The 55427-nt window shown below is 60.6% G+C and carries 60 protein-coding genes (2 of these 60 cut by a window edge); 24 read left to right on the top strand and 36 right to left on the bottom strand.

What is annotated here, in order from left to right; translation table 11 throughout:
* Both HBO11_RS10755 and HBO11_RS10750 read right to left on the bottom strand, forming a co-directional pair.
* Nucleotides 1-279, bottom strand: partial view of a WbuC family cupin fold metalloprotein gene (locus tag HBO11_RS10755; RefSeq protein ID WP_169950856.1) — the 5' portion only. The gene continues 189 nt to the left of window position 1, outside the view; 279 of the gene's 468 nt are visible here — the first part of the coding sequence; its start codon is at nt 277-279; its stop codon lies off the left edge, out of view.
* A gap of 3 nt (nt 280-282) precedes the next feature.
* Nucleotides 283-840: a hypoxanthine-guanine phosphoribosyltransferase gene (locus tag HBO11_RS10750; RefSeq protein ID WP_078046900.1), complete on the bottom strand. Its 558-nt coding sequence runs from the start codon at nt 838-840 to the stop codon at nt 283-285.
* A gap of 163 nt (nt 841-1003) precedes the next feature.
* On the opposite strand from HBO11_RS10750, the gene upp reads away from it, so the two are divergent.
* Complete coding sequence (gene upp / locus HBO11_RS10745; RefSeq protein WP_029291751.1) at nt 1004-1642, top strand: uracil phosphoribosyltransferase; 639 nt, start codon at nt 1004-1006, stop codon at nt 1640-1642.
* Between the two features lie 2 nt (nt 1643-1644).
* On the top strand, nt 1645-2919 hold the full coding sequence (locus HBO11_RS10740) for a uracil-xanthine permease family protein (protein WP_169950858.1): 1275 nt from the start codon (nt 1645-1647) through the stop codon (nt 2917-2919).
* A gap of 130 nt (nt 2920-3049) precedes the next feature.
* Here the strand turns inward: HBO11_RS10740 and hisC are convergent, their stop codons facing one another.
* The 10 genes from hisC to HBO11_RS10690 form a co-directional block, all read right to left on the bottom strand.
* Nucleotides 3050-4102 carry a histidinol-phosphate transaminase gene (gene hisC / locus HBO11_RS10735; RefSeq protein ID WP_169950860.1) on the bottom strand — a complete coding sequence of 351 codons (1053 nt, stop codon included), beginning with the start codon at nt 4100-4102 and terminating at the stop codon, nt 3050-3052.
* 3 nt (nt 4103-4105) lie between these two features.
* A complete protein-coding gene (gene hisD / locus HBO11_RS10730) occupies nt 4106-5422 on the bottom strand; it encodes a histidinol dehydrogenase (protein WP_169950862.1) in 1317 nt (438 codons plus the stop codon).
* A 127-nt stretch (nt 5423-5549) separates the two neighbouring features.
* Nucleotides 5550-6185 (bottom strand): ATP phosphoribosyltransferase, encoded by a 636-nt coding sequence (hisG, locus tag HBO11_RS10725; protein WP_003188599.1) that lies wholly within the window; start codon nt 6183-6185, stop codon nt 5550-5552.
* Nucleotides 6186-6341: 156 nt separating this feature from the next.
* Entirely contained in the window at nt 6342-7607 is a 1266-nt protein-coding gene (gene murA, locus HBO11_RS10720) for a UDP-N-acetylglucosamine 1-carboxyvinyltransferase (protein ID WP_169950864.1), read from the bottom strand.
* A gap of 23 nt (nt 7608-7630) precedes the next feature.
* The gene (locus HBO11_RS10715) at nt 7631-7870 is read right to left on the bottom strand and encodes a BolA family protein (protein WP_010567702.1); all 240 of its coding nucleotides are present in this window, start codon (nt 7868-7870) and stop codon (nt 7631-7633) included.
* A gap of 114 nt (nt 7871-7984) precedes the next feature.
* Nucleotides 7985-8290, bottom strand: coding sequence for an STAS domain-containing protein (locus tag HBO11_RS10710; RefSeq protein ID WP_169950867.1), 306 nt, complete (start codon nt 8288-8290; stop codon nt 7985-7987).
* Nucleotides 8287-8940, bottom strand: a complete 654-nt coding sequence (locus tag HBO11_RS10705; protein WP_169950869.1) for an ABC transporter substrate-binding protein — start codon at nt 8938-8940, stop codon at nt 8287-8289. The genes HBO11_RS10710 and HBO11_RS10705 overlap by 4 nt, the downstream gene beginning before the upstream one ends.
* Before the next feature lie 11 nt (nt 8941-8951).
* Nucleotides 8952-9419: an outer membrane lipid asymmetry maintenance protein MlaD gene (gene mlaD / locus HBO11_RS10700; protein ID WP_076963541.1), complete on the bottom strand. Its 468-nt coding sequence runs from the start codon at nt 9417-9419 to the stop codon at nt 8952-8954.
* Nucleotides 9419-10216, bottom strand: coding sequence for a lipid asymmetry maintenance ABC transporter permease subunit MlaE (mlaE, locus tag HBO11_RS10695; RefSeq protein WP_170056740.1), 798 nt, complete (start codon nt 10214-10216; stop codon nt 9419-9421). Before mlaE ends, mlaD begins: the two co-directional genes overlap by 1 nt.
* Entirely contained in the window at nt 10216-11025 is an 810-nt protein-coding gene (locus HBO11_RS10690) for an ATP-binding cassette domain-containing protein (protein WP_038443322.1), read from the bottom strand. The genes mlaE and HBO11_RS10690 overlap by 1 nt, the downstream gene beginning before the upstream one ends.
* A 288-nt stretch (nt 11026-11313) precedes the next feature.
* On the opposite strand from HBO11_RS10690, the gene HBO11_RS10685 reads away from it, so the two are divergent.
* The 10 genes from HBO11_RS10685 to HBO11_RS10640 all read left to right on the top strand — a co-directional run bounded on the left by HBO11_RS10685 (nt 11314) and on the right by HBO11_RS10640 (nt 18324).
* Nucleotides 11314-12288 (top strand): KpsF/GutQ family sugar-phosphate isomerase, encoded by a 975-nt coding sequence (locus HBO11_RS10685; protein ID WP_169950873.1) that lies wholly within the window; start codon nt 11314-11316, stop codon nt 12286-12288.
* Complete coding sequence (locus tag HBO11_RS10680; RefSeq protein WP_032860082.1) at nt 12289-12813, top strand: HAD family hydrolase; 525 nt, start codon at nt 12289-12291, stop codon at nt 12811-12813.
* Nucleotides 12814-12821: 8 nt separating this feature from the next.
* The gene (gene lptC / locus HBO11_RS10675; RefSeq protein ID WP_169950875.1) at nt 12822-13394 is read left to right on the top strand and encodes an LPS export ABC transporter periplasmic protein LptC; all 573 of its coding nucleotides are present in this window, start codon (nt 12822-12824) and stop codon (nt 13392-13394) included.
* A complete protein-coding gene (gene lptA, locus HBO11_RS10670; RefSeq protein WP_169950877.1) occupies nt 13381-13914 on the top strand; it encodes a lipopolysaccharide transport periplasmic protein LptA in 534 nt (177 codons plus the stop codon). Before lptC ends, lptA begins: the two co-directional genes overlap by 14 nt.
* Nucleotides 13914-14639, top strand: coding sequence for an LPS export ABC transporter ATP-binding protein (gene lptB / locus HBO11_RS10665; protein WP_029291791.1), 726 nt, complete (start codon nt 13914-13916; stop codon nt 14637-14639). Before lptA ends, lptB begins: the two co-directional genes overlap by 1 nt.
* Nucleotides 14640-14823: 184 nt before the next feature.
* Complete coding sequence (locus tag HBO11_RS10660; RefSeq protein ID WP_169950879.1) at nt 14824-16317, top strand: RNA polymerase factor sigma-54; 1494 nt, start codon at nt 14824-14826, stop codon at nt 16315-16317.
* 75 nt (nt 16318-16392) lie between these two features.
* Nucleotides 16393-16698, top strand: a complete 306-nt coding sequence (raiA, locus tag HBO11_RS10655; protein WP_032860085.1) for a ribosome-associated translation inhibitor RaiA — start codon at nt 16393-16395, stop codon at nt 16696-16698.
* Between the two features lie 12 nt (nt 16699-16710).
* A complete protein-coding gene (gene ptsN, locus HBO11_RS10650; RefSeq protein WP_029291796.1) occupies nt 16711-17175 on the top strand; it encodes a PTS IIA-like nitrogen regulatory protein PtsN in 465 nt (154 codons plus the stop codon).
* 2 nt (nt 17176-17177) lie between these two features.
* Nucleotides 17178-18035 carry an RNase adapter RapZ gene (gene rapZ, locus HBO11_RS10645; RefSeq protein ID WP_169950881.1) on the top strand — a complete coding sequence of 286 codons (858 nt, stop codon included), beginning with the start codon at nt 17178-17180 and terminating at the stop codon, nt 18033-18035.
* A gap of 16 nt (nt 18036-18051) precedes the next feature.
* Entirely contained in the window at nt 18052-18324 is a 273-nt protein-coding gene (locus tag HBO11_RS10640; protein ID WP_169950883.1) for an HPr family phosphocarrier protein, read from the top strand.
* 121 nt (nt 18325-18445) lie between these two features.
* On the opposite strand, the gene HBO11_RS10635 is transcribed toward HBO11_RS10640, so the two are convergent.
* From HBO11_RS10635 to pmbA, 6 genes are all read right to left on the bottom strand, one after another.
* Nucleotides 18446-19339, bottom strand: a complete 894-nt coding sequence (locus tag HBO11_RS10635; protein WP_169950885.1) for a ZIP family metal transporter — start codon at nt 19337-19339, stop codon at nt 18446-18448.
* A 31-nt stretch (nt 19340-19370) separates the two neighbouring features.
* The gene (locus tag HBO11_RS10630; protein ID WP_169950887.1) at nt 19371-19982 is read right to left on the bottom strand and encodes a superoxide dismutase; all 612 of its coding nucleotides are present in this window, start codon (nt 19980-19982) and stop codon (nt 19371-19373) included.
* 1 nt (nt 19983) lies between these two features.
* The gene (locus HBO11_RS10625; RefSeq protein ID WP_169950889.1) at nt 19984-20427 is read right to left on the bottom strand and encodes a hypothetical protein; all 444 of its coding nucleotides are present in this window, start codon (nt 20425-20427) and stop codon (nt 19984-19986) included.
* Between the two features lie 27 nt (nt 20428-20454).
* Complete coding sequence (locus HBO11_RS10620) at nt 20455-21831, bottom strand: class II fumarate hydratase (RefSeq protein WP_169950891.1); 1377 nt, start codon at nt 21829-21831, stop codon at nt 20455-20457.
* The gene (locus HBO11_RS10615; RefSeq protein WP_169950894.1) at nt 21824-22219 is read right to left on the bottom strand and encodes a FagA protein; all 396 of its coding nucleotides are present in this window, start codon (nt 22217-22219) and stop codon (nt 21824-21826) included. Before HBO11_RS10615 ends, HBO11_RS10620 begins: the two co-directional genes overlap by 8 nt.
* 151 nt (nt 22220-22370) lie before the next feature.
* Entirely contained in the window at nt 22371-23717 is a 1347-nt protein-coding gene (gene pmbA / locus HBO11_RS10610) for a metalloprotease PmbA (protein WP_169950896.1), read from the bottom strand.
* A gap of 108 nt (nt 23718-23825) precedes the next feature.
* Between pmbA and yjgA the strand changes: the two genes are divergently transcribed.
* Nucleotides 23826-24347 (top strand): ribosome biogenesis factor YjgA, encoded by a 522-nt coding sequence (gene yjgA, locus HBO11_RS10605; RefSeq protein ID WP_029291815.1) that lies wholly within the window; start codon nt 23826-23828, stop codon nt 24345-24347.
* 45 nt (nt 24348-24392) lie between these two features.
* Here yjgA and tldD read toward each other — a convergent pair whose 3' ends face one another.
* The 8 genes from tldD to mreB form a co-directional block, all read right to left on the bottom strand.
* Entirely contained in the window at nt 24393-25835 is a 1443-nt protein-coding gene (tldD, locus tag HBO11_RS10600) for a metalloprotease TldD (RefSeq protein WP_169950898.1), read from the bottom strand.
* 16 nt (nt 25836-25851) lie between these two features.
* Nucleotides 25852-26700, bottom strand: a complete 849-nt coding sequence (locus HBO11_RS10595) for a carbon-nitrogen hydrolase family protein (protein ID WP_169950900.1) — start codon at nt 26698-26700, stop codon at nt 25852-25854.
* A gap of 48 nt (nt 26701-26748) precedes the next feature.
* The gene (locus HBO11_RS10590) at nt 26749-30564 is read right to left on the bottom strand and encodes a YhdP family protein (RefSeq protein ID WP_170058881.1); all 3816 of its coding nucleotides are present in this window, start codon (nt 30562-30564) and stop codon (nt 26749-26751) included.
* A 75-nt stretch (nt 30565-30639) separates the two neighbouring features.
* Nucleotides 30640-32097, bottom strand: a complete 1458-nt coding sequence (rng, locus tag HBO11_RS10585) for a ribonuclease G (RefSeq protein WP_169950904.1) — start codon at nt 32095-32097, stop codon at nt 30640-30642.
* Nucleotides 32098-32166: 69 nt separating this feature from the next.
* Nucleotides 32167-32763 (bottom strand): nucleoside triphosphate pyrophosphatase, encoded by a 597-nt coding sequence (locus HBO11_RS10580; protein WP_169950906.1) that lies wholly within the window; start codon nt 32761-32763, stop codon nt 32167-32169.
* Nucleotides 32764-32813: 50 nt separating this feature from the next.
* Nucleotides 32814-33302: a rod shape-determining protein MreD gene (gene mreD, locus HBO11_RS10575; protein WP_169950909.1), complete on the bottom strand. Its 489-nt coding sequence runs from the start codon at nt 33300-33302 to the stop codon at nt 32814-32816.
* On the bottom strand, nt 33302-34378 hold the full coding sequence (mreC, locus tag HBO11_RS10570) for a rod shape-determining protein MreC (RefSeq protein ID WP_169951386.1): 1077 nt from the start codon (nt 34376-34378) through the stop codon (nt 33302-33304). The genes mreD and mreC overlap by 1 nt, the downstream gene beginning before the upstream one ends.
* Before the next feature lie 138 nt (nt 34379-34516).
* Nucleotides 34517-35554 carry a rod shape-determining protein MreB gene (gene mreB / locus HBO11_RS10565; RefSeq protein WP_002555108.1) on the bottom strand — a complete coding sequence of 346 codons (1038 nt, stop codon included), beginning with the start codon at nt 35552-35554 and terminating at the stop codon, nt 34517-34519.
* A 210-nt stretch (nt 35555-35764) separates the two neighbouring features.
* Between mreB and gatC the strand changes: the two genes are divergently transcribed.
* From gatC to HBO11_RS10535, 6 genes are all read left to right on the top strand, one after another.
* A complete protein-coding gene (gene gatC, locus HBO11_RS10560) occupies nt 35765-36052 on the top strand; it encodes an Asp-tRNA(Asn)/Glu-tRNA(Gln) amidotransferase subunit GatC (RefSeq protein ID WP_003216077.1) in 288 nt (95 codons plus the stop codon).
* Between the two features lie 16 nt (nt 36053-36068).
* On the top strand, nt 36069-37520 hold the full coding sequence (gene gatA, locus HBO11_RS10555; RefSeq protein WP_169950911.1) for an Asp-tRNA(Asn)/Glu-tRNA(Gln) amidotransferase subunit GatA: 1452 nt from the start codon (nt 36069-36071) through the stop codon (nt 37518-37520).
* Nucleotides 37521-37530: 10 nt separating this feature from the next.
* A complete protein-coding gene (gene gatB, locus HBO11_RS10550) occupies nt 37531-38976 on the top strand; it encodes an Asp-tRNA(Asn)/Glu-tRNA(Gln) amidotransferase subunit GatB (protein WP_169950913.1) in 1446 nt (481 codons plus the stop codon).
* A 157-nt stretch (nt 38977-39133) separates the two neighbouring features.
* A complete protein-coding gene (locus tag HBO11_RS10545) occupies nt 39134-39505 on the top strand; it encodes a septal ring lytic transglycosylase RlpA family protein (RefSeq protein WP_169950915.1) in 372 nt (123 codons plus the stop codon).
* 59 nt (nt 39506-39564) lie between these two features.
* Nucleotides 39565-40614, top strand: a complete 1050-nt coding sequence (locus HBO11_RS10540; RefSeq protein ID WP_169951388.1) for a calcium/sodium antiporter — start codon at nt 39565-39567, stop codon at nt 40612-40614.
* The gene (locus HBO11_RS10535; RefSeq protein WP_169950917.1) at nt 40611-41018 is read left to right on the top strand and encodes a carboxymuconolactone decarboxylase family protein; all 408 of its coding nucleotides are present in this window, start codon (nt 40611-40613) and stop codon (nt 41016-41018) included. The genes HBO11_RS10540 and HBO11_RS10535 overlap by 4 nt, the downstream gene beginning before the upstream one ends.
* Nucleotides 41019-41061: 43 nt before the next feature.
* Here the strand turns inward: HBO11_RS10535 and HBO11_RS10530 are convergent, their stop codons facing one another.
* Nucleotides 41062-42003, bottom strand: a complete 942-nt coding sequence (locus tag HBO11_RS10530; protein ID WP_169950919.1) for an AEC family transporter — start codon at nt 42001-42003, stop codon at nt 41062-41064.
* A gap of 274 nt (nt 42004-42277) precedes the next feature.
* Between HBO11_RS10530 and HBO11_RS10525 the strand changes: the two genes are divergently transcribed.
* Genes HBO11_RS10525 through HBO11_RS10515 form a run of 3 tightly spaced genes read left to right on the top strand, consistent with a single transcriptional unit; the run spans nt 42278 to nt 44469 of the window.
* On the top strand, nt 42278-42877 hold the full coding sequence (locus HBO11_RS10525) for a GNAT family N-acetyltransferase (protein ID WP_169950921.1): 600 nt from the start codon (nt 42278-42280) through the stop codon (nt 42875-42877).
* Between the two features lie 27 nt (nt 42878-42904).
* The gene (locus HBO11_RS10520) at nt 42905-43768 is read left to right on the top strand and encodes a 1-acyl-sn-glycerol-3-phosphate acyltransferase (RefSeq protein ID WP_169950924.1); all 864 of its coding nucleotides are present in this window, start codon (nt 42905-42907) and stop codon (nt 43766-43768) included.
* Nucleotides 43765-44469: an HAD family hydrolase gene (locus HBO11_RS10515; protein WP_169950926.1), complete on the top strand. Its 705-nt coding sequence runs from the start codon at nt 43765-43767 to the stop codon at nt 44467-44469. The genes HBO11_RS10520 and HBO11_RS10515 overlap by 4 nt, the downstream gene beginning before the upstream one ends.
* A gap of 6 nt (nt 44470-44475) precedes the next feature.
* Here HBO11_RS10515 and garD read toward each other — a convergent pair whose 3' ends face one another.
* The 4 genes from garD to kdgD all read right to left on the bottom strand — a co-directional run bounded on the left by garD (nt 44476) and on the right by kdgD (nt 49924).
* On the bottom strand, nt 44476-46029 hold the full coding sequence (gene garD / locus HBO11_RS10510; protein ID WP_169950928.1) for a galactarate dehydratase: 1554 nt from the start codon (nt 46027-46029) through the stop codon (nt 44476-44478).
* Between the two features lie 12 nt (nt 46030-46041).
* A complete protein-coding gene (locus tag HBO11_RS10505; protein WP_169950930.1) occupies nt 46042-47406 on the bottom strand; it encodes an MFS transporter in 1365 nt (454 codons plus the stop codon).
* Between the two features lie 106 nt (nt 47407-47512).
* Entirely contained in the window at nt 47513-48958 is a 1446-nt protein-coding gene (locus tag HBO11_RS10500) for an aldehyde dehydrogenase family protein (RefSeq protein WP_169950932.1), read from the bottom strand.
* A gap of 54 nt (nt 48959-49012) precedes the next feature.
* Nucleotides 49013-49924 carry a 5-dehydro-4-deoxyglucarate dehydratase gene (gene kdgD / locus HBO11_RS10495; RefSeq protein ID WP_169950933.1) on the bottom strand — a complete coding sequence of 304 codons (912 nt, stop codon included), beginning with the start codon at nt 49922-49924 and terminating at the stop codon, nt 49013-49015.
* A gap of 227 nt (nt 49925-50151) precedes the next feature.
* On the opposite strand from kdgD, the gene HBO11_RS10490 reads away from it, so the two are divergent.
* Nucleotides 50152-51309 carry a phospholipase gene (locus HBO11_RS10490; protein ID WP_169950935.1) on the top strand — a complete coding sequence of 386 codons (1158 nt, stop codon included), beginning with the start codon at nt 50152-50154 and terminating at the stop codon, nt 51307-51309.
* Nucleotides 51310-51501: 192 nt separating this feature from the next.
* Nucleotides 51502-51699, top strand: a complete 198-nt coding sequence (locus HBO11_RS10485; protein WP_169950937.1) for a hypothetical protein — start codon at nt 51502-51504, stop codon at nt 51697-51699.
* 24 nt (nt 51700-51723) lie between these two features.
* Here HBO11_RS10485 and HBO11_RS10480 read toward each other — a convergent pair whose 3' ends face one another.
* From HBO11_RS10480 to HBO11_RS10460, 5 genes are all read right to left on the bottom strand, one after another.
* On the bottom strand, nt 51724-52473 hold the full coding sequence (locus HBO11_RS10480; RefSeq protein ID WP_169950939.1) for a FadR/GntR family transcriptional regulator: 750 nt from the start codon (nt 52471-52473) through the stop codon (nt 51724-51726).
* 158 nt (nt 52474-52631) lie between these two features.
* The gene (locus tag HBO11_RS10475; RefSeq protein WP_057438071.1) at nt 52632-53045 is read right to left on the bottom strand and encodes a ClpXP protease specificity-enhancing factor; all 414 of its coding nucleotides are present in this window, start codon (nt 53043-53045) and stop codon (nt 52632-52634) included.
* Between the two features lie 17 nt (nt 53046-53062).
* Nucleotides 53063-53680 carry a glutathione S-transferase N-terminal domain-containing protein gene (locus HBO11_RS10470; protein ID WP_027604841.1) on the bottom strand — a complete coding sequence of 206 codons (618 nt, stop codon included), beginning with the start codon at nt 53678-53680 and terminating at the stop codon, nt 53063-53065.
* 150 nt (nt 53681-53830) lie between these two features.
* Nucleotides 53831-54610, bottom strand: a complete 780-nt coding sequence (locus HBO11_RS10465; RefSeq protein WP_169950943.1) for a cytochrome c1 — start codon at nt 54608-54610, stop codon at nt 53831-53833.
* On the bottom strand, nt 54610-55427 hold the 3' portion of the coding sequence (locus tag HBO11_RS10460; protein ID WP_003188526.1) for a cytochrome bc complex cytochrome b subunit. The gene runs 394 nt beyond the window's last position; only the last 818 of its 1212 coding nucleotides appear in the window; its start codon lies beyond the right edge, outside the window; its stop codon occupies nt 54610-54612. The genes HBO11_RS10465 and HBO11_RS10460 overlap by 1 nt, the downstream gene beginning before the upstream one ends.

The raw sequence follows: 55427 nt of genomic DNA, 5'->3' as shown, positions 1-55427 counted from the left end.
GCAATCTCCACCCGCCTGCAAGACGCGCCGCTCCAGGACCTCGCCTGACTCGCTGAAGATCAGAATGCCCAGGCGCCCCTTGAGTACCAGCAGGGTCTCGGCTTTGTCAGCGGTGAGATGACGATGGGGCTGCACATAAGTGTGTGGCTGCAACCCGACAGCCATGCGATGGCAAGGCTCTTCCATCTGGTGGAAGTTGACGTTCTGCCGGCCACGGGGGTTGAGGGCGGCTTTCTCGGCCAATTCGGCAAACAGCGACTGATCAAGAAAACGCGCCATGGCTTACATCCCCTTCACGGCAAAGATGCCATTGGCGTTGCGCCAGTAGCCCTTGTAGTCCATGCCATAACCGAAAATGTAACGGTCGATGCACGGCAGGCCAACATAATCAGCCTTCAGGTCTGGCCGGGCCTTGCGGTCGTGGTCCTTGTCGATCAGCACGGCGGTGTGCACTTTGCGCGCGCCGGCGTGTTTGCAGAAGTCGATGATCGCGCCCAGGGTATGACCTTCGTCGAGGATGTCATCGATGATCAGCACGTCACGGTCGATGAACGACACTTCCGGCTTGGCCTTCCAGAACAGGTCGCCACCGCTGGTTTCGTTGCGATAGCGCGTGGCGTGCAGGTAGGACGCTTCCAGCGGGAATTGCAGATGAGTCAGCAATTTGCCGGCGAAAATCAGACCGCCGTTCATCACACAGAACACCACCGGGTTGGTATCGGCCATTTCACGGGTGATGTGCGCGCCGACCTTGGCGATAGCCTCTTCGACTTGCGCTTCGGTGTACAGGCAGTCAGCCTCGTGCATGATTTGACGGATATGCTCGAGATCAGCGGACATGGCGCTCTCCAGGGGTACTGTGGCAAGAAAAGCGGGCGAAGGTACGCCTCTGGGACGCAACGTTCAAGCCTTTATGGACTAACGTACTTGTTGTCTATAGGACAACACCCTCGGATAGATTAATCTAGGCCGGTTTTTTTGCCCGCCGCCGGAGCCTTTCCCCATGCCCATCCGTGAGATCCGCCACCCGCTGATCCGACACAAGCTCGGCCTTATGCGCCGCGCCGACATTAGCACGAAGAACTTCCGTGAGCTTGCTCAGGAAGTCGGAGCGTTGCTCACCTACGAAGCCACCAAAGATTTGCCCCTGGAAAACTACGAGATCCCCGGTTGGTGCGGTCCCGTCCAGGTCGAGAAAATCGCCGGCAAGAAAATTACCGTGGTGCCGATCCTGCGCGCCGGTATCGGCATGCTTGAAGGCGTGCTGAGCCTGATCCCGGGCGCCAAGGTCAGCGCTGTGGGCGTCGCCCGCAACGAAGAGACCCTGCAGGCCCACACCTACCTGGAAAAACTCGTCCCGGAAATCGACGAACGCCTGGCGATGATCATCGACCCGATGCTGGCCACCGGTAGCTCCATGGTTGCCACCATCGATCTGCTGAAGAAAGCCGGCTGCAAGGACATCCGCGCCATGGTGCTGGTCGCTGCTCCCGAAGGTATTGCCGCCGTCGAAAAAGCGCACCCGGATGTAGTGATCTATACCGCGTCCATCGATGAGCGCCTGAACGAGCACGGCTACATCATTCCGGGCCTGGGCGATGCTGGCGACAAGATCTTCGGCACCAAGCAGAAGGACGCGTGAGCATGCAGGATGAATTCAACGACCCGCTTTGGCGCCAGATCCTGTCTGGCGCACAAATGCTCTTCGTAGCATTTGGCGCGCTGGTGTTGATGCCACTGATCACAGGTCTTGATCCAAACGTTGCGCTGTTTACCGCAGGCCTGGGCACATTGCTGTTCCAGGTCGTCACGGGGCGCCAAGTGCCGGTGTTCCTGGCCTCGAGCTTTGCCTTTATCACCCCGATCATTCTCGCCAAGGGCCAATTCGGCCTTGCGGCGACCATGGGCGGGGTGATGGCGGCGGGTTTCGTCTACACCTTCCTCGGCCTGGCCGTGAAGATCAAAGGCACCGGTTTTATCGACCGGCTGCTGCCGCCCGTGGTGATCGGACCGGTGATCATCTCCATCGGCCTGGCCATGGCGCCGATTGCCGCGAACATGGCAATGGGCAAGTCGGGCGACGGTGCCGAGTTGATCCACTACCAGACGGCAATGCTGATCTCGATGCCGGCGCTGCTGACCACGCTGATCGTGGCCGTATTCGGCAAGGGCATTTTCCGCCTGGTGCCGATCATTGCCGGGGTGCTGGTGGGTTTTGGCATGTCGTTCTACTTTGGCGTGGTCGACACCGCGAAGATCGCCGCCGCCCCGTGGTTCGCCCTGCCCCACTTCACCGCGCCGGAATTCAACTGGCAGGCGATTCTGTTCATCGTCCCGGTAGCCCTGGCACCGGCCATTGAACACATCGGCGGCGTGATTGCCGTGGGTAGCGTGACCGGTCGCGATTACCTGAAAAAGCCCGGCCTGCATCGCACGCTATTGGGCGACGGCATCGCCACCACCACGGCTGGCCTGTTCGGCGGCCCGCCCAACACTACCTACGCCGAAGTGACCGGCGCGGTGATGCTGACCAAGAACTACAACCCGAAAATCATGACCTGGGCGGCGGTATTTGCCATCACCCTGGCCTTTGTCGGCAAGTTCGGCGCGCTGCTGCAGAGCATTCCGGTACCGGTGATGGGCGGGATTCTCTGCCTGTTGTTCGGTTCGATTGCGGCGGTGGGGATGAACACCTTGATCCGTCACAAGATCGACCTGGGGGAGGCGCGCAATCTGGTGATTGTGTCGGTGACCCTGGTGTTCGGGATAGGTGGTGTGCTGATCGGCACCGGCACTGGCCCGGACGATTTCGGCCTCAAGGGCATCGCCCTGTGCGCGGTGGTAGCGATTGGCCTGAACCTGCTGCTGCCGGGCAATGATGGCTGGAAGCACAAGAAGCCGGACGAGCCGTTGCTCTGAAGGTTAGGGACTGTCGGTGTTGCTGATGGCCTCATCGCGGGCAAGCCCGGCTCCCACATGGGAACGCATTCCAATGTGGGAGCCGGGCTTGCCCGCGATGAGGCCAGTCCAGCCAATATAGATCTAAGCCTTAAAGATCGCCCAAGCCATCGATCAACGCCTGGTTCTGCTCAGGCGTACCGATGCTGATCCGCAGGAACTGGGCAATCCGCTCCTGCTTGAAGTGCCGCACGATCACCCCTTGCTCACGCAGCTTGGCCGCCAGGCTGGCCGCTTCGTGCCGTGGGTGGCGGGCGAAGATGAAGTTGGCAGCCGACGGCAGCACTTCAAAGCCTTTGTCCTGCAACTGCGCAACCACCTTCTCGCGGCTGTCGATCACCAATTGGCAGGTCTTCTCGAAGTATTCACGATCTTCAAAGGCCGCCGCCGCGCCGACAATCGCCAGGCGATCCAGTGGATAGGAGTTGAAGCTGTTCTTGACCCGCTCCAGCGCCTCGATCAGGTCCGGATGCCCCACCGCCAGGCCTACCCGCAAACCGGCCAGTGAGCGCGATTTGGAGAGGGTCTGGGTGACCAGCAGGTTGGGGTAGCGATCCACCAGGCTGATGGCGGTTTCGCCGCCGAAGTCGATATAGGCTTCATCGACCACCACCACCGAATCCGGGCTGGCCTTGAGCAGCTGCTCCACCGCGTCCAGCGCCAGCACGCAGCCGGTCGGCGCGTTCGGGTTGGGGAAGATGATCCCGCCGTTGGGCTTAGCGTAGTCCGCCACGCGGATCTGGAACTGCTCGTCCAGCGGCACCGGGGCCGAGGTGATGCCATACAGGCCGCAGTACACCGGGTAGAAGCTGTAGCTGATATCCGGGAACAACAGTGGCAGGTCGTGCTGGAACAGACCGTGGAAGATATGCGCCAGGACTTCGTCGGAACCGTTACCGAGGAAGACCTTGCTTCCATCCACCCCGTAGTACTTGGCCACGGCCTGCTTGAGCAGGTCGCTGTTGGGGTCCGGGTACAAACGCAGGTTGTCGTTCAACTCGGCCTGCATCGCCGCCAGGGCCTTGGGCGACGGGCCATAGGGGTTTTCGTTGGTGTTGAGCTTGACCAGCTTGGTCAGCTTCGGCTGCTCGCCGGGCACGTAAGGCACGAGGTCCTTGACGAAAGGGCTCCAGAATTTGCTCATGTCTTACTCCCCCTTGACGATGCGGTATTCGGCGCTGCGGGCGTGCGCGCTCAACGATTCACCACGGGCCAGCACCGAGGCGGTCTTGCCCAGTTCCGAAGCCCCTTGTGGCGAGCAAAAGATGATCGACGAGCGCTTCTGGAAGTCATACACCCCCAGCGGCGACGAAAATCGCGCAGTGCCCGAGGTCGGCAACACGTGGTTGGGGCCGGCGCAGTAGTCACCCAGGGCTTCGCTGGTGTGGCGGCCCATGAAGATCGCACCGGCGTGGCGAATCGATGGCAGCCACGCCTGTGGGTCGGCCACCGACAGCTCCAAGTGCTCAGGGGCAATGCGGTTGGCCACTTCGATAGCCTGTTCCATGTCCCGCACCTGGATCAGCGCACCCCGGCCATTGATCGACTTCTCGATAATCTCGGCGCGGTCCATGGTCGGCAGCAACTTGTTGATGCTGGCCGCCACCTTGTCGAGGAACTCGGCGTCGGGGCTGACCAGGATCGCCTGGGCGTCTTCGTCGTGCTCGGCCTGGGAGAACAGGTCCATGGCGATCCAGTCCGGATCGGTCTGGCCGTCGCACACCACGAGGATTTCCGAAGGGCCGGCGATCATGTCGATCCCGACCTGGCCAAACACATGGCGCTTGGCGGTGGCGACATAGATGTTGCCGGGGCCGACCACCTTGTCTACTTTCGGCACGCTTTCGGTGCCATAGGCCAACGCGGCGACGGCCTGGGCACCACCGATGGTAAACACGCGGTCAACGCCTGCGATGCAAGCGGCAGCCAGCACCAGTTCGTTGATTTCACCGCGCGGGGTCGGGACCACCATGACCACTTCGGTCACACCCGCCACTTTGGCGGGAATGGCATTCATCAGCACCGACGACGGGTACGAGGCCTTGCCGCCTGGCACGTACAGGCCGGCGCGGTCCAGGGGCGTGACTTTCTGCCCCAGCACCGTGCCATCAGCCTCGGTGTAGCTCCAGGAATCCTGCTTCTGTTTTTCGTGGTAGCTGCGCACCCGCGCGGCCGCGACTTCCAGGGCTTCACGCTGGGGCGCGGTGATGCGCGTCAGGGCCAACTCCAGGCGTTCGCGGGGCAGGATCAGGTCGGCCATGGACTTGACGTCCAGGCCGTCGAACTGGCGGGTAAAGTCCACCAGCGCCGCATCGCCGCGCTCACGCACGGCCTTGATGATGTCGAGCACCCGCTGGTTGACCGAGTCGTCGGACACACTTTCCCAGCTCAGCAGATGATCCAGATGATGGGCGAAATCCGGGTCGGCAGCGTTGAGTCGGGCAATTGCAGTGGACGTGGTCATAGCGAGGGCCTCAATAGTATTGGCAAAAACTCAGGCGCCCTAAACTAGCAGTCGTTTCCGCTTGGGCACCTGAGAATTCTGGCTATGAGGCGGATAGACGGGCGCGACCTAGGGCCGCGCAGGTGAGTCAACCGCGGTGTCGAGACTCCACTGCCTTGCGCAGGGTGTCGATCAACGCCTGGATCCGGGCGTGCTGCATTTTCATCGAAGCTTTGTTGACGATCAGGCGGGAGCTGATGTCAGCGATAAAGTCCTGGGGTTCCAGGCCGTTGGCGCGCAGGGTGTTGCCGGTGTCGACCACGTCGATGATCTTGTCGGCCAGGCCGATCAGCGGTGCCAGTTCCATCGAGCCATAGAGCTTGATGATATCGACCTGGCGGCCTTGCTCGGCGTAATAACGCTTGGCGACGTTGACGAACTTGGTGGCCACCCGCAGGCGGCCTTTTGGCTCGACGTCACCGACACGACCGGCAGTCATCAGCTTGCACAGGGCGATACGCAGGTCCAGCGGCTCGTACAGGCCCTGGCCGCCGTATTCCATCAACACGTCTTTACCGGCGACACCAAGGTCGGCGGCACCATGTTCCACGTAGGTCGGCACGTCGGTAGCCCGCACGATCAACAGGCGAACGTCGTCCTGGGTCGTGGGGATGATCAGCTTGCGGCTCTTGTCCGGATTCTCGGTCGGCACGATGCCCGCTTCAGCCAGAAGCGGCAAAGTATCGTCAAGGATGCGGCCCTTGGACAGTGCGATGGTCAACATGGGAAACGTCAGTCCTTCATCAGGCTATTGCTGTCCGGTCGCAAACGGCGCCAGACACAGATCGAGGCCATTACAGCCTCGATTTGAAACAAATTCAGCCAAGGCGTGCCTGTGCACACCTCGGGCGGGCGCTTCCCTGCGCCCGAGCAGTGGGGACTAGCCCGGTACGCGGCGAATTTTTGCGCCGAGCATCTGCAGTTTTTCTTCGATGCACTCGTAGCCACGGTCTATGTGGTAGATGCGATCGATCAGGGTGTCGCCGTCAGCGCACAGCGCCGAGATCACCAGGCTGGCCGAAGCCCGCAGGTCGGTGGCCATTACTGGCGCGCCCTTGAGCTGCTCGATACCGGTGACGATGGCTGTGTTGCCTTCGACCTGGATCTTGGCGCCCATGCGGTGCAGTTCGTACACGTGCATGAAACGGTTCTCGAAGATGGTCTCGATCACAGCACCGGTGCCTTCGGCAATCGCGTTCAGGGAGATGAACTGCGCCTGCATGTCGGTCGGGAACGCCGGGTACGGAGCGGTACGCACGTTGACGGCTTTTGGCCGCTTGCCGTGCATGTTCAGCTCGATCCAGTCTTCGCCGGTGGTGATTTCGGCACCCGCTTCGCGCAGTTTTTCCAGGACCGCTTCCAGGATGGTCGGATCGGTATCCTTGACCTTGACGCGACCACCGGTGACGGCAGCAGCAACCAGGTAGGTACCGGTCTCGATACGGTCCGGCATGACCTTATAGGTAGCCGAGTGCAGGCGCTTCACACCGTCGATGGTGATGGTGTCGGTGCCGGCGCCAGTGATGTTGGCACCCATGGCGATCAGGAAGTTGGCCAGGTCGACCACTTCCGGCTCGCGCGCGGCGTTTTGCAGGACGCTGCGGCCGTTGGCCAGGGCAGCGGCCATCATGATGTTCTCGGTACCGGTCACGCTGACGGTATCAAAGAAGAAGTTCGCGCCACGCAGGCCGCCTTCCGGCGCCTTGGCCTTGATGTAGCCGCCTTCGACGTCGATGGCCGCACCCATGGCTTCAAGGCCACGGATGTGCAGGTCCACCGGCCGCGAGCCAATGGCGCAACCGCCAGGCAGTGCCACTTCGGCTTCGCCGAAACGGGCAACCATCGGGCCCAGTACCAGGATCGAGGCACGCATGGTTTTCACCAGTTCGTACGGGGCGATCAGGGTCTTGATGGTGCGCGGGTCGATTTCGACCGACAGCTTCTCGTCGATCACCGGCTCAATGCCCATGCGACCGAACAGCTCGATCATGGTGGTGATGTCGTGCAGGTGCGGCAGGTTGGCTACGGTAACCGGGCCATCACACAGCAAGGTAGCAGCCAGGATCGGCAAGGCCGAGTTTTTAGCCCCGGAGATACGGATTTCGCCATCAAGACGGGCACCGCCGGTAATAATCAATTTATCCATAAGAATCTCGACGCCTTGGGGGCTCAGGTGCGCTCGGCCCAGGCCGCGCGGCTGAAAAATTTCATAGTGACCGCATGGATGCTGCCATCGGTGATCCACGGGTTCAAATGGGCATAGATCTGCTGCTGACGCTTGACCGGGCTCAATGCCGCCAGTTCATCGCTAATCACGTTCAGCTGGAAATTGCAGCCTTCGCCTTCAACTGCAACCTCAGTATTCGGCAGCTTTCCTTCAAGGAAGCTTTTAACTTCTAGGGCCTGCATGCTCAACCTCTATCGGCGCCCAGTGCGCGCGGGTCGCACATCATACAAAAAAGCCCCGCGCCTGCGAACCCCGCATAGCAGGACTCTGACGGGGGGCTTCTTCAATAATGTGTATTAAGGATGCGCCAACAGCTCGGCCAGACCGCAAACCTGGGCAATTTCCCGCATATCCTCGGGTAATGCACGAATACTGGCAGGTTTGTTGACCGCCGCGGCGTCGCGTAGGAAACACAGGAGCAATGACAAGCCAACACTGCTGGACTTCACCACCGCCGAGCAGTCGATAACCACTGCCGACGCAGTGCTGGCATTGATCAGCGCCTGGCCCTGCTTGCGCAGGGCCGGCCCGGTGCTGTAGTCGAGCACGCCACTCAAGAGCAGCTCGCCGGCCTGGCCTTGACGAACAGCCGACTCAGTCATGGGGCCTGCTTCTCTGCGGCTTCTTCGGTCACTTCCTTGGCCTTGGCCACTTCGCCGGCCCAACCATCGATGGTCTTGTCCAGGTCGTTGCCATTGCGCTGCATGGCATCGGCGAACTGGTCACGGAACAGCTTGCCGATGTTGATGCCGTTGATGATCACGTTGCGCACTTTCCATTCACCGTTGATTTTCTCGAGGGTGTAGGAAACCGGGTAGATCGAGCCATTGTTGCCCTTGACCTGCATATCCACGCTGGTACGGTTGCCGGACTCATCCTTGGCCGGAGATACGACGATACCCTGGTTGTTGTATTCCAGCAGGGCGTTGCCGTAGAACTGCATCAGGCTGCGCTTGAAGTTTTCCTGGAAGCGCTGCATCTGCGCAGGCGTGGCCTTGCGCGAGTACTTGACGGTCATGATGCTGCGGGAGATGCCATCAGCATCGACCACCGGGCCCACGATACCGTTGAGGGCATCGTAGAACGCGCTTGGGCTTTGCTTGTACTGCTCTTTGTTTGCGGCAAGGTCAGCCAGCAGCTCTTTGGTGGTTCTATCAATTATGTCGTGCGCCGAAGGCGCTGCCACGGCGTTAGCCATCAATGGCAAGGCTGCCAACAGCACCAACAGGCCACGTCGCAAGGTTGAGATCATGAACAAACTCCTCATTTGGCGTCTTTACTAACCGTATTAAGCAGGAATTTACCGATCAGGTCCTCCAGCACCAACGACGACTGTGTGTCATGAATGGTCGAACCATCCTTGAGCAAGGCTTCTTCCCCGCCCACGCTGATACCGATGTACTTCTCGCCCAGCAGACCCGCCGTGAGGATAGACGCCGTGGAGTCAGTCGGCAGGTTATCTACCTTCTTGTCCAGTTGCAGGGTCACTCGGCCGGTGAAGCTGTCGCGGTCCAGATCGATTGCCGTGACCTTGCCGATGGTCACACCGGCCATGGTCACTTTGGATCTGACCGTCAAACCGGCGATATTGTCGAAGTAGGCGTAAAGTTTATAGGTGTCGGCGCTGGAGCTGGCCGACAAGCCGCTGACTCGCAGGGCAAGCAACAGTAAAGCCAGGATGCCAGCCAGCAAGAAAAGGCCGACACCGATTTCCACAGTGCGGTTTTGCATCAGAAATCTCCAAACATCAAGGCGGTCAAAATGAAGTCAAGACCCAGTACCGCCAGCGAGGCGTACACAACGGTCTTGGTGGTGGCACGACTGATCCCTTCTGAAGTGGGCTCACAGTCATAGCCTTGGAATACGGCGATCCAAGTCACGACGAAGGCGAAGACGATGCTCTTGATAATGCCATTGAGCACGTCACCGCTGAACGTCACGCTGTTTTGCATGTTGGCCCAGTAGGAGCCGTCGTAGACCCCCAGCCAGTCCACTGCCACCCATGAGCCGCCCCAGATCCCGACCACGCTGAAAATCATCGCCAGCAGAGGCAGGGAAATGAAGCCGGCCCACAGGCGCGGGGCAACGATGTACTTGAGCGGGTCCACGCCGATCATTTCCAGGCTGGACAACTGCTCGGTGGCCTTCATGTTGCCGATCTCCGCAGTCAACGCAGAACCGGCGCGCCCGGCAAACAGCAACGCGGTGACCACCGGCCCCAGTTCACGCAGCAGCGTCAGCGCAACCATCTGCCCCACCGCCTGCTCGGAACCGTAGCTGGACAGGATATTGAAGCCCTGCAACGCCAGCACCATGCCGATGAAAACCCCGGAGACCACGATGATCACCAGGGACATCACGCCCACCGAGTGCAACTGCTTGAGCAGCAAGCCAAAACCGCCGCCGATACTGCCGCGGCCCAGCAAGGCGTGAAACAGGAAAATCGTCGAACGCCCGAGCACTTCGACAATGTCGATGCCGGAACGACCGAAAAGGCGAACCTTCTCGATTAAAGATGTCTTGCGCATCAGCGCTTCCCCAGGAGATCTGCGCGGTAATCCGCTGCCGGAAAATGAAAAGGCACCGGGCCATCAGGATCGCCGGTCATGAATTGGCGAATGCGCGGGTTATCAGCGTTCATCAGCTCTTCAGGCGTGCCCTGGCCCAATACCTGGCCATCGCCGACCACATAGAGGTAGTCGGCAATGCTCGCGGTTTCGGCCAGGTCGTGGGAAACCACGATACTGGTGATGCCCAGCGCATCGTTGAGCAGGCGGATCAGGCGCACCAGTACACCCATGGCGATAGGGTCCTGGCCGACGAACGGCTCGTCATACATGAGGATCTGCGGATCGAGCGCAATCGCCCGCGCCAGGGCGACACGCCGCTTCATACCGCCGGAGAGTTCATCTGGCATCAGGTCGATGGCACCGCGAAGGCCGACGGCCTGCAGCTTCAACAAAACAATGTCACGAATCATTTCTTCGGACAGCTGGGTGTGCACCCGCAGCGGGAACGCGACGTTTTCGAAAACATCGAGGTCGGTGAACAGAGCGCCGCTCTGGAACAGCACCCCCATGTGCTTGCGCGCATCGAACAAGTCGCTGCGCGACAGGGTCGGCAGGTTCTGGCCATTGACCCAGACCTCCCCGGCAGTCGGACGCAACTGCATGCCCATCAGGCGCAGCAGGGTCGTCTTGCCGCAACCGGAAGGGCCCATGATACCCGTCACCTTGCCGCGGGGAATGCGAATATCGACATTATTGAAGATGCTGCGCGTACCGCGCTTGAAGGAAAGGCCCTTCAGCTCGACCGCGTAGGCGTTATCGGCACTCATCTAAACTCCTTGGGATGCAGCTTCTCACTCAGACACCATGCTTGGGACAACTGCTTGCGACAGTTAGACACATGTGCGCTGCGCGGACCGAACTGGCGGCGAACTATATCACTGCTGACGTAGAGCGCCCAAGGCCGCAGCAGCGCTTGTTCAGAAACAGGACAGGTAAAAAGCGCATTTGGGACTGATCTCACTCTCTAGAAGAACAACAGCTGACGAACTTGCGTGAGGGAATTGCTCAATCCCGCTATAATCGCCGACTTTTCGTCAGGCTATACGATTTCAGACATGAGCCAATCCAACGACCTTATTCAATCCGCACAACGCACCATCCGCCTCGAGCTTGAAGCCGTAGAAGGCTTGCTGGCCCATATCGACGCAGATTTCGTACGCGCCTGCGAGATGATCCTGGCCAGTAAAGGCCGGGTTGTCGTGGTCGGCATGGGCAAGTCAGGCCATGTCGGCAACAAGATTGCCGCCACCCTGGCGAGCACCGGCACCACGGCTTTTTTCGTGCACCCGGCCGAAGCCAGCCACGGTGACATGGGCATGATTACCCGCGACGACGTGATCGTCGCCCTGTCCAACTCCGGCACCACCAACGAAATCGTGACCCTGCTGCCCCTGATCAAGCGCCTGGGCATCAAGCTGATCAGCATGACCGGTAACCCGGACTCGACGCTGGCCAAGGCCGCCGAAGTGAACCTGAACGTGCATGTGACCCATGAAGCCTGCCCACTGAACCTGGCGCCGACCTCCTCCACCACCGCCGCCCTGGTCATGGGCGACGCGCTAGCCGTAGCCTTGCTGGAAGCCCGTGGTTTTACCGCCGAAGACTTCGCCTTTTCCCACCCGGGTGGCGCCCTTGGCCGTCGCCTGCTGCTGAAAGTGGAAAACGTCATGCATGCTGGCGATGAGCTGCCACAGGTACAGCGTGGCACCCTGCTCAAGGACGCGCTGATGGAAATGACCCGCAAGGGCCTGGGCATGACCGTGATCCTCGAGGCCGACGGGCGCCTGGCCGGGGTGTTCACCGACGGCGACCTGCGTCGCACCCTGGACCGCACCATCGATATCCATACCGCGACTATCGATCAAGTCATGACCCCCCACGGCAAGACCGCCCGCGCCGAAATGCTCGCGGCGGAAGCCCTGAAGATCATGGAAGACCATAAAATCGGCGCCCTGGTGGTGGTCGATGATGCCGATCATCCGATTGGCGCCCTGAACATGCACGATTTGCTGCGCGCAGGAGTGATGTAAATGAGCAACGACCTGTTGCAACGGGGCAAGGCCATCAAACTGGCAATTTTCGATGTGGACGGCGTGCTGACCGATGGCCGCCTGTACTTCCTCGAAGACGGCAGTGAATTCAAGACGTTCAACACGCTGGACGGCCAGGGCATCAAGATGCTGATGGCCTCTGGCGTGCAAACCGCGATTATCAGTGGTCGCAAGACCCCGGTCGTGGAACGCCGCGCACAAAACCTGGGGATTCCTTACCTGTATCAGGGCCGCGAGGATAAACTGGTGGTCCTGGATGAGCTTCTTGGGAAACTCAACCTAAGCTATGAGCAGGTCGCCTATCTGGGTGACGACTTACCTGACTTGCCGGTGATTCGCCGCGTCGGCCTGGGCATGGCGGTGGCCAATGCCGCGTCATTTGTTCGCGAACACGCCCACGGCATTACCCAGGCCCGTGGCGGCGAAGGTGCCGCGCGCGAGTTCTGCGAGTTGATCCTGCGCGCCCAGGGCAGCCTTGAAGCGGCCCACGCCGCCTACCTATAGAGCCTTCTATGCTGAGCAAAAAGATTCGCAACTTCCTGATATTCGGAGCCATCGCCGCGCTGTTCCTCGCGGTGGGCTACTGGAATATCAGCCCGGAGCGCTTCCTCGACCAGCCTGTCGCGCAGGTCGACCAGGGCGCCATCGACTATTACGCCACCAACGCCTACAGCGTGCAGTTCCTGCCAGACGGCAAGGTGCAGTACGAAATGACGTCGGACAAGGTCGAACACCTGAAGGCTTCGGAGGTCACACTGCTGACCAATCCGGACCTGAACCTGTATCGCGGCACCGAATTTCCGTGGCACGTCACCAGCAAGCGTGGCGAGGTCAACCCGGACGGTACCGAAGTGGAGCTGATCGACTCGGTGCGTGTTGCCCGCACTGACGCCCAGAACCGCGACACCATTATTACCAGCAGTCGCATGACCGTATTCCCACAGAAGCAATATGCGCAGACCGAGCAAGACGTTAGAATCGACGGCGCTGGCGGTGTATCGACTGGCAAGGGAATGAAAGCGTATTTGAAAGAAAGCAGGATACACCTGCTATCGAACGTAAGAGGACAGTATGAGGCTCGTTAAAACCCTCCCTATTTTGCTCGGTCTGGGCGCAGCACTGGGAAGCGTGAGCGCCTGGGCTCTGCCGAACGATAGCCAGCAACCGATCCACATTCAGGCTGACGATGCGCAGTTGGATGACAAACAAGGTATCGCGACCTACAAGGGCGACGTAATCATCACTCAAGGCTCGATGAAGATTACCGGCAATACCGTAACCCTGACCCGCACCCCGGCCGGCGACATCGACGTCGTGACCTCGGTGGGCAACCTTGCCTATTTCGAGCAGCAACAGGCGGCGACCGACCCAGCTCCGATCAAGGGCTACGGCGTGACCATCCAGTACCATGCCCCGCAGAATCGCATCGTACTGACCGACCGCGCCAAAGTGATCAGCAGCGACGGCAACTCGACCGAAGGCGAGAAAATCGTCTACGACACCGTCAAGCAGGTCGCCACTGCCGGCCGCGCCAATGGCACCAAGGTCACTGCGCCACGTCCGCGAATCGACATGGTTATCCAGCCGAAGAAGAAGGCCCAGTAATGGCAACCCTGAAAGCCCAGCATCTGGCCAAGGCCTATAAAAGCCGTCAGGTCGTGCGCGACGTCAGCCTGTCGATCGACAGCGGCCAGATCGTCGGCCTGCTTGGCCCCAACGGTGCCGGCAAGACCACCTGCTTCTACATGATTGTCGGCCTGGTCCAGGCGGACCAGGGTCGCGTATTGATCGACGACCTGGACGTCAGCCACCAGCCCATGCACGGTCGTGCACGTGCCGGGATCGGCTATCTCCCTCAGGAGGCGTCGATCTTCCGCAAACTGTCGGTGTCCGACAACATCATGGCGATCCTTGAAACCCGCAAGGAACTGGATCGCGACGGACGCCGCCAGGAGCTGGAAAGCCTGCTGCAGGAGTTCCACATCAACCACATTCGCGACAACCTCGGCATGAGCCTGTCCGGCGGCGAGCGCCGTCGCGTGGAAATCGCCCGCGCCCTGGCCACTGCACCGAAGTTCATCCTGCTGGATGAACCCTTCGCCGGTGTCGACCCGATTTCGGTAGGCGACATCAAGCAGATCATCCATCACCTCAAGGCCAAGGGGATCGGCGTACTGATCACCGACCACAACGTGCGTGAGACCCTGGATATCTGCGAAACCGCCTACATCGTCAACGACGGCCAACTGATTGCCGAAGGCGACTCCGCCACCATCCTGGCCAACGAACTGGTCAAGGAAGTGTACCTGGGGCACGAGTTCCGCCTGTAAGCGCTGGGGTGTCAGGACATTCGCCATCAGGCGCGGGAGTCAATAAAAACCTCATTATTTTTATTGTTACCGCGCTCTAGGCAAAGCCCCCGATATCAGGCATATAATTTGCTTATGTTTGGCGCTCACGCGCCCTGTCGTGGATGGCGCATTGCGCCGGCGAATAAGGTGTTAAGCCCCTGCCATGAAACCATCGCTAGTCCTGAGAATGGGCCAGCAGCTGACGATGACACCGCAGCTGCAACAGGCCATCCGCCTGCTCCAATTGTCGACCCTGGACCTGCAACAGGAAATCCAGGAGGCCCTGGAGTCCAACCCGATGCTCGAACGCCAGGAAGAAGGCGACGACTTCGATAATGCCGACCCGCTGGCCGACAACATAGAGCAAAAACCCAACACTGACGTCCAGGAACCGTCCTACCAGGAAACCGCACCCACGGTGGATAACCTGGAAGAAGGCGAATGGAACGAACGCATCCCCAATGAACTGCCGGTGGATACGGCCTGGGAAGATGTCTACCAGACCAGCGCCAGCAGCCTGCCCAGCAACGACGATGACGAGTGGGACTTCACCACCCGCACCTCCGTCGGCGAAAGCCTGCAGAGCCACTTGCTGTGGCAACTGAACCTTGCCCCGATGTCCGACACCGATCGCCTGATCGCCGTGACCCTGATCGACTGCATCAACAATCAGGGCTACCTGGACGAAACCCTTGAAGAAATCCTCGAGGCCTTCGACCCGGAGCTGGATATCGAGCTGGACGAAATCGAAGCCGTCCTGCACCGCATCCAGCAGTTCGAGCCTGCCGGCATTGGCGCGCGCAACCTCAGCGAGTGCCTGTTGCTGCAATTGCGCCAACTGCCCGCCAAGACACCGTGGCTGACCGAGGCCCAACGCCTGGTCACCGATTACATCGACCTGTTGGGCAGCCGCGACTACAGCCAGCTGATGCGCCGGATGAAGCTCAAGGAAGATGACCTGCGCCAGATCATCGAACTGGTACAGAGCCTCAACCCACGCCCAGGCTCGCAGATCGAGTCCAGCGAAGCCGAATATGTCGTACCTGACGTAATTGTGCGCAAGGACAACGAGCGCTGGCTGGTGGAACTGAACCAGGAATCGGTGCCACGCCTGCGGGTCAACCCGCAGTACGCAGGCTTCGTGCGCCGGGCCGATACCAGTGCCGACAACACGTTCATGCGCAACCAGTTGCAGGAAGCGCGCTGGTTCATCAAGAGCCTGCAAAGCCGCAACGAGACCCTGATGAAAGTGGCCACCCAGATCGTCGAGCATCAGCGCGGCTTCCTGGAGTACGGCGACGAAGCGATGAAGCCTTTGGTGCTGCATGACATTGCCGAGGCTGTCGGCATGCATGAATCGACTATCTCCCGGGTCACTACGCAGAAATTCATGCATACCCCACGGGGTATATATGAGCTGAAATACTTTTTCTCCAGCCACGTCAGCACCTCCGAGGGCGGCGAATGCTCGTCCACGGCGATCCGCGCGATCATCAAAAAACTGGTTGCGGCGGAAAATCAGAAAAAGCCGTTGAGTGACAGCAAGATCGCTGGTTTACTGGAAGCACAAGGCATTCAGGTCGCCCGTCGAACCGTCGCCAAGTACCGCGAGTCCCTTGGGATCGCGCCTTCCAGCGAGCGTAAGCGGTTGATGTGACGGGCGGGCCACAGCGTTCCAGTGGCGGGTATTCCTACCCGCCGCTTTATGCACTGGCAACGAAGGAGAAGCTGTATGCAAGTCAACATCAGTGGACACCAACTGGAAGTGACCGAACCGCTGCGCGCCTACATCAGCGAAAAACTCAAACGAATTGAGGGGCATTTCGACAAGATCACCAATGTGCAAGTCATCATGTCTGTCGAAAAGCTGAAGCAGAAAATCGAAGCCACCTTGCGTATACCCGGCGGGGAAGTAGTCGCCAATGCAGAGCATTCAGACATGTATGCCGCCATTGACGACCTGACCGACAAGCTGGATCGCCAAATCAAAAAGCATAAGGAAAAGCAGCAGAGCCTTCTTCAAGGCACAGGCCGCTAACACTCCCCACCCATGATTCGACTTGAAACCATCCTGACCCCCGGCCGTTCCCTCGTGAACGCGCCGGGCGGCAGTAAAAAGAAAGCCCTCGAACAGATTGCCAACCTGATCAGCCGCGAAGTGCCTGAGCTGGTGATGCAAGACGTGTATGAGGCCCTGATCGCCCGTGAAAAACTTGGCTCGACCGGTTTTGGCAACGGCATCGCTATTCCTCATTGCCGCCTCAAAGGCTGTGAAACACCGGTAAGCGCCCTGCTGCACCTGGACGCCCCCACTGATTTCGACGCCATCGATGGCGCTCCGGTTGACCTGCTGTTCGTCCTGCTGGTCCCGGAAGCGGCCACCGATGCACACCTGGAGCTGCTCCGGCAGATCGCCAGCATGCTCGACCGTGAAGAAGTACGTAAGAAACTGCGTAGCGCCAGCACCAATGAAGCGCTGTATCAGGTTGTCCTGGATGAGCAAAGCGGGCAGTAATCATGCGTTTGATCATCGTCAGCGGGCGTTCCGGCTCAGGTAAAAGTACGGCCCTCAATGTGCTAGAGGACAACGGCTTCTATTGCATCGACAACTTGCCGGCCGGCCTCCTGCCCGAGCTGGCCGAGCGCGCGCTGATCCATACCGAACTGGCGCAACCGTTGGTGGCCGTTTCGATCGACGCACGCAACCTACCCAGCCACCTCACGCGATTCCCGGAATTGCTTGAAGAGGTACGTGCCAAGCATATTCATTGCGACGTGCTGTACCTGGACGCCGACGAAGAAACGCTGCTCAAGCGCTTCTCGGAGACCCGTCGCCGCCACCCGCTGAGCAGCCCACACCGCTCGCTGGCCGAAGCCATCGAAGACGAGACCAAGCTGTTGGGGCCGATCATCGATTTGGCCGACCTCAAGATCAATACCACTAGCCTGAACCTTTACCAGCTGCGTGACGCCATCAAGCTGCGCCTGCTGAACCAACCGGAACCGGGCACGGCCTTCCTGGTTGAATCCTTTGGTTTCAAGCGGGGCATGCCGGTAGACGCCGACCTGGTATTTGACGTGCGTTGCCTGCCCAACCCTTATTGGAAGCCGGAACTGCGCGATCAGTCTGGGCTGGACCTACCGGTTGCCGAGTACCTGGCGGCGCAACCGGATGTGGAAGAGATGTTCCAGGACATCTCCAGCTACCTGCTCAAGTGGCTACCGCGCTTTGCCGCCAGCAACCGGGCCTACGTCACCATCGCTATCGGCTGTACCGGCGGGCATCACCGCTCCGTCTACCTAACCGAGCGGCTGGGCCAGGTCTTGCAGAAAACCCTCAAGAATGTCCAGGTTCGCCACCGCGACCTCAGCTGAAAGGAACACCTTCGCGATGCCCGCTCTGGAAATTGAAATCATCAACAAACTGGGCCTGCATGCCCGCGCGTCGGCTAAATTTGTCGGGGTAGCGGGCCAGTTTCCTTGCCAGGTGCGTGCCGGGCGTACACCGGAGTCCATGGTCGATGGTAAAAGCATCATGGCCATGATGATGCTCGCCGCAGGCAAGGGCACCAAGATTCATCTGAAGACCGAAGGTGAGCAGGACCAGGAAGCGCTGGATGCGCTGGTGAAGCTGATCAACAATTACTTCGATGAAGGCGAATAGCCCATGTACGGGCTTGTGTGGGAGCTGGCTTGCCTGCGATAGCATCACCTCGGTCTAGACGAAAAGCCGAGGTGCCTGCATCGCAGGCAAGCCAGCTCCTACATTGGGTTTGCGCTAGGCATCAGCCCAGCGCTGTATCCATTGCCATCATCAAGCAAAACCCAATGCACAACCCCAGGCTGGCGAGCTTGTCATGGCCATTGCGGCGCGACTCGGGGATCACTTCATGAGTCACCACCAATAGCATCGCCCCCGCCGCCAGCGCCAGCCCCAAAGGCAGCAGCATCTCGGCCAGGCTGACCAACCAGGCACACAGCACGGCAAACACCGGCTCCACCAGCCCGGATGCCGCGCCGATCAAGAAGGCCTTGACCCGCGACATCCCCGCCCCAGCCAACACCAACGCGATCACCAATCCTTCCGGTACATCCTGCAAGGCGATGCCCATGGCCAGGCTGTCGGCATCGGGCATGCCGCCCCCCGCCGAGACGCCCACCGCCATGCCTTCGGGGATGTTGTGGGCAATAATGGCAAATACAAACAGCCAGATGCGTGGTGGAATTACCGGTTTGTCAGGGGTGCCAACCAGCAGCTCCGGACTGGCACCGGAGACCTTGCGGTCCACCAGAAACAAGCCGAAGGCGCCTAGCATGATGCCGAAGCTGATCAGGCCGCTGGACGCCCAGGGGCTGAGCCCCAGGTTTTCAGCGGCGGCGATCCCCGGCACGACCAGCGAAAACGCGGTCGCCGCCAACATCACGCCAGCGCCAAACCCCAGCAGTGTGTCGCTGACCGCCAACGGCATCCGCCGGATTACCAGTACCGGCACCGCGCCCAATGCAGTGCCCAGGGCACAGATTGCGCCACCTTGCAGGGCACGCAGGATCCGCGGCTCGAGGTTCAGCCAGGCCAGCCCGTGGGCCACCAGCAATGCAGTTCCCGCCAATAGCAGCAGCGAGCCAAACGCATAACGGAACATTCGCACGCTGCTGATCGCCAGTGTTTCAGTGCCCATAGTCGGCCTTAGGTCTTGTTATGAGAGGGCATTAAGCCAGTGCAGCCTGGTAGCGCTCAGCGACTTCCGGCCAGTTGATAACACTGTAGAAAGCGTTGATGTATTCAGGACGGCGGTTCTGATACAGCAGGTAGTAGGCGTGCTCCCAGACGTCCAGACCGAGGATCGGCGTATTGCCGTTCATCAACGGGCTGTCCTGGTTACCACTGCTCTCGACCACCAGGGTCTTTTGCGGGGTCACGCTCAGCCAGGCCCAACCACTGCCGAAGCGGGTCAGCGCAGCTTTGGTGAAGGCCTCCTTGAAGGCATCAAAGCCACCCAACTGTGCATCAATCGCCTGGCCCAGGGCACCTTCGGGCTTGCCGCCGCCCTTGGGCGACATGACCGCCCAGAACAACGAGTGGTTGGCATGCCCGCCCCCCTGGTTGATCACCGCTGCGCGCAGTTTTTCCGGCAGTTGCTGGACGCTGGAGACCAGTTTCTCGATGGGCCAGCCGGCGAACTCGGTGCCTTCGACGGCGGCATTGAGGTTGTTGATGTAGGTCTGGTGGTGCTTGGTGTAGTGGATTTCCATGGTTTGCGCATCGATATGCGGTTCCAGGGCGTCGTAGGCGTAAGGCAAGGCAGGCAAGGTGTAGGACATATCAATGTGCTCCATAGAAAGGGCTGTTGCGGGTCGGCGCATCCGTCTGCGCCGTATTGCTGCCCAGCAAGCGATGGGTACGGGGGTACTCGCCGTGATCGCTGATGAAATTCAACAGTTCGACGTAGGTCTTGCTGCTCTGGCGCAAGGCTGCCTCGCGCAATGCTTGAGGCAGCCGGGTGTCCTGCATGGTCTGCAGCAAGCGCTGGTGAATGGCGCAGAGGTATTCGGCGCTTTCTTCAGGCTGGTTCAGGCGCAGATGCAGGTCCGCCAGGTTGTGATGGGAAATGACGCAGGCCGCCACCGCCTCGTCGGCATCACCCCAGCGCTCGAACAACACTTGGGCCAGGGCCAGGGCTTGCAGGTAATGCTCGCGGGCATCCACCAGTTCGCCTTGCATAAAGCAGCGATTGGCCCGTTCGATCGTGCGTTTCCAGTGCTCCATGGTGAGCCTCCAAAGCAGGGTCGGTAATTACACGCCACCCGCCGTGAGCTTTTCCGGATCCAGGAGGACTTCCAGTTGGCTGCGGGGCAGGTCGGTGTGCTCGAGCGCCACATCAATCACCGGCCGGCCTTGTTGATAGGCTTTCTTGGCGATTTCAGCGGCCTTTTGGTACCCAATGATCGGGTTGAGTGCGGTGACCAGGATCGGGTTGCGCGACAGCGCTTCCTTGAGCTTGGGTTCGTTGACCTTGAAGCTGGCGATGGCCTTGTCTGCCAGCAGACGACTGGAGTTGGCCAACAGCTCCAGGCTGCTGAGCAGGTTCTGGGCGATGATCGGCAGCATCACGTTGAGTTCGAAGTTGCCGGACTGACCGGCGATGGTGATTACGCTGTCATTGCCGATCACCTGTGCCGCAACCATTGCGGTGGCCTCTGGAATCACCGGATTGACCTTGCCCGGCATGATCGACGAGCCTGGTTGCAGGCCTTCGAGCTCGATTTCACCGAGGCCGGCGAGAGGGCCGGAGTTCATCCAGCGCAGGTCGTTGGCGATTTTCATCAGCGACACGGCAATGGCTTTCAGTTGGCCGGAGACGGCGACGGCGGTGTCCTGGGAGCCAATCAGAGCAAACAGGTTCGTACCCGGCGTGAACTGCACCTGGGTCAGGCTGCTCAACTGCTGGCTGAAACGCGCAGCAAACTCAGGATGCGCATTGATCCCGGTACCTACCGCAGTACCGCCCTGGGCCAGGGCCTGCAGGCTTGGCAACAAGCCCTGCAAGTGAGCGATATTGGCCTTGAGTTGCTGCGCCCACCCTTCGAGCACCTGACTCATGCGTACAGGCATGGCGTCCATCAGGTGAGTGCGCCCGGTCTTGATGAACGGATGAACCTCTACCGCCTTTCGCTCGATCACCTCAACCAGGTGCAGCAATGCCGGCAACGTCTGTTCATGCAGCACCAGCGCGGCGCTGACGTGAATCGTGGTCGGGATGATGTCGTTGCTGCTTTGCCCACAATTGACGTGGTCATTGGGGTTGACCGGTTCGCCCAACAGGCGGCTGGCCAGGGTCGCAAGCACTTCGTTGGCATTCATGTTGGAGCTGGTGCCGGAGCCGGTCTGGAAGATATCCACAGGGAAGTGCTGCATGAAGTCACCTTCCAGCAAACCCTGGGCGGCGTCGACGATGGCTTTGCCCTGGCTTGCACTGATCTGCTTGAGATCGACGTTGGCCTTGGCGGCCGCGGCCTTGGCCAGGATCAGGGCACGGATGAACTGGGTCGGCATGCGCTGGTGGCTGATCGGAAAGTTATCCACCGCACGCTGGGTTTGTGCGCCATACAACGCGTCGGCCGGCACTCGCAGTTCGCCCATGCTGTCGCGTTCGATACGGGTATTACTCATCGGAAGATCCTTGCACCAAGTCGGAGTGAGAAATCGAAGGTTGCAGTTCGCAAGTCGCCAATTGCCAGGCAAAGGTCTGCCAGCGCTTGAGGCGACAGGCGCAGTGAGAGAGGTTTTCCAGGTCGCGCAGCGGGCGCCAGGCCTGGTCCAGGCACGTGGAGCGCCAATGCCAGGGCAAGGCGATATCGGTGGCGGTATCGATCAGCAGGCGGAACGAGGTCTCGGCGATGGTCCACGGGTGCGTAGCCGTGCAGCAGGCCAGGTAGCGCCCCTCGTTCAGATAATGCTCGATCAGGCGCGGCTCGTCAGGGTTGAGCCCACAGCGAATCTGGCGACTCATCCAGCGCCAGCTTTCCAGGTAGGGATCCTCGTGCAGGACAGAACTCATGATCCACGCTCACTCGATAATGATATTTATTATTAAATGATATTGAGAATCAAAACAAGCTCTTGAACCTATACCTTTGTCGGCCTTGGGATATTCCAGGCAAAAAAAAGCGCCACCCTTGGGGTGGCGCTGTTGTGTAACCGGTTGGTACTTAGCTGCCGGCGACGGTCATGCGTTCGATCAGCACCGAGCCAGTGCGGATATTGCTGCGCAGTTCCAGATCGTTACCCACGGCGACGATCTGTTTGAACATATCGCGCATGTTGCCGGCGATGGTCACTTCCTGGACTGCGAACTGAATTTCGCCATTCTCCACCCAGAACCCTGCCGCACCTCGGGAATAATCCCCCGTCACCATGTTCAAGCCATGGCCCATCAATTCGGTCACCAACAAGCCACGGCCCATGCGCCGCAGCAGCGCCGCCTGGTCTTCGTCGCCATGGGTCACGAACAGGTTGTGCACGCCACCGGAGTTGGCGGTGCTGGGCAAACCGAGCTTGCGCCCGGCGTAGGTACCGAGCACGTAGGACACCAGCTCACCGTTCTCGACAAACGGCTTGGCGTAGGTTGCCAGGCCATCGCCATCAAAGGCCGAGCTGCCCATGGCGCGCATCAGGTGCGGGCGCTCATCCAGGGTCAGCCACTCGGGAAACAACTTCTGCCCCAGCGCGCCCTCAAGGAACGACGACTTGCGGTACAGGTTGCCCCCGGAAATCGCCCCCAGGAAACTGCCGAACAGGCCACCCGCCAACTCCGCCGAAAACAGCACCGGCACTTCGCACGTCGGCACCGGTCGTGCGCCCAGTCGGCTCGCGGCCCGTTGCGCGGCGCGCTGGCCAATGCTCACCGGGTCCGCCAACAGCTCACCCTGGCGACTTACGTCATACCAGTAGTCACGCTGCATCTGGCCATCGGCCTCGGCAATCATCACGCAGCTCAAGCTATGGCGTGTCGACGCGTAGCCGCCGATAAACCCGTGGCTGTTGCCATACACACGGCAACCTTGATGGGTACTCAGGGTAGTGCCATCGGCATTCTTGATCCGGCTGTCGGTGTCGAACGCCGCGGCTTCGCAGGCCAGGGCCTTTTCGATGGCCTGCTCGGGGGTGATATCCCAGGCGTGATACAGATCGAAATCTTTCAGGTCCCGCGCCATCAGGGCCGCATCCGCCAAGCCCGAGGCCTCGTCTTCGGAAGTGTGCTTGGCAATCGCCAGGGCGGCGGCGACGGTTTCGCGAATGGCTTCCGGGCCACTGGCCGAGGTGCTGGCCGAGCCTTTGCGCTGCCCCACATACAAGGTGATGCCAAAACCCTGGTCGCGGTTGAACTCAACGGTTTCCACCTCCCGCTGGCGTACCGAAGTCGATAGGCCCTGCTCCAGGGATACCGCCACTTCACAGGCACTGGCACCCTGGCGCTTGGCCTCCGCGATGATCTGTTCAACTTGTTCCTGCAGTGCCGGTAACGCTTGTGGACCGACGCTTTGGGCTGCACTCATGGTGTTCTCCACTCAAATTCTGCTTTCGGTTAAGGCCATCGAGCGACCGGGCCGGACAAGCGGCCCCCGACTGGTTATCATGGCGGCGTTTCTTTGCGGACTGCCACCATGGTTGATTCTTACGACGACTCCCTCGATGGGGAGAAAAGCAAAACCCAGGTCAAACGCGAGCTGCATGCTCTGGTTGATCTCGGCGAGCGCCTTACAACACTCAAGCCGGACTTGATTGCCAAACTGCCTCTGACCGACGAAATGCGCCGGGCCCTGGCAGATGCACCCAAGCACACCGCGAATATCGCGCGTAAACGGCACATCATGTTTATCGGCAAGCTGATGCGCGACCAGGACACTGACGCCATTCTGACTTTGCTCGACCAACTCGATGCTTCCACACGCCAGTACAACGAACGTTTCCATAACCTGGAGCGTTGGCGCGACCGCCTGATCGGCGGTGACGACGCTGTACTGGAGAAGTTCGTCCTGGACTATCCGGATGCCGACCGCCAGCAACTGCGCTCCCTGATCCGTCAGGCCCAGCACGAACTGGCACAGAACAAGGCGCCGGCCACCAGCCGTAAAATCTTCAAGTACATCCGTGAGCTGGACGAGACTCAACGCGGCCTGCGCTGATCCTCTTCCCCGGGTGGCGGTCTTCGCCACCCGAAGCTCCACGCCTTACGACCCCGTGCCACCCACGGTGATCGCATCAATTTTCAGGGTTGGCTGGCCGACACCGACCGGCACCGACTGCCCATCCTTGCCACACATCCCCACACCGCTGTCCAGCGCCAGGTCGTTACCGACCATCGACACCTTGCTCATGGCTTCCGGGCCGTTGCCAATCAGGGTTGCCCCCTTGACCGGCGCGGTGATCTTGCCGTCCTCGATCAAATAGGCCTCGCTGGTGGAGAACACGAACTTGCCGCTGGTGATGTCCACCTGGCCGCCACCAAGGTTGGCGCAATAGATCCCGCGCTTCACCGAGGCAATGATCTCTGCCGGATCGCTTTCGCCTGCGAGCATGTAGGTATTGGTCATGCGGGGCATCGGCAAATGCGCGTAGGACTCGCGACGACCGTTGCCGGTGCGCGCCACACCCATCAGGCGCGCGTTGAGCTTGTCTTGCATGTAGCCCTTGAGCACACCGTTTTCGATCAGCGTGGTGCACTCGGTCGGCGTCCCTTCGTCGTCGACGCTCAGGGAACCACGGCGACCAGCCAACGTGCCGTCATCGACGATGGTGCAGAGTTTGGAGGCGACCATTTCGCCCATGCGCCCGCTGTAGGCGGAACTGCCCTTGCGGTTGAAGTCGCCTTCCAGGCCATGCCCTACCGCTTCGTGGAGCAATACACCCGACCAGCCCGAGCCCAGCACCACCGGCAACGTACCGGCCGGTGCGGGGATGGCTTCCAGATTGACCAGCGCCTGGCGCAACGCCTCGCGGGCATAGCCCATGGCGCGGTCTTCGGCGAGGAAATAGCGATAATCCGTACGCCCACCGCCGCCATGGCCGCCGCGCTCGCGACGCCCGTTCTGCTCGACGATCACACTGACATTGAAACGCACCAGCGGCCGCACATCCGCCGCCAGGCTACCATCGGTGGATGCCACCAGGATCCGCTCCCAGACCCCGGCCATGCTCACGCTCACCTGCTGGATGCGCGGGTCAAGGGCACGGGTTGCAGCATCCACGCGTTTGAGCAGCTCGACCTTTTCGGCTCGGGTCATGACTTCCAACGGGTTATCCGGGCCGTACAACTGGGTCACGTCCTGGGTGCTGAACGCTTGCACGGTGCCATTCTGCCCAGCGCGGGAAATCGAGCGCGCCGCGCGGGCGGCCAGGCCCAGGGCTTCCAGGGTGATGGCATTGCTGTAGGCGAAGCCGGTCTTTTCACCGGATTGCGCACGCACGCCAACCCCTTGGTCCATGTTGAAGCTGCCATCCTTGACGATCCCGTCTTCCAGGGACCATGACTCGGAGATCTGGCCCTGGAAATACAGGTCTGCGGCATCGATGCCCGGCCCGGCCAGGTCGCCCAGTACGGTTTGCAGATTTTCGATGGTCACGCCACCGGGCGCCAGGAGGTGTTCACTGACTGAGGACAACAACTCGCTCATAGGTTCGGCCTTAAATTCATCGTTCTGAAGCAGGTCGCTGCGCGCCCTGCGAGAAAAAGCGCCGGTGGCCTGCCACCGGCATGCGCGCCCGTATCGACGCTTGTTCGCTGCTATCGCGTTCGGCCAACAACACCGCTTCGCCTTGATTCTGTTGTGCCAGCACTCGCCCCCATGGGTCGACAATCGCCCCATGGCCATAGGTTTCCCGCGGCCCCGGATGTACTCCGCCCTGGGCGGCCGCCAGCAGATAACACTGGGTTTCGATGGCCCGTGCACGGATCAGCACATCCCAGTGCGCCGCGCCGGTTACCGCCGTAAAAGCCGAAGGCGCGGTAATCAATTCGGCGCCCGCCGCGCGCAATTCGCTGTACAGCTCCGGGAAGCGCAAGTCATAACAGACCGTGAGCCCCAGACGCCCTACCGGCGTATCGGCCACCACCACTTGGTTGCCGTAAGCATAGTCGTCGGATTCACGATAACGACCGCGCGTGTCAGCCACATCCACGTCAAACAGGTGCAGCTTGTCGTAACGGGCCGCGATCTGCCCCTGCGCGTCGATCAACAGCGAGCAGGCGTTGGACTTGGCGTCGGGCTGCCCGAGGGGAGGCAATGGCAAGGTACCGGCCACTATCCATAAGTTGAGGTCGCGGGCGGCCAGTTTCAACCAGGGCAGGATCGGCCCCTCGCCCACCGCTTCGGCGCGGCCGATAGCCGCCACGTCGCGGCGACCCATGGCGGCGAAGTTTTCCGGCAGGACCGCCAGTTGCGCGCCCCCTGCCGCCGCCCGCTCCAGCAAGCTCCGGGCCTGGGCTAGGTTGGCCAGGACGTCGCTCTGGCTGACCATCTGGATTACCGCAAAGCACATGGGCCGACACTCCAAAAAAAGCATGGGGCCATGCTACTCCACAGGCGCTTACTGTGGTTTTTCAAATGGCTTGTCAAAGGTGATTTTGGGATCTTTCCAGGGCCCTTCCACCTTGTACTGGACGCTGGCGAAACGCGACACCCGATCACCGATCAGCTTGTCGATCAGGAACAACGCGCCACCAATGGCCGGCGCGCCCACAATCAACGCGGCAATCGGCAGGTTGTTGGTCACCGGCAAAGTCACCAGCAACTTGGCATCCACACGATCGGCCACCAGGTCCAGGGTGCCGTTAAGCTCCAGGTTGCTCGACGGCCCGGTGAGGATGATCGGTTCGCGGGTCACAAACACACCATTGCTGGCGGCCAGCAGGCCCTTGACCCGGTCGTAGCTCAGGCCCTTGCCAAGCAAATCCGAGAAGTCCAGGCGCAAACGCCGGCCAATCGAGTTGAAGTTCAGCAGGCCAAATACCCGCAACGCCTGGGCACCGCCCTCGACCTCGACAAACTGGCCCTTGCGGAACGAAGCATCCAGGCTGCCGGAAAAACGCTTGGGCCCAACCCACGCGGGCGAACCCGGCCAGCGCCCGTCAACATCCAGATGGAAGTCCTGGCTGGTGACCGTGGGCGCAAAACCCCAGCCCTTGAGCACATCGGCGATGTTCTTGCCGTCCAGGCGCCCCTTGTACCAACTGCTGCTGGCGCCCGGCGCACCCTCCCAGCCACCGGCCCCCTTGAGCTGCATGCCCTTGAGGCCCAGGTCGAGGTTGTTGAACGCCATGCCCTTGGCTGTCGGGCGCACCTTCAACGACCAGGCGCCGATCAAGTCAGGCCCCTGGAACAACTGGGCAATGGCGATATCCAGCGCGGGAATGTCCTTGGGATCGATGCTCGCCAGGGGATCAGGCGCGTTTTCATCGGCCTGCACCGTAGGATCGACCGCCGGCAACTTCACGTACTGCAGGTTGATGGCAATGGGTGCGCCCTTCGCATCCGGCAAGCCCACAGTACCCTTGACCTGCTGGCTGTCGAGCTGCAAGCCCCAGGCGGCAGGCTTGCGGTCCAGTTTCAGGGCGACCTGGTCGAGTTGGGTACCAAACCCTGTCAGCTTGCCGATCTTGAAGTCGGCACTGCTCAACAGTTGCTTGGCATTGCCGCCTGGGTCATTGCCGGCGTAACGGTCGACCAACTTCTTCCAGGGATCGATATCCAGCTCCGACAATACCCCGCGAATCCGCAGGCCCTTGCCACCGGGCAGCAAGGCATCGCCATCCCCGAGGAACAGCTCGCCACGGCCCTGGGTAAAATTGTTCGCCGGAGCGGCAAAGGTAAAGTTTGCCAACTCGCCGTAATCAAACCAGTAGCGCCGCTCCGCGCCCTGCAACGTCATGCGCAACACACTGTCACGGCCCTGGCTGGCGGGCATGCCAAATGGCGCAGGCAAATCCACCGCCACGCCCTTGAGGTTGGAGCTGACCCGCAACTGGCTGTCGGCACCGTCCAGGTCCAGTTGCAGTTGATAAGGGATATCTCCGGATACGGGCAGCGGCTGGCTGACTTTCAGCCAGTCGGTGAGCCGCTTGACCGTCACCTGGCCCTTGGCCGTGACCCGCGTGCTGAGATTGCCCGGTCTGCCACCGGCCGCAATCTGCGCCGTGATCGGCCGGTCGAAGGCTTGGGCGCTGATGTTCTGCCCACTCAGGCCCTTGGCACTGTCGAAGCGGAACTCACCCTTGAGCTGGTTCAGGTCCAGAGTCGGCTCGGCCAGTTGCAGGCGCGCCTTGTCGGTCTTGAAGTCCACCACGATCTTCGGCTCGGTGCCCTTGGCCAGGGGAATATCCAGGTCCAGGGAACCTTGCAGGTCGCCCTCGCCCTTCCAGCCGGCAAACGTCGATGCCGTACCGATGGGCGCGTCCTGGAGGATCTTCAGGCCGTCCCCCAGCCCACCGGCAAACCCGCCCGTCAGCAGCAGATGGCTGTCATGGCCGGGCAACGCATGGGGAATGTTGACGTAGATCCCCTTGACCTTGGTATCGAGCAATTGCCCCTTGCTGGCCAGGATGCGCACGCCGGTCTCTTCGACAAACACTTCACCGGCCACCTTCCTCACATGAGGCCAGCCCGGCTGGAACGCCAACTCGGCATCATGCACCTTGAAGAACAGGCTGATATTGCGCGCCGCCGTCACCGCATCGTGGTTCAGCGACCCTTGATACTGGAAGAAGCCTTCATCGACCGCGCCCTTGAGAATTGCCGTACGCAGCCATTCATCCAGGGCCGGGCTCAGGACCGCCGGCAAGTATTTGGGGGTAAAGCGCCCATCGCCATCGACCATGCCGACCCGCAGGTCCATGTAGTCTTCCTGGCTATGATCGAAATGCAGGCGAATCAGGAAATCCGCTGCGATCTTGCCCTCTTCCCCCAGCACCTTGATATACGGCGCGATCAGCGTGAAACCTTGCTTATCCAGCTTCCACGTCAGGCGCGCGTTGGCCTGGAGGTACTGCCAGGGCTTGGCGAAAATCGGGTCCAGGTGCAGGACGAAATCCTTGCTGTCCATGCGCAGTTCGCCCTGGCCCAGGTCACCGCTGATGCTGCCGGAGACGTTGCGGGCTGCCGGCGCGCCGAAATAGGCGTCAAAGCCCACGCGCTCGAGGTTGGCAGCAAAGCTCACGCGCTGATCGCCCGCGTCCTGGGGACGATAATCCACCAGCACATTGCGCAGCACGCCCGTGGCCTTCAACGCTTCGACGGTCTTGGCAAAACCTTCCGGCAATGGCGCGAGGGCGTTGAGCAGAGGGGTAATCGGTGTCAGGTCCAGGCGGTCGGCCTGCAGCCTCCAGGTTTCCTGCGCCTTATCAGTGGCCAGGGTTTGCTGCAATTGCAGGTGCGACTCCCAACGGGTGTCGCCCAGGTTCATGGCCAACGAATCGAAGATCACCTTCAGGCCGCTGTCGCTGCGCTGCAGGTAAGCCGTCAGGCCAAGGTTCTGGATGCTCGTGGGCTTGCGCTGGGCATAACGGACCTTCACCTGTGGCGCATTGAGCCGGGCCGCGGCGCTTTGCAGCGTGCCATTGGCCCAGGTCAGCCAGAATTCACCGCCGGCTTTCAACTCGCTGAGTTTCCAGTCCCGAGTCAACTTCGCCGGAATCCACTGCGCCCAATTGCTCTGGGGCAGGCTCAGGTAGGCCTGCACTTCACCGTCGCGCCACTGGCTGGCACGGATCCGCGTGCGCAGGCTGAGGGCCAGCGGTTGCCCATCGGGCAAGGTCAGGCGCGCATCCAGGCGCTGGCGGGTGCTGCCGGTTTGCAGGCTCAGCCCCACATAGGTCAAGGTCAGCGGCGCTTGCTCGAACGGCTGCAAGGTGACCTGGCTGTCCAGCAGCGAGACCTTGGCCACCGCCTGCATGCGCTTGAGCAGTTGCTCCGGGGCCAGGGGCTGGTCGTCCTGCACCGGCAGGCCTTGCAACGCCCAGCGGCCGTCCTGGTCTTCCTTGACGCTGAGCTGCAAGCCGCTGACTTCCAGATGGGCAATGCGCACATCCCACGCCAGCAGGCTGGCCCACAGGTCGGGCACCACTTGCACCTGGTCCAGGCGCAAGGCACTGCTGCCCTCGCCGACCATCACGTCATGGGCCAGCAAAACCGGGGAAAAACCGCTCCAGCGCCCTTCCAGGCTACCAATGCTCAGGGGCATGTCGACCGCCGCCTGCGCCTTGGCCTCGACTTCGGCACGGTACTCCGCCACCAATGGCGTCAATTCACGGCCCAGGCTGACGTAGATCGCCGCCAGTACCAACAGCAATGCACACAGGCCAAGGCCCCAACGGGTCAGTGCGGCAAAAAAGCGTTGCAGACGCTCCATGTCAGGCGACCCTCAAGGTAATAGTCGGACGGCAGATCAAAGTCTGGCGGTCTCGTTGAAAAAGACTGATGCGGATCAGAGCAGCACCACGTCGTATTGTTCCTGGGAATACATGGTTTCGACCTGGAAACGGATGGTGCGGCCAATAAAGCCCTCCAATTCCGCAACGTTGCCCGACTCTTCGTCCAGCAACCGGTCCACCACCTTCTGGTTGGCCAGGACTCTATAACCCTCGGCCTGGTAAGCGCGTGCCTCCCGCAGGATTTCCCGGAAAATCTCGTAGCAAACCGTTTCCGGGGTCTTCAACTTGCCGCGCCCCTGGCAACTGCTGCACGGCTCGCACAGCACCTGCTCAAGGCTTTCGCGGGTGCGCTTGCGGGTCATCTGCACCAGGCCCAACTCGGTGATCCCGATAATGTTGGTCTTGGCGTGATCGCGCTCCAGTTGCTTTTCAAGGGTGCGCAATACCTGGCGCTGATGCTCTTCATCTTCCATGTCGATGAAGTCGATGATGATGATCCCGCCCAGGTTGCGCAGGCGCAGTTGGCGGGCAATGGCGGTGGCGGCCTCGAGGTTGGTCTTGAAGATGGTTTCTTCAAGGTTGCGATGGCCGACGAAAGCACCGGTGTTCACATCAATGGTGCTCATGGCTTCTGCCGGGTCGACCACCAGGTAGCCACCAGACTTGAGCGGCACCTTGCGCTCCAGGGCCTTCTGGATTTCGTCCTCGACGCCATACAGGTCGAAAATCGGCCGTTCACCGGGGTAGTGCTCCAGGCGGTCGGCGATTTCCGGCATCAATTCGGCAACAAATTGCGTGGTGCGCTGGAAGGTTTCCCGCGAATCGATGCGAATTTTCTCGATCTTGGGGCTGACCAGGTCGCGCAAGGTCCGCAGGGCCAGGCCCAGGTCTTCATAGATGACGCTCGGCGCGCCGACGGTCTTGATCTGGGCACCGATCTGGTCCCACAGGCGCCGCAGGTAGCGGATGTCCATGAGGATTTCATCGGCACCGGCACCTTCGGCGGCGGTCCGCAGGATAAAGCCGCCGGCCTCCTTGATGCCTTCGGCAGCCACGCAATCGCTGACGACCTTTTTCAGGCGCTCACGCTCACCTTCGTCTTCGATTTTCAGGGAAATACCGACATGGGCAGTGCGCGGCATGTACACCAGGTAACGCGAAGGAATCGACAACTGTGTGGTCAGGCGCGCGCCCTTGGAGCCGATCGGGTCCTTGGTGACTTGCACCACCAGGCTCTGCCCTTCATGCACCAGGGCGCTGATGCTTTCGACCGCCGGGCCTTCGCGCAGGGAAATTTCCGAGGCATGGATAAACGCCGCGCGGTCCAGGCCGATATCGACAAAGGCCGCCTGCATGCCCGGCAATACCCTTACAACCTTGCCTTTATAGATATTGCCGACAATCCCGCGCTTCTGGGTGCGCTCGACGTGCACTTCTTGCAAAACACCGTTTTCTACCACCGCCACGCGCGATTCCATCGGCGTGATATTGATCAGAATCTCTTCACTCATGGCTGGGTCTCGTTCAGGCGTTTTCACAATAGTGGCCGATCGCTTAAATATGGCGCTGGAGTTAGGCGTTCAGCGCACGGAAAGGTGTTGCCAACAGGGTATGCCGAAATGGCCCAGCAGTTCTGCTGTTTCGCAGACCGGCAAGCCAACGACCGCGGAGTAACTGCCATTTAGCCCGGCGACAAATACCGCCGCCAAGCCTTGGATAGCATAGCCGCCCGCCTTGTCCTGAGGCTCCCCGCTGTGCCAGTAAGTCGTTGCCTCGTGTGTGCAAACCTGGCGAAAGCGCACGCGGCTGCTGACCAGGCGCGTTTCGCAGCGCAGGTCACTGAGCACGGCAATGGCGGTGAGGACTTCGTGTTCACGATCAGAAAGGGCCAGCAACATGGCCAGGGCATCGGCCTGGTCCAGGGGCTTGCCCAGGATCCGGCCATCCAGGATGACGGCGGTATCGGCGCCCAGCACGCAGGCATTGGCGGTATCGGCCAGTGTCGCCAGGCCTGCGGCGGCTTTGCCACGGGCCAGGCGTTCGACGTAGGACGCCGGCGACTCGTCGCCCAGGGGTGTTTCATCGATAGCCGCGCTGACCACAGTGAACGGCACGCCGATCTGGGTCAGCAATTCACGCCGCCGAGGAGAGCCGGAGGCCAGATAAAGTGCATGCATTGCAGACTCTCCCTGTGGGTTCGATAACCAGGCAGAGCCTCGCGACCCACTCAATTGATTTTATAGCGACGACGCAACCCACGCAGCCCGAAACTGACCCATGGCCACAGCAGCGCGCTGACCAGGGCCGGCAAGACCAGCGCCAGGGTCGGTTGGCGGTTGCCGGTCAGGGCACTGAGCCACAGCTGCACCAATTGGGCCAGGCCGAAGATCACCAGGATCACCAGGCACTGCTGCCACATCGGGAACATCCGCAGGCGTTGCTGCAACGACAGCACCAGGAAGGTAATCAGCGTAAGAATCAAGGCGTTCTGGCCGAGCAACGTGCCATACATCACATCTTCAGCCAGCCCCAGGCACATGGCCGTGACCATGCCGACCTTGTGCGGCAGGGCCAGCGCCCAGAAGGCCAGGAGCAACGCCAGCCACAGCGGGCGCAGGATTTCCATGAATTGCGGCATCGGCGAAACGCTGAGCAGCATGCCGATGGCAAAGGTCAACCAGACCATCCAGCCATTGCGCGAATGAGTGCCGGCCATTATTGCGCCCCTTGTCGAGTGGTTGCCGGTGCAGGTGCCGCCGCTGGCGCAGTCGCCGCTGGCTTGACCGGCCGAGCCGGTTGGGTCACCGGTTTGGCTGGTGTCGCCACAGCAGGCGCGGCAGGTGCAACCGGTGTCGCCACGGGTGCCGCCGGTTTGGGTACGGTTGCCGGAATAACCGGCGTCGTGGTGCCGTCTTGCTTGTCCTGCGCTTCCTGGGCCTGGGCGGCTTCGTTGGCGCGCTCTTCCGGCGTACGCGTGTCGCTGAACACCAGCAACAGGTAGCGGCTACGGTTCAGCGCGGCCGTCGGCACGGCGCGGACAATCGCAAACGGCTGGCCGGAATCGTGGATCACTTCCTTGACCGTCGCCACCGGATAGCCTGCCGGGAAGCGCTGGCCAAGGCCGGAGCTGACCAGCAGGTCGCCTTCCTTGATGTCGGCGGTGTCCGCCACATGCCGCAACTCCAGGCGTTCCGGGTTACCGGTGCCGCTGGCAATCGCCCGCAGGCCATTGCGGTTGACCTGCACCGGAATGCTGTGGGTGGTGTCGGTCAGCAGCAGCACGCGGGAGGTATAGGGCATCAACTCCACCACCTGGCCCATCAGGCCACGGGCATCGAGCACCGGCTGGCCAAGGACCACACCATCGCGCTCGCCCTTGTTGATGATGATGCGATGGGTGAAGGGGTTGGGGTCCATGCCGATCAACTCGGCCACTTCGACCTTTTCATTGACCAGCGCGGAAGAATTGAGCAACTCGCGCAGCCGAACGTTCTGCTCGGTCAGGGCCGCCAGCTTTTGCATGCGCCCCTGCAACAGCAGGTTTTCAGTCTTGAGTTTTTCGTTTTCGGCCACAAGCTCGGTGCGGCTGCCAAACTGGCTGGCCACGCCTTGCCATAGCCGTTGCGGCAGGTCGGTGATCCAGTAGGACTGCATCAATACCAGCGACATTTGGCTACGCACTGGCTTGAGCAGTGTGAAGCGGGCATCGACCACCATCAGCGCGACCGATAGCACGACCAGCACCAACAAGCGCACGCCCAATGAGGGGCCTTTAGTGAAGAGCGGTTTAATAGGCCGCTCCTCCCGGGCAGATATTCTCTTTATTCATACGGCATCAAACCGGCCTGGATGCAGATTGAAGAAGATAAACGCCAACAGGCAGCACTGCAAAGTGCTGCCTGTTGGCGAAACATGGTGCAACCAACGATCTTATTCGCTGGAGAGCAGGTCCATGGTGTGTTTATCCATCATTTCCAGTGCACGACCACCGCCACGGGCAACGCAGGTCAGCGGGTCTTCGGCGACGATCACCGGCAGACCGGTTTCCTGGGCCAGCAGCTTGTCGAGGTCGCGCAGCAAGGCGCCACCACCGGTCAGCACCAGGCCACGCTCGGCGATATCGGAAGCCAGCTCCGGCGGCGATTGCTCCAGCGCGCTTTTTACTGCCTGAACGATGGTGGCCAGGGACTCTTGCAGAGCTTCCAGCACTTCATTGGAGTTCAGGGTAAAGGCACGTGGTACGCCTTCGGCCAGGTTGCGACCGCGAACATCGACTTCGCGCACTTCGCCGCCCGGGTAAGCGGTACCGATTTCCTGCTTGATGCGCTCGGCGGTGGATTCGCCGATCAGGCTGCCGTAGTTACGACGCACATAAGTGATGATCGCTTCGTCGAAGCGGTCGCCGCCAACCCGTACGGATTCGGCATACACCACGCCGTTGAGGGAAATCAGGGCGATTTCAGTGGTACCGCCACCGATATCCACCACCATCGAACCGCGCGCCTCTTCAACCGGCAGGCCGGCGCCGATGGCAGCAGCCATTGGCTCTTCGATCAGGAACACTTCGCGGGCACCGGCACCAAGGGCCGATTCACGGATGGCACGACGCTCCACCTGGGTGGATTTGCACGGCACGCAGATCAGCACACGAGGGCTGGGCTGCAGGAAACTGTTTTCGTGAACCTTGTTGATGAAGTACTGCAGCATCTTCTCGCAGACGCTGAAGTCGGCGATCACGCCGTCTTTCATCGGACGAATGGCGGCAATGTTGCCAGGTGTGCGGCCGAGCATGCGCTTGGCCTCGGTGCCCACGGCAACGACACTTTTCTGATTACCATGGGTCCGAATGGCCACAACCGATGGCTCATTCAGGACGATACCGCGCTCGCGCACGTAAATAAGGGTGTTGGCAGTGCCCAGGTCGATGGAAAGATCGCTGGAAAACATGCCACGCAGTTTCTTGAACATGGGAAAGGGACCCTAGGCAACGCGTGGGTAAAAAAGTGCGGCAAACTCTAACAACGACAGGGATTTTGGGCAAGGCGCCAATGTGCTAAATTGGCCGACTTTCTGTGCACCTAACCCCACAATCGCGGCCTTATGACCGTAGAAATGCGGTAGTGTTCCGACAATCTAACACACGGATAGCTTCCGTTCTGTTTTCCACTGGAGAATCCCATGGCGCTTGAACGCTCCGACGTGGAAAAAATCGCTCATTTGGCCTGCCTGGGCCTCAATGAAGCCGATCTTCCACAGACCACCGCAGCCCTGAACAGCATTCTCGGGCTGGTCGACCAGATGCAGGCGGTGAATACCGACGGCATCGAACCCCTGGCCCACCCACTGGAAGCCAGCCAGCGCCTGCGCGCAGACGTCGTGACCGAACGCAATAATCGCGAGGCCTACCAGTCCATCGCACCAGCGGTCGAAAACGGCCTGTACCTGGTTCCGAAAGTCATCGACTAAAGGGAAAGAGCCTGCAATGCATCAATTGACTCTGGCCGAGATCGCCCGCGGTCTCGCCGACAAAAAGTTTTCTTCCGAAGAGCTGACCAAGACCCTGCTGGCGCGCATCGCCGCTCTGGATCCGAAGGTCAACAGCTTTATCAGCCTCACCGAGGAGCTGGCACTAGGCCAGGCCAAGGCCGCCGACGCCCGTCGCGCCAACGGTGAAAGCGGCGCGCTGCTGGGTGCGCCAATCGGTCACAAGGACCTGTTCTGCACCCAGGGTATCCGCACCAGCTGCGGCTCGAAGATGCTCGACAACTTCAAGGCGCCCTACGACGCGACCGTGGTCGCCAAGCTGGCCGAAGCCGGGGCCGTGACCCTGGGCAAGACCAACATGGACGAATTCGCCATGGGCTCGGCCAACGAATCGAGCTACTACGGCGCAGTGAAAAACCCGTGGAACCTGGAACACGTGCCCGGCGGCTCTTCCGGTGGCTCGGCAGCAGCCGTGGCCGCGCGCCTGCTGCCGGCCGCTACAGCCACCGATACCGGCGGTTCGATCCGCCAGCCAGCCGCATTCACCAACCTCACCGGCCTGAAACCGACCTACGGGCGCGTTTCCCGCTGGGGCATGATTGCCTACGCCTCCAGTCTCGACCAGGGCGGCCCCCTGGCCCGCAGCGCCGAAGACTGCGCAATATTGTTACAAGGCATGGCTGGCTTCGATGGGAAGGACTCCACCAGCATCGATGAACCCGTGCCGGACTACAGCGCCAGCCTCAATACCTCGCTCAAAGGCCTGCGTATCGGCGTGCCGAAAGAGTATTTCAGCGCCGGCCTCGACCCACGTATCGCCGAACTGGTGCACAACAGCATCAAGGAGCTGGAAAAGCTCGGCGCGGTGATCAAGGAAATCAGCCTGCCGAACAACCAGCACGCGATTGCGGCGTACTACGTGATCGCCCCGGCAGAGGCCTCGTCGAACCTGTCGCGCTTCGACGGCGTGCGTTTCGGCTACCGCTGTGAAGCCCCGAAAGACCTCACCGACCTGTACAAACGCTCCCGTGGCGAAGGCTTCGGCGTGGAAGTGCAGCGCCGGATCATGGTCGGTGCCTACGCCCTGTCGGCCGGCTACTACGACGCGTACTACCTCAAGGCGCAAAAAATCCGACGCCTGATCAAAAATGACTTCATGGCTGCCTTTAATGAAGTCGACGTGATCATCGGTCCGACTACACCGAACCCGGCCTGGAAGATCGGCGCCAAGACCGGTGACCCGATCGCCGAGTATCTTGAAGACCTCTACACCATCACCGCCAACCTCGCGGGCTTGCCGGGCTTGTCCATGCCTGCAGGTTTCGTCGATGGCCTGCCGGTGGGCGTGCAGTTGCTCGCCCCGTATTTCCAGGAAGGCCGCTTGCTCAATGTGGCGCACCAGTACCAGTTGAACACTGACTGGCACACTCGCACCCCAACCGGCTTCTGAGGAGAACACTATGCAATGGGAAGTTGTGATCGGGCTGGAGATTCATACCCAGCTCGCCACCCAATCGAAGATTTTCTCCGGTAGCGCCACCACGTTCGGTGCAGAACCCAACACCCAGGCCAGCCTGGTAGACCTGGGCATGCCTGGCGTATTGCCGGTACTGAACCAGGAAGCGGTACGCATGGCGGTGATGTTCGGCCTGGCGATTGACGCCCAGATCGGCCAGCACAACGTGTTTGCGCGCAAGAACTACTTCTACCCGGACCTGCCCAAGGGCTACCAGATCAGCCAGATGGAGCTGCCGATCGTCGGCAAGGGCTACCTGGACATCCCCCTGGAAGACGGCACCATCAAACGTGTCGGCGTGACCCGTGCGCACCTGGAAGAAGATGCTGGCAAGAGCCTGCATGAAGAATTCAATGGCGCCACCGGCATCGACCTGAACCGCGCCGGCACGCCACTGCTGGAAATCGTGTCCGAGCCGGACATGCGCAGCGCCAAGGAAGCCGTGGCCTACGTCAAGACCATCCACGCGCTGGTGCGCTATCTGGGCATCTGCGACGGCAACATGGCCGAAGGCTCCCTGCGTTGCGACTGCAACGTGTCGGTGCGGCCAAAAGGCCAGGTCGAGTACGGCACTCGCTGCGAGATCAAGAACGTCAACTCGTTCCGTTTCATCGAGAAGGCGATCAACACCGAAGTCCGTCGCCAGATCGAGCTGATCGAAGACGGCGGCAAGGTGATCCAGCAGACGCGCCTGTACGACCCGAACAAAGACGAAACCCGCGCCATGCGCAGCAAAGAGGAAGCCAACGACTACCGTTACTTCCCCGATCCGGACCTGTTGCCGGTGGTGATCGAGGATTCGTTCCTCAATGACGTGCGCGCCACCCTGCCGGAATTGCCACCGCAAAAACGCGAGCGCTTCCAGGCGCAGTTCGGTCTTTCGGTGTATGACGCCAGCGTCCTGGCGTCGAGCCGCGAGCAAGCCGACTACTTTGAAAAAGTCGTGAGCATTGCCGGTGACGCCAAGCTGGCCGCCAACTGGGTCATGGTTGAACTGGGCAGCCTGTTGAACAAACAGGGCCTGGAAATCGACGAAGCCCCGGTAACGGCCGAACAGTTGGGCGGCATGTTGCTGCGCATCAAGGACAACACCATCTCCGGCAAGATCGCCAAGACCGTGTTTGAAGCCATGGCCAGCGGTGAAGGCAGCGCCGACGAGATCATCGAGAAACGCGGCCTCAAGCAAGTCACCGACAGCGGCGCGATCTCGGCCGTGCTAGATGAAATGCTGGCGGCCAACGCCGAGCAGGTCGAGCAGTACCGTGCAGCGGACGAAGCCAAACGCGGCAAGATGTTCGGCTTCTTTGTGGGCCAGGCGATGAAGGCCTCCAAAGGCAAGGCCAACCCGCAACAGGTGAACGAATTGCTCAAGAGCAAGCTCGAAGGCTGATAACGGTTGCCGCCCTGTGGGAGCCGGCTTGTGAAGGAACTGGCTTGCCTGCGATAGCATCACCTCGGTGCATCTGAAAAACCGAGGCGCCCGCATCGCAGGCAAGCCAGCTTCTACAAAGGTCGGTTCCCATATCAATTTTGGGGACACCTTGAAAATGAAGCGTCTACTCGGCCTCTGCGCCCTGTTTTCACTGCTCACCGGCTGCGCCAGTGGCCTGATCGATCCCAACGGTTATGACGAAACCGGCACAGCGTCCTACTACGGCGCCAAGCACCACGGCAAAAAAACCGCCAGCGGTGAACCCTTCAACCAACACGCCATGACCGCCGCCCACCGGCGCCTGCCATTCGGCACGCGGGTGCAGGTCACCAACCTGGCCAACGACAAATCCGTGGTGGTGCGCATCAATGATCGCGGCCCACACACCCGTGGCCGGCTGATCGATCTTTCACGCCAGGCCGCCGAGCAGTTGGGTATGCTGCGCAGCGGAACCGCGCGCGTGCGCGTGCAAGCCCTGAACAACTGACTGACGGAGCCCTGGCCATTTTCGGATTAAGCGCCCTCTCGCCCCTGAGCCTGATTGAACTGATCAGCGGCCTATTGCTGCTGATCGCCGGCGCCGAGATGCTGGTGCGCGCCGCCGTGCGCCTGGCCGCCAGCCTCAAGGTCAGGCCGCTGATCATTGGCTTGAGCATCGTCGCCTTTGGCAGCAGCGCGCCGCAAATCGCCGTTAGCCTGCAGGCCACCCTGGCCGGCAATACCGATATTGCCGTGGGCAGCGTGATTGGCAGCAGCATCTTCAATATCCTCGTGACCCTGGGCCTTTCAGCGCTGATCATTCCCCTGCGCGTGTCGCGACAACTGGTGCGCCTGGATATCCCGGTGATGATCGGCGCCAGCCTGCTGCTGTTCATCCTCGCCAGCGATGAGGCCCTGACTCCGCTCGACGGCCTGACCTTACTGGCAGCCCTGCTCGCCTACCTCGCGTTGTTGCTGTACCAGACCCGCCATTCGCGCCGCCCGCGGACCCGCGACACGGTAGTGCAGGCGCCGTGGCTGAGCAGTTTGCTGTGGATGATCGGCGGGCTCGCGCTGCTGGTATTCGCCGGGCATCTGCTGCTGGGGGCGGCCGTGGAAGTGGCCAGCGACCTGGGCCTGTCCGAACGGGTGATCGGCCTGACCATCGTTGCCGTCAGCACCTCTCTGCCGTGTCTCGCCACTTCGCTGATCGCCGCTCTGCGCGGCGAACGAGAGATTGCGGTGGGCAACGTGATCGGCAGCAACCTGTTCAACCTGTTGGGGGTGCTGGGGTTTACGGCGCTGGTGGCGCCATTGCCTTTGTCGGTGTCGCCCAATGCCCTGGACTTCGACCTGCCGGTGATGCTCGGCGTGGTGGTGTTGTGCTTGCCAGTGTTTTACACCGGCTACCGCATTACCCGCGCCGAAGGCTTGCTGTTGCTGGGGCTGTACCTGGCGTATGGGCTGCACGTGGTGTCGTTCACCACCGGCATGCCGCTGGCCAATAAACTCGAACAACTGATGCTGTACTACGTCCTGCCAGCGCTGGTGGCTTTCCTGTTGTTCACTTCGCTGCGGGCCTGGCGCCGCCAACACCACAAGAGGGAGTCGCAATGACCGATCAACCGAAATCCGGCGAGCAAATGCGTCGCCAGGTCATGGGCGACGTATTTGTCGACCGCGCCTTGGGCAATGCCACCGAGTTCACCCAGCCGTTGCAGGACTTCGTCAACGAACATGCCTGGGGCGGGGTGTGGAACCGTGAAGGCCTGCCGCTGAAGACCCGCAGCCTGATCACCCTCGCGGCATTGACCGCCTTGAAGTGCCCGCAGGAGCTCAAGGGCCATGTGCGCGGCGCGCTGAACAATGGCTGTACTGTCGAAGAAATTCGCGAGGCGTTGCTGCATTGCGCGGTGTATGCCGGTGTGCCGGCGGCGATTGATGCGTTTCGCGCGGCGCAGGAAGTGATTGAGGCGTATCAGCCAGCTCCCACAATTAGTGGTGAACACCCTCAAGTGTAGGAGCGGGCTTGCCCGCGATAGGCCCTAAAAAACACCACTCATTTCAGATCCAGCCACCGGCCTGCAACACAAAGATCCCGATATTGGTGGTCACTGCCGCCATCAGGGTGGTGATCACAATGATCGCCGCCGCCAACTCATGGTTGCCCTGGGCCGCACGGGCCATGACAAAGCTGGCGGCGGCCGTCGGCGCGCCAAAATACAAAAACAGAATCCCCAGCTCCGGTCCCCGGAAGCCATACAGCCAGGCCCCGACGGTGGCCACGAGCGGCAAACCGATCATTTTCACCAGGCTGGCACTCAACGCCATGTTGCCACTTTGGCGCAAGGCCGCCAGGGACAGAGTGCCCCCAATGCAGATCAATGCCAGGGGCAGGGTCATGTCGGCCAGGTACCTCCCGGAGGTTTCCAGCCAACTGGGCAGGCCGATCTGGAAATAGGCGAATGGCGTGGCGGCAATCACACTGAGGATCAGCGGGTTGGCCAATACGCTCTTGCAGATGCTCCACGGGTCCGACTTGATCACCGGGCTGTACACCGCCAGCACAATGGTCGACAGGGTGTTGTAGAACAGGATCACCAGCCCCGCGAGGATCGCCCCCAGGGAAATCCCGTAGTCGCCGTACATGCTGGCCGCCAGTGCCAGGCCGATCACCCCGTTGTTCCCGCGAAACGCGCCCTGGGCATAAATGCCCCGGTCTTCCCGCGGGCAACGGAAAATCGCCCAGCCCCAGGCCAGGGCGAAGCTGGCGACCGTGGCCACGGCAAAATAGATCAGCAGTTCTGGCTTGAGCGCCGAATGCAGGTCGGCGTGCAATATCCCCAGAAACAGCAACGCTGGCATGGTGACGTTGAACACCAGGGCTGACGCGGTGTGGATAAAATTGTCGTTGATCCAGTTGATGCGCTTGAGCAGCACCCCCAGGAACAGCATGGCAAACACCGGCGCAGTGATGGTGAGCGTCGCAAGGAAAATGGCGAGCATGCTAAGTCCTGTTTTCAGGGAATCGTCATGATAAAGCAGTGGGCTGCACTGTTGATATTGGATTTCGAAACATAAACACGAACTAAAAAAGTCCAGAATTGGGAACTGTGGCTACTTCGTAGGAGGTAATCCCACTATCCCGGCCGGGGTTCACCCGTCCCACAAAGCACTGCACAAGCTCCCACGCACTAACGAGAATCCACACCTCCGCTTCAGTAACGCCGCCCCTGAAAATCCCCCTCCTGTAACAACTGAATAACTCCAGGGGGGCCCCATGCGTAGATCCGTCAACCATTTACACAATGTGCATATCAGAAGCTGGGACGATGAGGACATTGCGGGTTACACCGAACTACTCAGTGACCCCGAGGCGATGAAATTCATTTCCGCCGGCACCACCCGGGACATGACCGCCGCCGCCAACGAAATCGCCACCTTCAAAAAAGAAATGACCGACCAAAACTGGTCACGCTGGGCGGTGAGCATTGGCCTGCAAGGCCCTTTTATCGGTTATGCCGGGTTCGCGCAAAAAGAATACGGCATCAACTTCGGCAACCGTTTCCTCAAGAAATACTGGGGAACGCCCTACCCCTTTATTGCCATCCACCTGGCACTTGAATACGGCTTTGAGCACCTGGGGTTCGAGCAGATCTACACCCTGACCAATATCCGGCACCACCGCGCACTGGAAATGAACCGGGCGTTTTTGCACGCGCCACAACTGGCCGGGCAAGTGATTGAAACCCCTTACGGCCCCCACGTGAAGATTGATCTTACCCGCGAACGGTTCAGGGAAATCACCCCTGCCAACCTGGCGCGCATCGACCGGTTTTCGCGCCGGATGAAAACCGCCGAACACACCAAGCTGGCCTGACCAAAACCATCACTGAGCAACATCCCCGTGAAAAACATTCTGCCTCCACCCGACCCCCTTCACTCAGTAGCGGGCCTGTGCACCCGGGAAACCTGGGCCTACCGCTGCTTGCGACGCCAGGTCTACCTGCCGTTTGGTTGCGTATTGGCGGGCCTGCGCCTGCTGTCGATGGTCGTGGTGAGCCTGCTCGCCTGGCCGCTTCCGTTGGCTGCCAGGCCCGTGATGTATCGAGGGCTCCTGTGGATAATGGGCATTCGCATCCGTTGCAGCCATTCATCGCGGCAAATCGCCCTGATCACCGACGGCTGCGTAGTGGCCGCCAATCACGTCAGCGTGATTGATCCATTCGCCATCCTCGCGATGCCAGGCGCGACACTGGTGGCGGCCAGTGGCTACAACCGCTTTATCGCCTTCACCGCCTTCCTGTTGCTCAAATGCTCGGGCGGACAGTTCTGGAACGGTGCCGATAAGAAGGCATTCTCCCGTAACCTGCATAAACTGCGCATCAACCCGCAAGGCACCGCCCTCTACACCACCCCCGAAGCGACCATTAACAACGGCCGGGGTTTGTATCGCTTTCGCGCGGGGCTGCTGAGCCGCGGCTTGCCCGTCGTGCCCCTGGCCGGGCGCCTGATTCTGCCCTTCGGCCTGGTCGCCAGCCCACTGCATGCCTCTGGCCTGGCAAGTTTCCTGCGCTTGCTGACGATGCCCTGGATGATCTGTGAAATGAGCTACCTGGAACGCTGCGAACGCCAGGAGCAGCAAAGCGGCCAGGCCTTTGCAGACCAAATCCAGGCCCGCATCGCCCAACACCTGGGCATTGCGGCCACCCCGTGGACCCGCGAAGACAAACACCGCTATCGCCAGCTCGATGCGCAGGCACGCCCATGACCGCAACCGGCACTACCCATGTGATTTTCGACTTTGACCAGACCCTGGTGAACCACGAAAGCACCCTTGCGATCATCCAGTCGGCGATTGGCGACAGCCCCGCTGGGCAAGCCATGCTGGAGCAACTGCAACTGATCGCGCCCAAGGCGTTGGCCGGTCGCGCCAGTGCCTGGGAACTGCTGTCCTTGGTCAAGGTGATCCCGCGCATCCGCCGCCAGCATATCCAGCGCTACGTCGACACGGTCATTGGCAGCCTCGACCCGGCCCTGATGCTGACCCTGCACAACCTACAGCGCGAGGGCGTGCAGGTGCATATCCTGTCTGGCGGCTACACCGAATGGATCGCCCCGATTGCCCGCTCGCTGGATATCGACACCCGCAACGTGCTCGCCAACCGCCTGTTCTGGGCCGGTTCGCGGGCCCTGTGCCCCCGGCCTTCGCCGCTGATCAACCCCGGTACCGGCAAAAGCCGGATCGTGCGACGGTGGCGCGAAAGCGGCAGGCTCAAGGGCCGGGCGCTGATCGTCGGCGATGCCCGCTCAGACCACCAGGTGTATGTCGATGGCTGGGTCGACGGTTTTGTGTGTGCGGACTACTACACCCGCCAACCCATGCCCGAGATGAGCGGACACATCCTTCGCGCGGCCAGCCCGCAGCAGGTCTACCCCCATCTGCAGGCCTTGATCGGCGCCCTGTCCTGACCTGGGCTAGGTGATCGGCGCCGGATTGAACAAGGTGATGTCATTGTGCAGCTTATGTTGCTCGGCCCAGGTCTGCTTTTTGCCGCTGGCCACATCCAGGTAGAAATGGAACAACTCCCAGCCCAGTTCCTCGATGGTCGCACGCCCGGTGGCGATCCGTCCGGCATCGATATCGATCAGGTCCGGCCAGCGCTGGGCCAATTCCGTACGGGTCGAAACCTTCACCACTGGCGCCATCGCCAACCCGTAGGGCGTGCCGCGGCCGGTGGTGAATACATGCAGGTTCATCCCCGCCGCCAGTTGCAAGGTGCCGCAGACAAAATCACTGGCCGGGGTCGCACAAAAGATCAGGCCTTTGCCCTTGAAGCGCTCGCCCGGCCCAAGCACGCCATTGATCGCGCTGCTGCCGGACTTGACGATAGACCCCAGGGACTTCTCGACAATGTTCGACAGGCCGCCCTTCTTGTTGCCCGGCGTGGTGTTGGCGCTGCGGTCGGCCTCGCCCTTGGCCAGGTAGCGGTCGTACCAGTCCATTTCCCGCACCAGTTCCCGCGCGACCTCCTGGTTTTCGGCGCGGGAGGTCAGCAGGTAAATGGCATCGCGCACTTCAGTCACTTCGGAAAACATCACCGTCGCCCCGGCCCGCAGCAACAGGTCTGACGCGTAGCCCAGCGCCGGGTTGGCGGTGATCCCGGAAAACGCGTCGCTGCCGCCGCATTGCATGCCCAGGATCAGCTCCGAGGCCGGTACGGTTTCCCGCCGGCGCAGGTCGAGTTTCTTCAACCGGGTTTCGGCCAGCTCCATGATTTGCTCGATCATTTCGCTGAACCCGTGGCTTGCGTCCTGCAAGCGGTACAGCCACGGCTCGCTGAGGTCCACCGAGCTGTCGTTGTCGTGCATCACCTGCCCGGCTTGCAGCTTTTCGCAGCCCAGGCTGATCACCAGGGCTTCGCCCCCCAGGTTCGGGTTGCGCGCCAGGTTGCGCACGGTGCGGATCGGAATATAGGCGTCGGTGGCGGTAATGGCCACGCCGCAACCATAGCTGTGGGTCAGTGCCACCACGTCATCGACATTCGGGTATTTGGGCAGCAACTCGTCCTTGATGCGCTTGACCGCATGGTCCAGCACGCCGGTCACGCACTGCACGGTCGTGGTGATGCCGAGGATGTTGCGCGTGCCCACAGTGCCATCGGCATTGCGATAGCCCTCGAAGGTGAAACCTTCCAATGGCGCCTGGGCCTCGGGCACTTCGGTGGACAGCGGCAGGCTGTCCAGCGGCGGTGCAGTGGGCATGCGCAGTTGATCCTCCTGGACCCAACTGCCGCGTGGTATCGGTTGCAAGGCGTAACCGATGGTCTGGCCATAGCGAATGATCTGACCACCTTGTGGGATATCTTCCAGGGTCACCTTATGGCTCTGGGGGATGAACTCCACGGTCACCAGGCCGTCCGGGAACTCGGTGCCGGCTGGCACTCCCTGGTCATTGACCACGATTACTACGTTGTCGCGCTCGTGCAACCGAATGGAGCGCGGCGAGTCGGCATGTTCAATCAACTGCATCACACGGCCCCTTCAGGATTGCGCTTGGGAAAGGTTAGTCAATTCAGGGCCTTTGCTCGGTGGCTCGTTGAGCACCACGCGCTTGATCGGGCCGACGATCACCAGGTAGCTGAATACCGCCACCAGCGCATTGGCGCCGACGAACACCAGGGCCCACTTGAACGAACCGGTGGTGCTGATGATGTAGCCGATCACGATAGGCGTGGTGATGGAAGCCAGGTTGCCGAAGGTATTGAACAAGCCGCCGCTGAGGCCAGCGATTTGTTTGGGCGAGGTGTCAGACACCACCGCCCAACCCAGTGCGCCAACGCCTTTACCGAAGAAGGCCAGGGCCATGAAGCCCACGATCATCCACTCCACATCCACATAGTTGCAGGCAATGATGCTGCTGGAGACCAGCAAGCCAGCAATGATCGGCGCCTTGCGCGCGAAGGTCAGGGAGTGGCCCTTGCGCAGCAGGTAGTCGGAAATAACCCCGCCCAGCACGCCGCCGATAAAACCGCAGATCGCCGGCAGCGAAGCGATGAAGCCGGCCTTGAGGATGGTCATGCCGCGGTCCTGCACCAGGTACACCGGGAACCAGGTAAGGAAGAAGTAGGTAATGCCGTTGATGCAGTACTGGCCCAGGTACACGCCAAGCATCATGCGGTTGGTCAGTAACTGGCGGATGTAATCCCACTTCGGCCCGTCGGTTTTCTTACCCTTGGCCTTGTCCTGGTCCATATCGACCATCGCCCCATTGGCGGCAATGTGCTTGAACTCAGCCTCATTGATCAGCGGGTGCTCGCGCGGGCTGTAGATCACTTTCAGCCAGATCAGCGAGAACACGATGCCAATCACGCCCATCACGATAAATACGTGCTGCCAGCCGAAGCTGTAGACGATCCACCCCATCAACGGGGCAAACAACACAGTGGCGAAGTACTGCGCCGAGTTGAAGATCGCCGAAGCCGTGCCGCGCTCGGCGGTTGGGAACCAGGCAGCGACTATGCGCGCATTGCCGGGAAAGGATGGCGCTTCGGCCAGGCCGACCAGAAAGCGCAGCATAAACAGCGCAACCACGGCGGTGGAGACGCCGAACTCACCGACATAGCCTTGCAGCACGGTGAACAGCGACCAGGTGAAGATGCTCAGGGCATAGACTTTTTTCGAGCCGAAACGATCGAGCAGCCAGCCGCCGGGAATTTGCCCGGCCACGTAGGCCCAACCGAAAGCAGAGAAGATGTAACCGAGGGTGACGGCGTCGATGCCGAGGTCTTTTTGCAGGCTGGAACCTGCGATGGCGATGGTGGCACGGTCGGCGTAGTTGATCGTGGTCACCAGGAACAGCATGAGCAAGATCAAATAACGGACGTGCGTCGGCTTGGTCGCTTGCATGTAGATGTACTCCCACTAATTATTTTTTTTGCGGGTAATTGTCGTGTTGGTGCTGCGCACTGCTTTTTTGCGGGAGCAGGCAAGCCTGCTCTCACATGTATTGCGTTTACGAACCGATGTAGCTGGTTTTCACCACGGTGTAGAACTCCTGCGCATAGCGACCTTGCTCACGCGACCCGTAGGATGAACCCTTGCGACCCCCGAAGGGAACGTGATAATCCACGCCCGCCGTCGGCAGGTTGACCATCACCATCCCGGCCTGGGAGTGGCGCTTGAAGTGGTTGGCGTACTTGAGCGAGGTGGTGGCAATGCCCGCCGACAGCCCGAACTCGGTGTCGTTGGCCATGGCCAGTGCTGCCTCGTAGTCCGCCACGCGCACCACATTGGCCACCGGGCCGAAGATTTCTTCACGGCTGATGCGCATGGCGGCTTCGCTGTCGGCAAACAGAGTCGGCGCGAGGAAGTAGCCTTGGGTGTCACACGTCACCAGGCCACCACCGCTGACCAGCCGCGCGCCTTCGCCCTGGCCGATGTCGATGTACTTCAGGTCCTGGTCCAACTGGGCCTGGGACACCACCGGGCCAATGTCGGTCCCGGCATGCAGGGCATGGCCAACCTTGATCGACTGCATGCGCTGCGCCATGGCAGCGACGAATTGGTCATGAATCCCGGCGGTCACGATAAAGCGACTGGATGCCGTGCAGCGCTGGCCGGTGGAGTAGAACGCGCTCTGTACCGACAACTCGACAGCCTGCTTGAGGTCGGCATCGTCGAGAATGATCTGCGGGTTCTTGCCGCCCATTTCCAACTGCACCTTGGCCTGGCGCGACACGCAACTGACCGCGATCTGCCGGCCCACGCCCACGGAACCGGTGAAGCTGATGCCGTCGACCTTCGGGCTATGGACCAGCGCATCGCCCACTACCCGGCCGCTGCCCATCACCAGGTTGAACACACCACTGGGAAAGCCTGCACGGGAGATGATTTCGGCCAGGGCCCAGGCACAGCCGGGCACCAGGTCTGCCGGCTTGAGCACCACGCAGTTGCCGTAGGCCAGGGCCGGGGCGATTTTCCAGGCGGGGATCGCAATCGGAAAGTTCCACGGGGTGATCTGGCCCACCACGCCCAGGGCTTCGCGCGTGACCTCGACGTTGACCCCCGGGCGTACAGACGGCAGGTAGTCACCGGACAGGCGCAGGCACTCGCCGGCAAAGAATTTAAAGATATTACCGGCACGGGTCACTTCGCCGATGGCTTCCGGCAGGGTCTTGCCCTCTTCGCGAGCCAGCAGCGTACCGAGCTCTTCGCGGCGCGCGAGGATCTCGCTGCCGACTTTATCCAGGGCGTCATGCCGGGCCTGGATGCCGGAGGTCGACCATGCCGGGAACGCCGCGCGGGCGGCGTCGATAGCGGCGTGGACCTGAGCCACGTCGGCCTTGGCGAAATCGCCGATGACATCCGACAGATCCGACGGGTTGATATTGCTTGAGTAGTCAGCACCGGCCACCCACTGGCCACCGATGTAGTTGTCAAAACGCTTGGCTTGGGACACGCATCTTCTCCTTACGCAAAAAGCCGCTGATCACTCAGCGGCTTTATTAATGGGTTACTGCGCGCCTTGCTTGTCGATCAGCGCGGCCAGGGCTTCGTATTCTTCTGGCAACAGATCGGTGAGCGGGGTGCGCACCGGGCCTGCGTCATAGCCGGCGATTTTTGCGCCCGCCTTGACGATGCTTACGGCGTAGCCGGCCTTGCGGTTACGGATGTCCAGGTAAGGCAGGAAGAAGTCGTCGATGATCTTGTCGACGGTGGCGTGATCCTCCCGGGCAATCGCGTGGTAGAAGTCCATTGCGGTCTTAGGAATGAAGTTGAAGACCGCCGAGGAGTACACCGGCACGCCGAGGGCCTTGTAGGCAGCGGCGTAAACCTCTGCGGTCGGCAACCCGCCCAGGTAGCTGAAACGATCACCGAGGCGACGGCGGATCGACACCATCAGCTCGATATCGCCCAGGCCATCCTTATAGCCAATCAGGTTCGGGCAACGTTCGGCCAGGCGCTCAAGCAGCGGCGCGGTCAGGCGGCAGACGTTGCGGTTGTAGACCACCACGCCGATTTTTACCGACTTGCACACGGCTTCGACGTGGGCGGCAACCCCGTCCTGGCTGGCTTCGGTCAGGTAGTGCGGTAACAGCAGCAGACCCTTGGCCCCCAAGCGCTCGGCTTCCTGGGCGTACTCGATGGCCTGGCGAGTGGAGCCGCCAACACCGGCGAGGATCGGCACGCTGGTGGCGCAGGTATCCACTGCGGTTTTCACCACTTGGGAATATTCACTGGCCGCCAGGGAGAAAAACTCACCGGTGCCGCCCGCTGCGAACAAGGCTGTGGCGCCGTAAGGGGCCAGCCACTCCAGGCGTTTGATATAGCCCGCCTGGTTGAAATCGCCCTGAGCACTGAAATCGGTCACCGGAAAAGACAGCAGACCGTGGGAGAGGATGGACTTCAGTTCTTGTGGATTCATTATTCGAACACCCTGGGTAAAGACTATCGATGAACAGTTGTTGTTAATGTTGTACGTCATCGTACAACTATAAAATCATCCGTCAATGTTATTTCGTCGGCTTGCCAGGGTTTTGCGGTCGGTTATTGAGAGCGCCTTGACGTAGGAAATTATTCCTCTATGCTTGCGACAACTGTATATACATACAGTTATCAAGGAAGATTCATACGACATAGCAAGGAGCTAACATGTCAGAACTAAAATCGATCAACACCGAAAACCCTATCCCCGCCCTACGCTTCGAAGGCGGCGAGCACACCGCCATTGGCGACGAGACCCTGCTGCGTTTTGTCCCGGGCGAGCCAGCAATTGCTGGGGCAAAAGTCCAACTGCACCTGCCCAACGGCCTGGCGCTGACCTATGGTCAGATCATTGCCCTGGGCGGCGATTTCTACGGGATTCCCGGCCAGCCCATCAGTGACGGTGCGTCACCCACCGAGCGTGTGCAGCGTTTCATCGCCGCGTTTAACTCGCTGGCGACTTTGCCGGCGTCACGGGAGGAAGCGGGCAAAATCCTCGCAGTCATGCAAAAAGAGATCAACGCAGTGAAGCAGGCCATACAGGATGGCAAGCAACCCCATGAGGCCTACGACGCACTAGGAGATACGTTGTCCGAAGAGTGGAACCGCATCACTGGCGGTGGCAGCGTGGTTTCAGCCATGGTTCCCCTGGGGCGCTACCTGAAGCTGGCGGCCGATAATGCCGACCATTTCGGCGAATGGGCGCTGTCTGCCTACCTAGCCGGGCATACCGCCGCCCTGCAACAAGCGGTCGTGGCCCACCAAAGCGGCAGTGGCCAGCAATTGGAACTGGCTTACGCCATGAACAGCTTTGCTGATCACTTCTTGACCGACCTGTTTTCCGCAGGGCACCTGCGCGTCCCACGCAAACAACTGGCGGCCGTGGTGACACCGGGTGAACTGGGGTCGTTGATCAGCCGCTTTATGCACGATGAAGACAGCAAGTTCGGGCTCAATGTACGCAATGCCCTGGGCGATGAGTGGCATGCCTATGGCGACAAACGCTATTTCGATAGCAATGACGCCGCCAACCGCACCCAGGTCAAGCGTGCGGTGCAGTCTTCGGCCGATGAGATCTTCGACGCGTACATCAGCGGTATCGCGCCCTCCCCGGCCACGTTCAAGGCACCGCTGCACGTGCCGGACCTGAATGCGGCGAACAACCCGGCGAACAACTTTTCGCCACTGTTCAAGGCTGAGGGCGACAAGGTGTTGCGACGCAAGGACGTCAACAACCTGAACGACAAGCAATGGACCAATGATTGGTGGGGGTGGAGTACGTATTTGTTGCTTAAGGATTACAAGCCGAACAAGCCGCAGCCTTGAGGTAGCCATAGTTCCCCTGTGAGCGGATGACTCGCACACAGGGGACCGTTCGTCGTCACTGTGAATTCTGACAGTATCGGCGACGGGCTCGCTGCCCCTAGATTGGGTGCGACCGCCGGGTTACCTCAGCACATGCAGCAGGTGCAGTCACCTTGGAGGCCCTTTACTCATCCACAACCAGTGAGGCACACCATGGCTACCGAAAAAAAATGCACATTTAAATCCAAATCCAATAATTCCAAGGCATCCACGCAGAACATCGATCCTGTGGACCTACCCAATATTGGTGACACCATTCAACTTGACGGTGACCCGCCGGCCCTGGTCCTAGGCAAGAACTTCCATATCAACAATGGTGAAGTTACCCAAATCGACTTTTTCTTGGCGTGACATGCCTTCCTGGCAGGCATCGAATTATCCGCGCTGCGCCTGCGCCTCTTCATGAGCCTGGCGCAGCCGCTCTCGACTATTAGTCAAATGCAATCTCATCGCCGCCCGCGCCGCATCCGAATCCTGGCGGGCAATCGCCTCATAAATCTCTTCGTGCTCACGGCTCAGGCGGCTCATGTAGTGCTGCTGGTCGTCATGGGCCAGGCGCGCTGAGTTCAGACGGGTGCGCGGGATAATGCTGGTGCCCAGGTGGGTCATGATGTCGGTGAAGTAGCGGTTGCCGGTGGACAAGGCAATCTGCAGATGGAACTGGAAGTCCGAGGCCACTGCATCGCTGGCGTGCGCCGCACTTTCATTCAACGCATCGAGGGCTGCGCGCATTGCTGCCAGCTGTTCGTCATTGCGACGCTGGGCCGCGAGGCCGGCGGACTCTACTTCCAGGCTGATGCGCAACTCGAGGATCGCCAGTACATCACGCAGCGTGACCACGGTCGCCGGATCAATGCGAAACCCGCTGGGGCTCGGCGTATCCAGCACAAAGGTGCCGATGCCATGCCGGGTTTCCACCTGCCCAGCTGCCTGAAGCCGCGAGATTGCCTCGCGCACCACCGTGCGGCTGACCCCATGGGCTTCCATGATCGCTGACTCGGTGGGCAGCTTGTCGCCACGCTTGAGCTGACCATCGCGGATCTGCTCGGACAACACCGTGACCAGTTCCTGGGCAAGGCTACGGCGCTTGCGGGGAAGACGCGGGGCTGTGCTGGGGTTTTCCATGGGCAGGCAACTATCTCGATGATTCAAAGGGGCATCATAGCCCAAGCGGGTTGTACGATCACCGCTCTGGATGATTTGCCCAAAGCTTATCGCGCGCAAAAAAATGCCCCAGCCTAAGCCGGGGCACTTTCAACACATGCCCACAGGCGCATGTTTTGTCACTTCACCACTTTCAAGCTCGGCCGGCCGCTAGGGCGCGGTGGCTCGGAATCAGGTGGCGGCAGATCATCTTCAATTTCAATCGCTTCGTCGTCTTCAAGGGACGACTCCAGATCAAACACCATGCCCTGGCCATTTTCCCGGGCATAAATCCCCAGGATCGCGCCGATGGGCACATAGAGCGTATGGGGTACCCCACCAAAACGCCCTTCAAAGCTGACCGCTTCATTGTCCATGTGCAGTTGGCGTACGGCACTGGGCGAAACGTTCAGGACAATCTGTCCGTCACTGGCAAAACCTTGTGGTACCTGCACCGCAGGAAACTCGGAATTGACCAGCATGTGCGGGGTGCAATCGTTGTCCACAATCCACTCGTAGAGCGCGCGGACCAGGTAAGGTCGACTGGAGTTCATCAACGGCTCCTTAAGCCTTAGCGCATATCACGTTCGACGCCAGACAGACTTGCCTGGAAAGCCTCACGCGCAAACTGGCGCTCCATGTAATCAAGCAGCGGCTTGGCAGGCCGCGGCAGTTCAATGCCCAGAATCGGCAAACGCCAGAGTATGGGTAATAGGCAGCAATCCACCAGGCTTTGTTCCTCACTGAGGAAAAAAGGTTTGTCGGCGAACAGCGGCGAAACCCCGGTCAGGCTCTCGCGCAATTCCTTGCGCGCCTGCACACGGGCAGCTTCTTTGCTGCGTGTATCCAGAATCAGATCCACCAGCCCGCACCAGTCACGCTGGATCCGATGGATCAGCAGGCGGCTGTTGGCACGCGCCACCGGATACACCGGCAGCAAAGGTGGATGGGGGTAACGCTCATCCAGATATTCCATCACCACGGTTGACTCCCACAACGCCAGGTCACGATCGACCAGGGTGGGCAAGCTGCCGTAAGGGTTCACTTCGATCAGTTTCGGCGGATGACGACCCACCTCCACACTGATGATCTCGGCGCTGACACCCTTCTCTGCGAGTACGATGCGTACTCGGTGGGAATAGTGGTCGGCGGGGTCGGAGTAACAGGCCAACCGGTTGGTCACGCCCATGGCGGTCCTCCTCGCTTGTTGAAATTATCGAAAGCTCAAAAACGAGCGCGCCCAGAAAGCATCTCTCGTAACACCTGGATCAACCAGAGCGTTACCCGTTCAGAGACGTCGCTGGGCGCGCAAGATTAACAGCAATTGCCTAAGGTTGGATCAATGCACATCCTTCCAGTATTCACGCTTGAGCAAATAAGCGAATACGAAGAAGAAAGCCAGGTACAGCAACACATAGGTACCGATGCGTTGATGCTCCAGTTTGACCGGGTTGGCGGAGTACGCCAGGAAGGTCACCAGGTTCTTGACCTTCTCGTCGAACTGCTCCTCGTTCAGCGCACCGCTCTTGGGCACGATGGTCAGTTGATCACAGGCCTCATGGGTCAACGGCGTGCCGGTCAGCGGGTCATATTGCTTCTTGCCGTTTTCCACGACTTGAACCTGCTTGCATCCTACCACCTGGCGCCCTTGCAGGCCGACCAGCACGTTAGGCATACCGACGTTCGGGAAGACCTTGTTGTTCACGCCCCAGGGACGTGTAGGGTCTTCGTAGAACGATTTCAGGTAGCCGTACAGCCAGTCGGTGCCACGTACGCGCGCTACCAGGGTCAGGTCGGGCGGCGCAGCCCCGAACCAGGCCTTGGCGTCGGCCGGTTGCATGCCGATGTTCATGTGGTCGCCAATCTTGGCACCGGTGAACACCAGGTTCTTGAGCATCAGCTCATGGGGGATACCCAGGTCATCGGCAACCCGCTCGTAACGCTGGAACTTGGCACTGTGGCAGCCCATGCAGTAGTTGGCGAACGTACGGGCGCCGTCTTGCATGGCGGCCTTGTCAGAAACGTCGATGTCGACTTTTTCCAGCTCTGCGCCGTGCTCGGCCGCGAAGGCCAATACCGGCAGGGCAGCAAGAATCAATGCAGCGAATAATTTTTTCATCAGCCAGTCACCCTTTCCGGAACCGGTTTTGTCTTCTCGAGCCGGGTGTAGAACGGCATCAGAATGAAGTAGGCGAAGTACAGGAAGGTGCAGACCTGCGACAGCAACGTGCGCTCTGGGGTCGGCGCCAGTACGCCCAACACACCCAGGATCACGAACGAAATGCAGAACACCCACAGCCAGATCTTGCTCAGCCAACCCTTGTAGCGCATGGACTTGACCGGGCTACGGTCGAGCCATGGCAACACGAACAGCACGGCGATGGCCGCACCCATGGCGATCACGCCCATGAGCTTGTCGGGGATTGCCCGCAAAATGGCGTAGAACGGCGTGAAGTACCAGACCGGGGCAATGTGTTCCGGGGTCTTGAATGCGTTGGCCTGTTCGAAGTTCGGCTTTTCGAGGAAATAGCCGCCCATTTCCGGGAAGAAGAACACAATCGAGCAGAACACGAACAGGAACACCACTACGCCGACGATATCTTTCACGGTGTAGTAAGGGTGGAATGGAATGCCGTCCAGCGGAATGCCGTTCTCGTCCTTGTGCTTCTTGATATCCACGCCGTCCGGGTTGTTCGAACCCACTTCGTGCAGCGCCAGGATGTGCAGCACCACCAGGCCGAGAATCACGATCGGCAAGGCCACCACATGCAGGGCAAAGAAGCGGTTCAGGGTAATCCCGGAGATCAGGTAGTCACCACGGATCCACTGCGTCAGGTCGTTACCGATGACCGGGATCGCACCAAACAGCGAGATGATCACCTGGGCGCCCCAGTAGGACATCTGGCCCCACGGCAGCAGGTAGCCCATGAAGGCCT

The organism is Pseudomonas sp. WS 5010, assembly GCF_012985565.1.
In the GTDB taxonomy this organism is placed as follows: Bacteria; Pseudomonadota; Gammaproteobacteria; order Pseudomonadales; family Pseudomonadaceae; genus Aquipseudomonas.
This window is presented reverse-complemented; position numbering and strand designations above follow the sequence as displayed.

Excerpts from the sequence above, each read along its gene's own strand:
- HBO11_RS10750 (WP_078046900.1), bottom strand. The coding sequence starts at position 840 with ATGTCCGCTGATCTCGAGCATATCCGTCAAATCATGCACGAGGCTGAC.
- upp (WP_029291751.1), top strand. The coding sequence starts at position 1,004 with ATGCCCATCCGTGAGATCCGCCACCCGCTGATCCGACACAAGCTCGGC.
- HBO11_RS10740 (WP_169950858.1), top strand. The coding sequence starts at position 1,645 with ATGCAGGATGAATTCAACGACCCGCTTTGGCGCCAGATCCTGTCTGGC.
- hisC (WP_169950860.1), bottom strand. The coding sequence starts at position 4,102 with ATGAGCAAATTCTGGAGCCCTTTCGTCAAGGACCTCGTGCCTTACGTG.
- hisD (WP_169950862.1), bottom strand. The coding sequence starts at position 5,422 with ATGACCACGTCCACTGCAATTGCCCGACTCAACGCTGCCGACCCGGAT.
- hisG (WP_003188599.1), bottom strand. The coding sequence starts at position 6,185 with ATGTTGACCATCGCACTGTCCAAGGGCCGCATCCTTGACGATACTTTG.
- murA (WP_169950864.1), bottom strand. The coding sequence starts at position 7,607 with ATGGATAAATTGATTATTACCGGCGGTGCCCGTCTTGATGGCGAAATC.
- HBO11_RS10715 (WP_010567702.1), bottom strand. The coding sequence starts at position 7,870 with ATGCAGGCCCTAGAAGTTAAAAGCTTCCTTGAAGGAAAGCTGCCGAAT.
- HBO11_RS10710 (WP_169950867.1), bottom strand. The coding sequence starts at position 8,290 with ATGACTGAGTCGGCTGTTCGTCAAGGCCAGGCCGGCGAGCTGCTCTTG.
- HBO11_RS10705 (WP_169950869.1), bottom strand. The coding sequence starts at position 8,940 with ATGATCTCAACCTTGCGACGTGGCCTGTTGGTGCTGTTGGCAGCCTTG.
- mlaD (WP_076963541.1), bottom strand. The coding sequence starts at position 9,419 with ATGCAAAACCGCACTGTGGAAATCGGTGTCGGCCTTTTCTTGCTGGCT.
- mlaE (WP_170056740.1), bottom strand. The coding sequence starts at position 10,216 with ATGCGCAAGACATCTTTAATCGAGAAGGTTCGCCTTTTCGGTCGTTCC.
- HBO11_RS10690 (WP_038443322.1), bottom strand. The coding sequence starts at position 11,025 with ATGAGTGCCGATAACGCCTACGCGGTCGAGCTGAAGGGCCTTTCCTTC.
- HBO11_RS10685 (WP_169950873.1), top strand. The coding sequence starts at position 11,314 with ATGAGCCAATCCAACGACCTTATTCAATCCGCACAACGCACCATCCGC.
- HBO11_RS10680 (WP_032860082.1), top strand. The coding sequence starts at position 12,289 with ATGAGCAACGACCTGTTGCAACGGGGCAAGGCCATCAAACTGGCAATT.
- lptC (WP_169950875.1), top strand. The coding sequence starts at position 12,822 with ATGCTGAGCAAAAAGATTCGCAACTTCCTGATATTCGGAGCCATCGCC.
- lptA (WP_169950877.1), top strand. The coding sequence starts at position 13,381 with ATGAGGCTCGTTAAAACCCTCCCTATTTTGCTCGGTCTGGGCGCAGCA.
- lptB (WP_029291791.1), top strand. The coding sequence starts at position 13,914 with ATGGCAACCCTGAAAGCCCAGCATCTGGCCAAGGCCTATAAAAGCCGT.
- HBO11_RS10660 (WP_169950879.1), top strand. The coding sequence starts at position 14,824 with ATGAAACCATCGCTAGTCCTGAGAATGGGCCAGCAGCTGACGATGACA.
- raiA (WP_032860085.1), top strand. The coding sequence starts at position 16,393 with ATGCAAGTCAACATCAGTGGACACCAACTGGAAGTGACCGAACCGCTG.
- ptsN (WP_029291796.1), top strand. The coding sequence starts at position 16,711 with ATGATTCGACTTGAAACCATCCTGACCCCCGGCCGTTCCCTCGTGAAC.
- rapZ (WP_169950881.1), top strand. The coding sequence starts at position 17,178 with ATGCGTTTGATCATCGTCAGCGGGCGTTCCGGCTCAGGTAAAAGTACG.
- HBO11_RS10640 (WP_169950883.1), top strand. The coding sequence starts at position 18,052 with ATGCCCGCTCTGGAAATTGAAATCATCAACAAACTGGGCCTGCATGCC.
- HBO11_RS10635 (WP_169950885.1), bottom strand. The coding sequence starts at position 19,339 with ATGGGCACTGAAACACTGGCGATCAGCAGCGTGCGAATGTTCCGTTAT.
- HBO11_RS10630 (WP_169950887.1), bottom strand. The coding sequence starts at position 19,982 with ATGTCCTACACCTTGCCTGCCTTGCCTTACGCCTACGACGCCCTGGAA.
- HBO11_RS10625 (WP_169950889.1), bottom strand. The coding sequence starts at position 20,427 with ATGGAGCACTGGAAACGCACGATCGAACGGGCCAATCGCTGCTTTATG.
- HBO11_RS10620 (WP_169950891.1), bottom strand. The coding sequence starts at position 21,831 with ATGAGTAATACCCGTATCGAACGCGACAGCATGGGCGAACTGCGAGTG.
- HBO11_RS10615 (WP_169950894.1), bottom strand. The coding sequence starts at position 22,219 with ATGAGTTCTGTCCTGCACGAGGATCCCTACCTGGAAAGCTGGCGCTGG.
- pmbA (WP_169950896.1), bottom strand. The coding sequence starts at position 23,717 with ATGAGTGCAGCCCAAAGCGTCGGTCCACAAGCGTTACCGGCACTGCAG.
- yjgA (WP_029291815.1), top strand. The coding sequence starts at position 23,826 with ATGGTTGATTCTTACGACGACTCCCTCGATGGGGAGAAAAGCAAAACC.
- tldD (WP_169950898.1), bottom strand. The coding sequence starts at position 25,835 with ATGAGCGAGTTGTTGTCCTCAGTCAGTGAACACCTCCTGGCGCCCGGT.
- HBO11_RS10595 (WP_169950900.1), bottom strand. The coding sequence starts at position 26,700 with ATGTGCTTTGCGGTAATCCAGATGGTCAGCCAGAGCGACGTCCTGGCC.
- HBO11_RS10590 (WP_170058881.1), bottom strand. The coding sequence starts at position 30,564 with ATGGAGCGTCTGCAACGCTTTTTTGCCGCACTGACCCGTTGGGGCCTT.
- rng (WP_169950904.1), bottom strand. The coding sequence starts at position 32,097 with ATGAGTGAAGAGATTCTGATCAATATCACGCCGATGGAATCGCGCGTG.
- HBO11_RS10580 (WP_169950906.1), bottom strand. The coding sequence starts at position 32,763 with ATGCATGCACTTTATCTGGCCTCCGGCTCTCCTCGGCGGCGTGAATTG.
- mreD (WP_169950909.1), bottom strand. The coding sequence starts at position 33,302 with ATGGCCGGCACTCATTCGCGCAATGGCTGGATGGTCTGGTTGACCTTT.
- mreB (WP_002555108.1), bottom strand. The coding sequence starts at position 35,554 with ATGTTCAAGAAACTGCGTGGCATGTTTTCCAGCGATCTTTCCATCGAC.
- gatC (WP_003216077.1), top strand. The coding sequence starts at position 35,765 with ATGGCGCTTGAACGCTCCGACGTGGAAAAAATCGCTCATTTGGCCTGC.
- gatA (WP_169950911.1), top strand. The coding sequence starts at position 36,069 with ATGCATCAATTGACTCTGGCCGAGATCGCCCGCGGTCTCGCCGACAAA.
- gatB (WP_169950913.1), top strand. The coding sequence starts at position 37,531 with ATGCAATGGGAAGTTGTGATCGGGCTGGAGATTCATACCCAGCTCGCC.
- HBO11_RS10545 (WP_169950915.1), top strand. The coding sequence starts at position 39,134 with ATGAAGCGTCTACTCGGCCTCTGCGCCCTGTTTTCACTGCTCACCGGC.
- HBO11_RS10535 (WP_169950917.1), top strand. The coding sequence starts at position 40,611 with ATGACCGATCAACCGAAATCCGGCGAGCAAATGCGTCGCCAGGTCATG.
- HBO11_RS10530 (WP_169950919.1), bottom strand. The coding sequence starts at position 42,003 with ATGCTCGCCATTTTCCTTGCGACGCTCACCATCACTGCGCCGGTGTTT.
- HBO11_RS10525 (WP_169950921.1), top strand. The coding sequence starts at position 42,278 with ATGCGTAGATCCGTCAACCATTTACACAATGTGCATATCAGAAGCTGG.
- HBO11_RS10515 (WP_169950926.1), top strand. The coding sequence starts at position 43,765 with ATGACCGCAACCGGCACTACCCATGTGATTTTCGACTTTGACCAGACC.
- garD (WP_169950928.1), bottom strand. The coding sequence starts at position 46,029 with ATGCAGTTGATTGAACATGCCGACTCGCCGCGCTCCATTCGGTTGCAC.
- HBO11_RS10505 (WP_169950930.1), bottom strand. The coding sequence starts at position 47,406 with ATGCAAGCGACCAAGCCGACGCACGTCCGTTATTTGATCTTGCTCATG.
- kdgD (WP_169950933.1), bottom strand. The coding sequence starts at position 49,924 with ATGAATCCACAAGAACTGAAGTCCATCCTCTCCCACGGTCTGCTGTCT.
- HBO11_RS10490 (WP_169950935.1), top strand. The coding sequence starts at position 50,152 with ATGTCAGAACTAAAATCGATCAACACCGAAAACCCTATCCCCGCCCTA.
- HBO11_RS10485 (WP_169950937.1), top strand. The coding sequence starts at position 51,502 with ATGGCTACCGAAAAAAAATGCACATTTAAATCCAAATCCAATAATTCC.
- HBO11_RS10480 (WP_169950939.1), bottom strand. The coding sequence starts at position 52,473 with ATGGAAAACCCCAGCACAGCCCCGCGTCTTCCCCGCAAGCGCCGTAGC.
- HBO11_RS10475 (WP_057438071.1), bottom strand. The coding sequence starts at position 53,045 with ATGAACTCCAGTCGACCTTACCTGGTCCGCGCGCTCTACGAGTGGATT.
- HBO11_RS10470 (WP_027604841.1), bottom strand. The coding sequence starts at position 53,680 with ATGGGCGTGACCAACCGGTTGGCCTGTTACTCCGACCCCGCCGACCAC.
- HBO11_RS10465 (WP_169950943.1), bottom strand. The coding sequence starts at position 54,610 with ATGAAAAAATTATTCGCTGCATTGATTCTTGCTGCCCTGCCGGTATTG.